Raw genomic sequence first — 45,471 nt, 5'->3', positions numbered from 1 at the left:
GATTTTGCCGATTCGGAATGCGAAGCATCGGCAAAATCCTGTTACAGTGCGCGGGCATGGAGTGCCCGTGTACTGTAACGGGTATTTCCGTAATACCTGACTGCTGATGTGCTAAAGCACGGTCTGATACCTTTAGTGCGCCTTCCGGTTAATAAACTCCGCCTTCGTCTTGGAGTATGTAAACTTCTGTCCGCTGTAGAGACCATAATATCCCGACAGCGTAAAGCTGATGGCGACCGCCACCGCAAAGTACGGCATTGCCTCAAAGCCAAATAGCTCGAATCCCAGGAACATGGTCGCGATCGGGCAGTTTGTGACACCGACAAAGGTAGCGAGCATTCCTGCTGCCGCACAGAGGGACGGTTCGAAGCCTGTGAGCAGTCCGAAGGTGCATCCGAAGGAAGATCCCACCGCCAGTGTTGGAACAATCTCTCCGCCTTTGAATCCGCCGCCCAGGGCGACTGCCGTGAAGATCATTTTCAACAAAAATCCAAGATATGCTGATTCCCCGTCGACCGCTTTCTCTACAAGGTTGAATCCGGCTCCGCAGTAATCCCGTCCGAAGATAAGTGCCAGCGCGATGGAAAGTCCTGCCGCAACAAGGATCCGCACATAGACATTCCCGATCTTATTCTTATAGAGATGCTGGGTCTCATGGAGCAGGATGCAGAAGCAGACACTTAAAAGAGCGCAGGTAAGACCAAGACCAACGGTGTAGAGCGCCGGAACAAGAGAAAACTCCGGAATATGAAGGATCAGGAAGGATTCGCCGTGAAGACCGAGAGCTCCTGAAATCTGCGCCCCGATAAAGGAAGCAAATACGCAGGGAACGAGAGCCGCGTAGTAGGCGACACCAATGCTGATGACCTCAATTCCGAACATGGCTGCCGCAAGCGGCGTCCCGAAGATCGCACCAAAGCAGCCGCTCATGCCGCTCATGATCATGACTTTCTTATCTCTCTCATCCATATGGAACACATCGCCGAAATAATTTCCGATGCATCCGCCGATCTGTAAGGCCGCTCCCTCTTTTCCGGCGGAAGCACCTACAGCCTGGCTTAAGATCGTCGAGATAAAGATACAGGGCAACGTTGCCATCGGGATCCGCTCGTCCGAGGAGATGGACTCTAAGATCAGGTTCGTTCCCCTGTTTCCGAGCTCATGGAACATCTGGTGAAGCAGGACGATCAGGACGCCGGCCACAGGCATCAGGTACAGCATAAAGCTGTGGGTCTTAAACAGCCGCTGGGCATAGATGACCCCGTATCCAAACGCCGTTCCGATAAGGCCACAGACGGTTCCCATCACGATGGAGATCGCGGTCCAACGGATAAAATACAGGATATTCTTATTAAGCGCTGTCTTAGTTTCGCTTCTGTACATACATTTTCCCCTTTATTAAGTAACAAATTGCCAGATATCCAGGCATATCTGGCCCGGATCTGCCTGGACATCTGGCAATAAATGAATATTAGTAACTATTCAGTACCTTCATAGTTACGTGCAAAAATCCATTCCAGATCAGCTTCGCTGATGGGATTTTTGCCTTCCAGCCTATGTTTTCTTACGGTCAGCGCAGCAAGTGCGCAGACCTACTGAACAGTTACGAATATTACATATAGATTCCGTTCGTCTTAGTGATCACCGGGCAGTAGCCTGCTGCCTCTAAAGCCTTGATGATCTGATCCTTATGCTCGGTTCCGAAGGACTCGAGAGTGATCGTGAGCTCTACGCCTGCGGTACGGTTTACGTTGGCAAATACGTTGTGCTCCAGCTTGATCACGTTGCCCTGCTCCTTTGCAATCAGTGAGGAAACAGCTGCCAGCTGACCCGGCTTATCCGGAAGCATAACGCTTACGGTGAAGATACGGTCTCTCTGCATCAGTCCATTCTGGACAACGGTAGCCATGGTGAGAACGTCCATGTTTCCACCGCTCAATACGGATACGACTTTCTTACCCTTAAAGTCAAGATGCTTTAAGGCCGCTACAGTTAAAAGTCCGGAGTTCTCGACGATCATCTTGTGATTCTCGGCCATATCGAGGAAGGATAGTGTCAGTTCAGAGTCGTCCACGGTGATCACATGATCCACGTTTGCCTGAAGGTACGGGAACAGCTTGTCACCAGGTGTCTGTACCGCGGTACCGTCGGCGATGGTATTGATCTTTGATACCGTTGTCACCTCTCCTGCCTCTAAGGATGCCTTTAAGCAGGCAGCTCCTGCCGGTTCAACGGCGATGACCTTGATCTTCGGGTTTAAGAGCTTTGCCAGGGTGGAAACGCCTGTGCAGAGTCCGCCGCCGCCAACCGGAACGAGGATATAGTCTACGGTCGGGAGCTCCTTGATGATCTCCATGGCGATGCTGCCCTGACCGGTAGCCACCTCTAAGTCATTGAACGGGTGAACAAAGGTATATCCGTGCTCATCAGCGAGCTCATAAGCGTGGGCGCATGCCTCATCGAAGACATTTCCGTAAAGGACAACTTCAGCACCGTAGGATTTCGTGCGGTTTACCTTGATGAGCGGTGTGGATACCGGCATAACGACTGTCGCCTTAACGCCTGCAAGCTTTGCGGCGTAAGCGACGCCCTGTGCATGGTTTCCGGCAGATGCTGTGATCAGACCGCGGGAGCGCTCTTCCGGTGTGAGCTGGCTGATCTTATAGTAAGCGCCGCGTACCTTGTAAGCACCGGTACGCTGCATGTTCTCCGGTTTAAAATAGATCTTGTTTCCGTAACGCTCAGAGAAATATTCGCTGTAGATCAGCTTTGTCTCCTGTGTCACTTTCTTTACGATCTCGGAAGCTTCTTCAAATTTTTCGAGGCTGAGTTCCTGCATTTCCATTTGTATTCTCCTTATTGTTACAGCTTACGCTGTCATTTACTGTATAATGCCGTGGACAGCCGCGCCTGACGCAGGCATCTGACAGGGCATATTTTTCGGGTTATTCCGGCTGCTTCGCGAACAGGGCCTTCACAAAGTCCTCGGAGTTGAATTTCTGTAAGTCATCGATCTTCTCTCCGACTCCCACATATTTTACCGGGATGCCGAGCTCGGACTGGATCGCAACGGCGATGCCGCCCTTTGCGGTTCCGTCAAGCTTTGTGAGGATGATGCCGGTGATATCAGCTGCTTCCATAAACTGGCGGGCCTGTACCAGGGCGTTCTGTCCTGTGGTTCCGTCGAGGACTACGAGAGTCTCACGGTAAGCTTCCGGGTATTCTTTATCGATGATGCGGTTGATCTTCTTAAGCTCCTCCATGAGGTTTTTCTTATTGTGAAGTCTTCCCGCCGTATCACAGATCAGCACATCCGCATTTCTGGATTTTGCTGCGGAGATGGCGTCGTAGATCACGGCAGCAGGATCGGATCCCTCTTTCTGGGCGATCAGCTCCACGCCCGCGCGGTTCGCCCACTCGGCAAGCTGGTCGATGGCTGCAGCACGGAAGGTATCAGCTGCGGCGAGGACGACTTTCTTTCCCTCTGCCTTTAACTGGTCCGCAAGCTTTCCGATGGATGTGGTCTTTCCGACACCGTTGACACCGATGACAAGAACAACGGATTTTCGGTGTTCGAATTCATATGCGTTCTCACCGAGGTCCATCTTGCTGCGGATGCTGGCGATCAGGGCTTCCCGGCACTGCTCCGGGTCCTTGATATGCTGTTCTTTTACGTTCTTCTTGAGGTCCTCGATGACCGCCATGGTGGTCTGGATCCCCATATCGCCCATGATCAGGGTCTCCTCAAGCTCCTCATAGAAATCGTCATCAATCGCGGAGAAGCCGGAAAAGATGGAATCCATTCCGGACACAATGTTTTCTCTGGTCTTTGTGAGACCTTCGACGAGGCGCGAGAAAAAGCCTTTTTTCTTCTCTTCCATACGAATCCTCCCTATTTTAAATCATTTTCAATCAGGTTCACGGAGACAAGCGTGGATACGCCTTTCTCCTGCATCGTGATTCCGTAGAGACGGTCAGCGGCGACCATGGTGCCTCTCCGGTGTGTGATGACGATGAACTGGGTATGTTTTGTCAGTTTATGCAGATATTTTGCGTAGCGGTCCACATTGGAATCGTCCAGGGCCGCCTCAATCTCATCTAAGAGACAGAACGGGGACGGTTTTAAGTTCTGGATCGCGAAAAGCAGAGCGATGGCCGTCAGTGCCTTTTCTCCGCCGGACATCTGCATCATGTTCTGGAGCTTCTTTCCCGGCGGCTGGGAAATGATCTGGATTCCTGACTCCAGGATATCTTCATCCTCGATGAGCTCCAGACTTCCGTGTCCGCCTCCGAAGAGTTCCCGGAATACCTTGTCAAACTCTGCCCGGATCATGGCGAATTTCTCTGTGAACTGCTTCCGCATCCCGATATCCAGCTCCTCGATGATCTTATAGAGGGCATCCTGTGCCGTAATAAGGTCATCGTGCTGGGTCTTCATGAACTCGTACCGCTCTGAGATCTCCTTGTAATCCTCGATGGCATTGACGTTGACATTTCCAAGACCGCGGATCGCGTTTTTCCGCTCGGCGATCTGTCGTTTCATGTCCGCCACATTGTCGAGGGATCCGTCCCGCAAGAGCTCCGCCGTCGAGAATGTGAGACCATATTCGTTCCACATATACTCCACCTGGGCATCCTGGCGTTCCGCGAGCTTATCACTCTGGTTCTGGAGGCGGAGAAGCTCTTTGTCCAGGTCAGAGATCCTCGCGGAGAGCGCTTCCCGCTTCTCAAAGAATCCCTTCTGGGCTTCATTCTTTGCCGCTTTTTCATCCTGAGCGGCAGTCATCTCCTGGTAGTAGGTTTCCGCGTCTTTTCCGGCATTCTCAATCTTCTGCTTTAATTCTTCAATCTGTGCGAGGCGCTTCTCCACCTCGTTTTTACTGTCCGTGTGTCCGTCCCGCAGGGACATTTTTTCAGTGAGAAGACGGTTCTTCTCCTCCTCGAGACGATGGATATTCTGGTCGAGGAAGGAATCCTGCTGTTTTAAGTTCGCGGCTTCCAACTGGACCTCGGAGAGCGCCGCGGATGCGTTATCCCGGTCCGCCTTCGCCTGCTCTAAAGCTGCGGAATCCGATTCGATCTTTTCATTCCGGTCGGTATTTTCCTGTTCCAGACGCTTCATCTCTTCTGCGATGGCAGCGAGACTGTCCCGCAGCTCGTGGATCTGCTCTTCCAGCTGACGGTTCTCCAGGTTCATATCCGCGGAGGACTCGTAGAGTTCCTCTTTCTTTCCCTCCAGCTGCTTCAGCGCGATCTTTGCCGTATTTTCTTCCAGATATTTCTTCTGAAGGTCACTCTTTACATTTTCCAGTTCGCCGCTCTTTTCCTGAAAGATCCCTTCCTGGAATATGGTCTCCGCCTGGATCTTATCGACGGTGATCAGGGCTTTCTTACAGGCTTCTTCTAATTCCTCCATCTCCCTCTTTCTTCCGAGAAGGTTGCTGGAGTTTTTAAAGGCACCGCCGCTCATGGATCCGCCTGGATTTAAGAGATCTCCTTCCGGCGTTACGATCCGGATGGAGTGGCGGTATTTTCTCGCAATGGCGATGGCGTTGTCAATGTGATCCACCACGAGGACGCGGCCGAGAAGGTATCTCGCCAGGGTCTGGTATTCCGGCCGCACATGGACGAGATCCGCGGCGATTCCGATGGCACCAGGTTCTTTTAGGGCACCCGGTGTATTAAATCCATTTCCCGCCGAGATTGCAGATAATGGAAGAAATGTGGCACGTCCGAACCGGTTCTTTTTCAGGTGTTCGATCAGTACCTTCGCGGTCTGTTCGGAGTCCGTGACGATGTTCTGGATCGATCCGCCGAGAGCAGTCTCGATAGCGATCTCATATTCCTTCGGAACATCAATGAGGTCCGCCACAACGCCGTGGATGCCTTTTACCCGGTCACGGACCTCCATGACACGCTTGATGCTGTTTCCGTAGCCGTCATAGCGCTCCGCCAGGTTCCTTAAGGATTCCAGCTTTGTGTGAGCCGTGTGGTAATCCTGTTCCGTGTGGCTTAGGTTTCTGTTTAAGCGGCGGATCTCTTCGTTTGCCGCCTTTGCTTCCTCTTCCAGGGATTCTGCCTGGAAAAGAAGTTTTTCAATCTCGGCGTCGATGGCTGTCAGGCGCTCGTTCTGCTCCGCAATCTGGTTATTCCAGTTTTCCTCGTCGCTCTTGACCTTTAAGAGCTTTTGGGCGACTTCGGATCTGCGGACCTGTACCTGCTCCAGCATCGTATCATAGCGCTGTTTCTTTACGGATAACTCTGATTTTTCATTCAAGGCCGCGATCAGCGCACCCTTTAAATGCTCGATGGACTGTTCAAGGCTGTCGGCGTGGGTGCTGGAAATCTTTAAGGCACCTTCCGCATCGGAGAGATGTTCCAGGACTTCCTGGATCTTATTTCCGAGAGCCTCCCGCTCCTCTTTGAGAGCTTCCTGCTCTTTATTTTTCGCGGATAATTCCTCGTCGATGGCAGCAGTCCTGTTTTTAATGTGTTCCGCGTTCAACTCCTCGGCATGGATCTGCTCCCTTAAGACATTGATCTGGCCTTCCAAGTTCCCTGCGGACATCTTCGCTTCATTCGCGGCGTTCTGCTTTTCGGAGATCTTTTCGTCCAACACGCGGACCGCCTCGGAGATCCGGTCATATTCCTCTTTTAAGGCTTCGGCAGCGGCTTTGGATTCCTCCATATCGCCTGTTACCGTGTGCTCTTTTCTTGTGAGTTCCAGTTTCTGGTCCTCGATGGCTTTTAAATCAGCGAGGAAGAGATTTACATCGAAACGTTTCAACTCTTCCCGGAGTCTTAAATACTCTTTCGCCGTCTCAGCCTGCTTTGCGAGAGGTCCCACCTGTTTTTCCAGTTCGCTTAAAATATCAGAAACACGGACGAGATTCTGCTTCTCATCCTCAAGTTTCTTCTGAGCGATGGCCTTTCTTCTCTTGAATTTTACGATTCCTGCCGCCTCATCGAAGAGTTCCCGGCGGTCCTCAGGACGTCCGCTCAAGATCTTATCGATCTGACCCTGTCCGATGATGGAATAGCCTTCTTTACCAATACCGGTATCATAGAAAAGCTCGTTGATATCCTTTAAGCGGCAGGCACTGCCGTTTAAGAGATATTCACTCTCACCTGAGCGGTAGATCCGCCTGGAAACTGTGACCTCGTCGTAATCGATGGCAAGCTGGTGGTCAGAGTTATCCAGTGTGATAGCCACATAGGCAAATCCCTGGGGTTTTCTCATCTCCGTACCGGAGAAGATCACATCCTGCATGGAGGAACTTCTGAGCTGTTTTACCTTCTGTTCACCGAGCACCCAGCGGACTGCATCGGCAACATTGCTTTTTCCGCTTCCGTTCGGGCCAACGATGCCGGTAATTCCGTTGTGGAATTCAAATATGATCTTATTAGCAAAGGATTTGAATCCCTGTACTTCGATACTCTTTAAATACATGCGTTAATTTTCCTATTTCTTAAAATACGTGATCTGTGTCTTACTGGATCTTACAGATTCCGTGGTAGGCGGCAACCTGTTCCGCCGCTTTCTTCGTACGTCCGAGACCTCTTCCGATCTCCTCATCCCCGATTTTTACGCAGACCTCAAAAGACTTGTTGTGGTCCGGCCCCTCTTCCTTGAGAAGTTCATAGACAAGCGTTTCTTTGTACTTTGCCTGAACCATTTCCTGCAGGATAGTTTTGCTATCGTAAAAGAGCTGTTTATGTTCAATATCATTCAGAATAAAACGATGGATGAACTCTTTTGCATTAGCAAGACCACCATCCAGATAAATTGCGCCGATGACCGCCTCCATCGCGTCAGAGACAACAGACGGCCGCTTCCTTCCGCCGGTCAGATCCTCGCCTTTTCCGAGAAGCAGATAGTCGCCAAGCGGTATCACATCCGCACAGTAAGCCAACGTCGGCTCGCAGACAAGGCTGGCACGGAGTTTCGTCATCTCGCCCTCCGGCATAGACTCGTATGTGTGGAACAGGAAGTCGCTGGAAATCACCTCGAGCACGGCATCACCAAGGAATTCCAGACGTTCATTGCAGCGTGTCTTATCCCAATGCTTTTCGTTTGCGTAGGAACTGTGAGTCAGGGCGTGAGTCAGAAGTCCTGGATCCTTGAACTGGTAACCGATCATTTCCTGAAGTTTTTCAAGTTTTTCTTTCATGATTAGCCTTTCTTTAAAAGAAGGTGTCCCTGTGAAGAGACACCTTTTCCTGCGATTAATTTAATGCGTTTTTGATTGCCTCAACAGCATCGCCGACACTTGCGATCTTCTCAGCTTCCTCAGTCGGGATCTCAATGTCGAACTCTTCCTCGATACCCATAATGATCTGGAATACATCCAGGGAATCTGCGCCGAGATCATCAACGAATGTAGTGTTCATTGTGATCTCCTCCGGATCGATATTGAGAACCTCTGCGATGATCTGCTGTAATTTTTCAAACTCCATAATTTCCATCCTCTCCTATTTTGCTTAATAATTTAGATTTAGTTTTATAATGTGTAACGGTTCAGTCCGCAGCGCACATAACGCCCGGCCAAACGGTTATGCTTCTGTCTCTTCCGGGGCAAGACACCCTTTTATTTTATCAGAAATCTCATTCTCCTTAAAGGAGATACACTGGATGATCGAGTTCTTGACCTCTTTCGCCTTTGAACTTCCGTGGGTTTTCACGACGAGTCCCTTTAAGCCTAAGAGCGGTGCGCCGCCGTACTGGCTCGCGTCGAAGCTCTTTAACGTAGATTTTAATGCCGGTTTGATGAGAAGCGCACCGATCTTGCTTCTGAGATTGCTCATCAGGCCCTTCTTCACCATCGTCATCATCGTCGCGCCCACACCCTCGTAGAGCTTTAAGATCACGTTGCCCACAAATGCCTCGCAGACGATCACATCCGCGCCGCCGTGGGGGATCTCACGAGCTTCGATACTTCCGATGAAGTTTATATTTTTACACTCTTTTAAGAGCGGGAATGTCTCTTTCACAAGGGTATTTCCCTTTTCCTCTTCCACACCGATATTGACGATCGCCACACGCGGATTCTCGATTCCCATCACATATTTCATATAGAGGGAACCCATCTGGGCAAACTGTACCAGGTGAGACGGTCTCGCGTCAACGTTTGCGCCGCAATCGATCAGAAGAGAGACTCCCTTTTCCGTAGGAATAAGCGGTGCTAACGGCGGGCGTTCCACACCTTTGACACGTCCGACGATGACCTGTCCGCCAACGAGAACAGCTCCGGAGCTTCCGGCAGATACAAAGCCGTCCGCTTCCCCGTTTTTTACGAGGTTCAGACCGACCACAAGGGAAGAATTCTTTTTCTTACGGATCGCATTGACCGGCGGTTCTCCCGTCTCGATCACTTCCGGGGCATCAACGATCTCAATCTGCTCTATTTTATAGGTATATTTTGAGAGCTCTTTCTCGATGACATCTTTCTGTCCAGTTAAACAGACGGTAATGTCTTTTCGTTCTGTGACCGCATCGACAGCACCTTTTACGATCTCTCCAGGGGCGTTGTCCCCGCCCATGGCGTCTACAGCAATTTTTATCATGTTTTTCTCTCCAATTCCTGTCCGCGCTCAGAAAAGCGTTGATAAATATTTCCATAGCACGGAGCATCCCATCGAACGGCGTAAAAACGCACTGCCGCTCTCCGGGACTTTTATAGTAATTAATATACTAAATACCTTTCATAAAATCAATACCTTTTTCATGCAGTTTTCATGAACAGGGAATGACAGGTTTTTGGAAAAAAATACCTTATATAAAGAAGAAAGAGATAAAAAAGCCATGATGATCGGTCTAAGATTCAGATCCTATTATCATGACTTTTTCTAATTCATATGCCCTTACCACTTATCAGACCTGTCCTTACCAGGTTCCTTACGAGGCATGCAGATCCGTTTAACGGCTTCTTCGCATTTTATTCCTGCACAAGTTTATGGATCATCCCGCTCACCTGTGACGGGTTTGCTTTTCCTTTCATCTCCTTCATGACCTGTCCCAAGAGGAATCCGATGACTTTGTCTTTTCCTTCCTTTAACTCGCCCACAGCTTTCGGGTTTGCGTCCAGGATCTTCTTCACGGTCTCCTCCAGAAGTCCGGAATCGCTCTCGATCTTTAGTCCATGTTCCTCAACATAAGCTGCCGGATCCACATCGGACTCAAACATGACGGCAAACACATCCTTTGCAGTCTGGTTGTTGATGACGCTCTTCTCAAGGAGTGCGATAAGGGATGCCAGATGCTCTGCTGTGAAGGTGATCTTCGATGCCTCTGATTCCTTCTCCTTTAAAAGACGAAGGGTCTCTCCGGTCAGCCAGTTCGCCGCCTTCTTCGGTGCTGCCCCTGCCTTGATGGTGTTCTCGAAGAGTTCAGCTAACGCCTTATCTCCTGTGAGGATATCTGCATCATAAGCACTCAGCCCGTATTCAGTCTGGTATCTCCTGGATTTTGCTTTCTTTAACTCCGGCTGAGCCGCACGGATGGAAGCGATCCACGCGTCGGAGATATCGATCGGCGGAAGATCCGGGTCCGGGAAGTAACGGTAGTCCTTCGCGTCTTCCTTGGAACGCATCGCATGGGAAGATTCCTTGTTGTCATCCCAGCGGCGTGTCTCCTGGACAACAGCACGACCCTCCTCAAGAAGCTCTATCTGGCGCTCTCTTTCTCCCTCGATGGCGTGGGCAATGGCCTTGAAGGAGTTTAAGTTCTTCATCTCAGTTCTCGTCCCAAATACCGGGCTTCCCACCTCGCGGACAGAAAGGTTTACGTCGGCACGCATGGAACCTTCCTGGAGACGGCAGTCGGAAACGCCGAGGTACTGCATGGTGGACTGAAGATGCTCTAAGTACTGGATGACCTCATCGACGCTTCTCATATCCGGTTCGGATACGATCTCAATCAGCGGAACGCCGCTTCGGTTGTAATCTACCAGGGAACTGTCGGTCCACTCGTCATGAACCAGCTTTCCCGCATCCTCCTCCATATGAATCTCATGGATGCCGATGCGCTTTGTTCCAGCTGCCGTCTCAAGCTCCACATAACCGTCGTGGCAGATCGGCAGATATAACTGGGAGATCTGGTAGTTCTGTGGGTTATCCGGGTAGAAGTAGTTCTTACGGTCAAACTTGCAGAACTGGTTGATCTGGCAGTTTAAAGCAAGGCCCGCGCGAAGTGCGAACTCCACGACCTGCTTATTTAATATAGGAAGAGATCCCGGCATACCCGTACAGATCGGGCAGACATGGGTGTTCGGCGCTGCGCCGAAATCTGTTTTGCATCCGCAGAAAATTTTCGTCTTTGTGGCTAACTCCACATGGACCTCAAGACCGATGACGGTTTCATACTGTTTCATGATAAGGTCTCCTTTCTGGCAAACGGAAGTGTCCATCCACCGCGGACATTCTCGATGGCGGATGCTGCGGCAAACAGGGTCTTTTCTCTGAAGCAGTCACCGAGAAGCTGGACACCGATCGGTAGTCCCTTTTCGTTTATGCTGCACGGGACTGTGAGTCCCGGAAGACCTGCAAGGTTTACGGCAACCGTATAAATATCGCTTAAATACATCTTCATCGGATCGCTTAAAGAAGTTCCGATCTTTGGAGCTGCCGTCGGAGCTGCCGGTCCGAGAATGATGTCGTACTTTGCAAATGCCTCGTCAAAGGCTTTCTTGATCAGGGCACGTACCTTTAACGCTTTCAGGTAATATGCGTCATAATATCCGGAGCTTAAAACGAAGGAACCCAGCATAATTCTTCTCTTGACCTCCGGCCCGAATCCCTCGGATCTGGAACGCTTGTACATGTCGTGGAGACCTTCGTACTCTTTCGCGCGGTAGCCGTATTTGACACCGTCGAAACGCTCTAAGTTAGAGCTTGCCTCCGCAGCCGCGATCACGTAATATGCCGGGATCGTGTACTCCATAAGACCGAGGTCAAAGTATTCTACATCTGCTCCGCACTCCTTTAAGTAGGCTGCACACTGCTCGATGGCTGCTCTCACATCATCGTCAAGTCCGTCCGACAGATACTCCTTTGGGATACCGATCTTCATGCCGCGGATATCTTTTCCGATGGCGGAAGTGAAATCCGTGTCCGTTCTCTCCATGGAGGTGCTGTCTTTCTCGTCATGGCTTGTGATGGTCTCAAGAAGGGCCGCACAGTCGGCTGCATTCTTGCCGATCGGTCCGATCTGGTCCAGGGAAGACGCGTAAGCCACAAGGCCAAAACGGGAAACCGTTCCGTATGTCGGTTTGATTCCGGTAACACCGCAGTAGGAGCTCGGCTGGCGGATGGATCCGCCGGTATCAGAGCCGAGAGCCGCGAAGCATTCACCGGCTGCGACCGCCGCGCAGGAACCGCCGGAGGAACCGCCCGGAACATGTTCCGTATCCCACGGGTTCTTTGTGACCGCAAATGCGGAAGTCTCGGTGGTACTTCCCATGGCGAACTCATCCATGTTTGTCTTTCCGAGAATCACCATGCCGGCATCTGTGATCCTTGTGACCGCCGTCGCATCATAGAACGGGACAAAGTTTTCAAGGATTTTTGAAGCACATGTGGTTCTCATGTCTTTTGTACAGATATTATCTTTCACTGCGATCGGGACACCTGCCAACGGGCCTGTGTATTTTCCGGAACGGATTCCATTGTCCACTTCCTTTGCCCGTGCTAAGACCTTCTCCTCATCCACGGTGAGGTACGCGCGGATCTTCTGATCTTCCTTCGCGATCTGCGCCAGGGACGCCTTTGCGGCTTCCTCTGAGGTGATCTCGCCTGCTTTTATCTTCTTTGCCAGCTCTGTGGCGGAAAGTTCCAGTATTTTCATATCCGTCTCCTCCTAACCGATGGTTTTTGGAACAAGGAACTGTCCGTCCTTTTCCTTCGGCGCATTCTTTAACAATTCTTCCTTCGGGGTACTCTCAAGAACAACGTCCTCGCGGAACACGTTCTTGATCGGGAAGATGTGGGTCAACGGCTCCACATCGGAGGTATCTAATTGATTCAGCATATCAACATAATCGAGCATCTGCTGAAGATCCTGTCTTGATTTTTCTTTCTCGTCTTCTGTCAGGTGAAGCTTTGCCAAGATCTCAATCTCATCCATCGTCTTATCGGTGATCATCTCTGCCATAATCTCAAATCCTTTCTCTATACCATCACGGTTTTAATCTTGTCATATCTCTCGGGAACAGGCATGCCTCACGGACGTTGTCCTCTCCGATCATCTTCATGGTCAGGCGCTCAAGGCCGATTCCGAGACCACCGTGGGGCGGCATTCCGTATTTGAAACAGTCAAGATAATCTTCCATCCCCTCGATGTCCATGCCTTTCTCCGCGATCTTCTTTAAGAGCGTCTCGTAATCATGGATCCGCTGGCCGCCTGTGGTGATCTCAAGACCGCGGAATAAAAGGTCAAAGCTTAAGGTGAATTCCTTGTTCTCCGGATCGTCCATCGCATAGAACGGACGTTTCTTTGACGGATAGTGGGTAACGAAAACAAACTCTGCTCCGTACTCAGATTTGAAGTACTCGCCGATCAGCGCCTCTTCCTCCGGCTCTAAGTCATGTGGGCTTCTGATCTGTCTGTCATACTTTTCAGCGATCAGCCGTTTCGCTTCATCGAAGCGGACGAATGGGATTTTTTCCACGTTCGGAAGTTCGATCTTTAACAGGGCGACCTCCTTCGCGTAGTCTTTCTTCAGAAGTTCTACCACGTACTGCAGCATCGCTGTCTCCATCTTGCAGATATCCATGAAGCTGTCGATGAATCCCATCTCAAAATCAAGGCTTGTGTACTCGTTTAAATGTCTCTTTGTGTTGTGCTTCTCTGCACGGAACACCGGACCGGTCTCAAAGACTCTGTCGAACACGCCGACCATCATCTGTTTGTAGAACTGCGGGCTCTGCGCCAGAACTGCCGGTCTGTGGAAGTACTGGAGCTTAAAGAGGTTTGCACCGCCCTCTGCGGATTTCGCGCCGATCTTCGGGGTATGGATCTCGGTAAATCCCTGGCTTGTCATAAACTCGCGGAAGCCGCGGCAGATACCTTCCTGGATGCGGAATTTCGCTCGCTCGCGGACGTTTCTTAATGCGATGGCGCGGCGGTTTAAGTTTGCCTCCAGGGATGTGGGAAGTTTCCACTTGTCGATGGCAATTGGCATCGGCTCTTCCGGTTTTGAAAGGATCCTTGCATCGGCAAGATGGATCTCAATTCCGTGGGGTGCGCGCTCTTCCTTGAAAACAGTTCCAGTCACGCGAACTGCCTGACCTTCACGGATCTCGGAGAGGACTTCCTTTCCGGTTCCTGCCTGGATCACGGTCTGTAAGAGACCATCGCGGCTTCTTAAGATCACAAAGGAAATTTCTCCCATATCGCGGATGCTGTGTACCATGCCTTCAACGGTAACTTCGGTACCAACGGACTCTTCTCTTTCCAATTCTTCAAGAGTTTTTACTTTTCTGTCTTCTAATCCTGTTACAAACTCCATAATCTGATCCTCCTAAATTTGTGGGGTAAAATTTGAGGCCTTTTAGCTTGAACAACAAAAATCCCGCCCCGGAGACTTTTGCTTTTAAAAGTTCTCCGGGACGGGATCTATATCACCCGCGGTACCACCCGCATTGCATTTCCATGCCACTCATGAGTCGCCGCTTTCGCTGTCGGACCATCATCCTAACGACTCGGCCGCGTAACGTGCAGCTTGCGTGCTGTCCTACCATCGTATCCGATCTTCGAGCAGCCGGCTCCGGAGCGTTCCCGCCTTTCTCGTTTCTTCCATGCTCTCAGCTGTCACACGGTTCTCTGTAAAGTCTTTCGAAAGGGAGTTTCCTTCAACGCCTTTGTTTGATATCTTTTTGATGTTTTATGTTTTATCAGAGATTTTTGATTCTGTCAAGTGCTTTTAAAGAATTTTCGTAAGTTCCGAAAGCAGTGATCCGGAAATATCCCTCTCCAGACGGACCAAATCCTGCACCAGGAGTGCCCACGATACCGGCATTGTTTAACAGATAATCAAAGAAATCCCAGGACTTCATGTCGTTCGGAGTCTTTAACCAGATATACGGGGAGTTTACACCGCCGTATACGGTAAAGCCTGTGTCCTTTAAGCCTGTATAGATGGTCTTTGCATTCTTCATGTAACGAGCGATCTGCTCTGCTACCTGCACCTTTCCTTCCGGAGAATACACGGCCTCGCCTGCGCGCTGGATAATATACGGAGTTCCGTTATACTTTGAGCCCTGACGGCGCATCCACATGGCATTTAAGCTGACATCGCCGCACTTTAAGTCCTTCGGGATCACAGCAAAGCCGAGACGCATGCCGGTAAAGCCTGCTTTCTTGGAGAAGCTGCGCAGTTCGATCGCACATGTCTTAGCGCCCTCACACTCATAGATGGAGTGCGGGATGCCTGCCTCTGTGATATATGCCTCGTAAGCAGCGTCATAGATGATGACAGCGCCGTTCTTGTTCGCGAAATCCACCCATGCCTGGAGATCTGCCTTCTTGATCGCCTCACCGGTCGGGTTATTCGGGAAGCAGAGATAGATCAAGTCTACATGCTCCTTCGGAAACTCCGGAAGAAATCCGTTGTCAGCAGTACACGGCATATATACGATCTTGTCGAAACGGCCTGTCTCACCGTTGTAAAGACCGCTGCGGCCTGCCATAACATTGGAATCCACGTATACCGGGTATACTGGATCGCATACAGCGACAACGCTGTCTAAGGAGAATAATTCCTGGATATTTCCGCAGTCACACTTTGCGCCGTCGGATATGAAGATCTCGTCAGCAGAGATGTCGCAGCCGTTCTCCTGGAAATCCTCTTTTGCAATAATATTTCTTAAAAAGTCATAGCCCTGCTCCGGAGCGTAGCCGCGGAAAGTCTCAGCATGTCCCATCTCATCGACAGCTTTGTGCATCGCTTCAATGATCGCTGGAGCGATCGGCTGTGTCACATCACCGATTCCAAGACGGATGATCTCCTTTTCCGGGTGCTCTGCCTGGAATGCTGATACTCTCTTTGCGATATTTGCGAAGAGATAGCTGCCCGGCAGCTTGGCAAAATTTTCATTGACTTTAAACATGTCTCAAATCCTCTCTTTCTGTAAATGCATGTGGGGTCTGGTTGCCAAATGCCTAACCGGCTCTGCGTGCAGGCACGCTATCCGGTTAGTCGCTTTGCACCACTTTTATATGTAAATATACCACACATATGCAAAAACTGCAGTAAAAATCCGGCAAATACTTTAACTTTTTGTTACAGTTCAGCCATGCGCTGGTTTGAATGAGAAAGTGTGTTGCAAGCTTGCTTGCATAAGCACTTTTTCATCCAAATCAGCATATGGTGAAACCACCAAGCTTCTTGTTTTCATGAATATGAAAACAAGAAGATATAATGACTGAACTGTAACAATTTTTTTTGCAATAACCAGGTAAAGTGCCGGATGATTACCGACTTGCAGGTCCAGCTTGGCTCTCCGCACACGGCGGGGATAAACATTAATCTTCATGGATCAGCATGGTGACCATATGGGCGCTCTCCGTCATGGTTCTTCCTGTGTCCATGCTGGTCTTCTGGAGATAGCGGTGCGCTTCCGGCTCGGAAAGATGATTTCTCTTCATGAGAAGCTTCTTTGCACGTCTGAGTACGCCCTGCTCCTCCGCACTTTCAACAAAGCCTGCGAAAAGCGGATGTGCATGGTTCGGTCTTGATTTTAATTCTGGATGAGCCTGAATTCCCACATAAAACGGGTGATCCGGGAGCTCGATCATCTCAACGATATGACCGTCCGGGGACTGACCGGAGATCATCATGCCATGGGATGTAAAATCATCGCGGTAATGGTTGTTGATCTCAAAGCGGTGTCTGTGACGCTCATTGATCAATTCTGTTCCATAAAGGGCATATGCCTTGGACTTTTTGTCGAGAACACACGGATAGGAACCAAGACGTAAGGTTCCGCCAAGGTTCTCAATGCCGTTCTGATCCGGCATCAGATCAACCACCGGATGTGTTGTATCCGGATTCAGCTCGGAGCTGTTTGCATCCTCATATCCCAGAACATTTCTCGCAAATGCGACCATGGCCATCTGCATGCCGAGGCAGATTCCGAGGAATGGGATCTTGTTCTCTCTCGCATAGTTGGCTGCCAGGATCATTCCCTCGGTTCCTCTGGAACCAAAACCGCCCGGAATAATGATTCCGTCCACACCGGCAAAGGTGTCATCGAGGATCTCCGGAGTTAAGAACTCGGAATCCACCCACTTGATGGATACCTTTGTGCGGTTTGCGATGCCTCCGTGCTTTAATGCCTCCATAACGCTGAGGTATGCGTCATGAAGCTGGATATATTTTCCTACCAGGGCGATGGTCACTTCGCTCGTCGGATTCTTTAACGCGTCCACCATCTGTTTCCAATCGCCGAGCTGCGGCTCCGGGCACGGAATGTTCAGGCACTCACATACGACCTGGGCCAGGCGCTCTTTTTCCATTGCAAGTGGAGCTTCGTATAAATATTCAACATCCAGGTTCTGGAGCACATGATCCTCCGGGACGTTGCAGAATAATGCGATCTTGCTCTCAATGCCATCCTCAAGCGGAACCTCAGTACGGCATACGATCACATCCGGGAAGATTCCCATTCCCTGAAGGGCTTTAACACTCTGCTGGGTCGGTTTTGTCTTTAATTCGCCGGATGCCTTTAAATATGGAACAAGCGTTACATGGATCAGAACTGAGTTCTGGTATCCGATCTCGTGGCGGAACTGACGGATCGCCTCTAAGAACGGCTGGCTCTCGATATCGCCGACGGTACCGCCGACCTCAATGATCGCGATGCGGTCCTCATCCGGGGATTTCGCGCGGTAAAATCTTGCTTTGATCTCGTTTGTGATGTGTGGGATCACCTGTACGGTACCTCCGCCGAAGTCTCCGTGACGCTCTTTTTGAAGAACGGTCCAGTAGATCTTTCCGGTGGTTACGTTGGAGTTCTTATCAAGGCTCTCATCAATGAAGCGTTCATAATGTCCAAGGTCCAGGTCGGTCTCTGTTCCATCGTCTGTGACGAACACTTCTCCATGCTGGATCGGATTCATGGTACCCGGATCAATATTGATATAAGGATCGAACTTCTGCATCGTTACCTGATAACCTCTTGCCTTTAAGAGACGTCCAAGGGATGCGGCGGTAATACCTTTGCCGAGTCCGGAGACAACGCCTCCCGTGACGAATACGTATTTAACTGCCATACCTTACCTCCAAATTTATATTACTGTTAATGTGGGGAAACTGTAGTTTCATATAATGCTGAAAGCCAGCTGCTCCGTGGCTTCGGCACTCCCGCAGCTACCGCCAGCATTCGTAATCCGGGCTATCGCCCTGCTTACCATACCGGCTTGGCCGTCAAATGCCTATTCTTCACTGCGTGCAGGCACGCAGAATGTCTAACCGCTTGACAACGCTTTCAAGTAAAAAAAGGTGACAGAAGTACTAAGACTCTGACACCTTTGTCTAATTCATTCCATCACTATGAAACTTATTTTTACGCAGGATTAATTGCTCATAGGTATTGACTGCGCTAAAAAAATATGGAACTACTATATTCCATTTTTTCAAATTTGTAAAGTAGTTTTTTCGCAGTTTGTTAAAGTTTTTTCATCCAATTCCTTCCATACGGGATCCGCAGCCTGAAAAGACGATTCTTATGTCCTGACATAGAATTGTTTAAAACTGTTTTGACTCCTTGAAACGGCAGAACAACTGTAAGACCATCCGAAACAGAAAAATGTTTAATAATAGGAACGCTGTCTGTGATCAAAAAAAGATTCAAAAAAATGTGTTGACAAATCCTGAAAAACGAGTATATTATACCACCATAAGAGCAAGGGCGCTTGGGTGCATGAAACATACACCCCGGTGCCCTTCTCGCATTTTACGGATCTTCCCCATAACCCCCTATACTTAAATATCGATCCGTAAAGTGACTACTGTCTGTTCCCCACCCCGGAACAGGCAGCAAATCAAGTATAATTTCCCGCATATGGGGAGCAAAGAAGTTCCTCAGCGGAGTTGAAAGGAGAAACATCTATGAGCAAAAGCATTCCTGAACTGTATGGAAGTCTTGTATTCAACGACTCCGAAATGAAAGCACGTCTCCCGAAGGATATCTACAAAGCACTTGCAAAGACCATCAACAGCGGTTCCCATCTGGAACTGGATGTCGCAAACTCTGTAGCTGTTGCCATGAAAGAATGGGCTCTGGAGCATGGCGCTACCCATTTCACCCACTGGTTCCAGCCGATGACAGGCATCACCGCTGAGAAGCATGACAGTTTTCTCTCTCCGACCGGTGTCGGCGAAGCAATCATGGAATTTTCCGGAAAAGAACTCGTAAAAGGTGAGCCGGACGCGTCCAGCTTCCCGTCAGGCGGTTTACGCGCTACCTTCGAAGCCCGCGGCTATACCGCATGGGATCCTACCTCTTTCGCATTCATCAAGGGACATACGCTCTGTATCCCAACTGCCTTTTGTTCTTACAGCGGCGAGGCACTCGATAAAAAGACTCCGCTGCTCCGCTCCATGGAAGCTGTCAGCAAAGAAGCTACCCACTTACTCCACATTTTAGGAAAAACAGATGTCAAACGCGTCAACACTACGGTAGGCGCTGAGCAGGAATATTTCCTGGTAGACAAAGAGTGCTACCGCTTAAGAAAAGACCTGATCTTCTGCAGACGTACCTTATTCGGCGCTCCGGCTCCGAAGGGACAGGAAATGGATGACCACTACTTTGGTTCCATCAAGCCGAGAGTGGAAGCCTTCATGGAAGAATTAAATGAAGAACTCTGGAAGCTCGGAATTCCGGCAAAGACTGAACACAACGAGGTTGCTCCTGCGCAGCATGAGCTTGCTCCTGTCTTTGAAACCGTCAATGTTGCTGTTGACCACAACCAGCTCGTTATGGAGATGATGAAGAAGGTTGCTGACCGCCACGGTCTTACGTGCCTGCTCCATGAGAAACCGTTCGAGGGCATCAACGGAAGCGGAAAACATAACAACTGGGCACTCTCCACGGATACCGGTGAAAATCTTCTGAATCCAGGAAAGACACCGGCAGAAAACACACAGTTCTTACTGTTCTTAGCAGCCGTTGTGGAAGCTGTTGATGATTATGCGGATCTTTTAAGAATCTCCGTTGCAACGGCCGGAAACGATCACCGTCTCGGAGCAAACGAGGCACCGCCTGCAGTCGTTTCCTTGTTCTTAGGTGAAGAGCTGGAGGCTGTTGTCGATTCCATTAAATCCGAAACATATTTTGAAGGAAAGGGTGCCGTTCAGATGTCCATCGGCCCGAAGGTACTCCCGCACTTCACAAAAGATAACACAGATCGTAACCGTACATCACCGTTCGCCTTCACAGGAAATAAGTTTGAGTTCCGTATGCCGGGCTCCTCTCTCTCCCTGTCAGGTCCGAACGTGATCTTAAATACAGCAGTTGCAGAGTCTCTCGCAGGCTTCTGCAAGGTCTTAGAAGGGCTTACCGGCTCAGAGCTTGATTTGGCGATCCACAAGCTTTTAAAGGATACCTTCACAGACCATGCAAGGATCATTTTCAACGGCAACGGCTATACCGATGAGTGGTTAGCGGAAGCCAAGAAACGCGGACTCCCGAACCTGAAATCGACACCGGAAGCTCTTCCGCATTTAATTGCCGAAAAGAACATCGAGCTTTTCACAAAGCATCATGTACTGACAAAAGAAGAACTCTTCTCCCGCTACGAGATCCTTCTTGAGGATTACGCAAAAACGATCCATATCGAGGCTAAGACTATGGAGGAAATGGTACAGAAAGACTTCCTTCCGTCTCTGTTCTCCTATGTAAACGATCTCGCATGCACAGGCAGCACCAAGAAAGAGCTTGTTCCTGGCATTACAACAAAGGCGGAAGAAAAGCTGATCACAAAGCTCTCCGGACTCGCAGATACGATCTCTGATGAGCTTGATATCTTAAAGGATATGATCGGTACCGCGGAAGGCATGGATGACTACTTAAAGGCTGGAACTTACTACCATGACACGATCCTTGCCGAGATGGAAACGATCCGTCTGGCTGTCAACGATGCGGAAGTCCTGATCCCGGAGGATTATCTCCCGTATCCGACATACGATGCATTGCTCTTCTACATTTAATTGTTTTGCTCATAGGGAAGACCGCCGGTTACCAGAGAAATCTGGACCGGCGGTCTTTTCGTATCATATTTTACTATGCGCCATTTGCATTTAAAATTGCTGCAATCATTTTCAGCGTCACGTTCTTATCCACTCTGGCATTGCTTTATGAAAGTTTAACTTTCTTGAACTCTTCCATGAAATCAACAATATAGTTTGCTGTGGTCTCGAGCATTTCCTTGCCCCACTCTTCTGTAGCGGTACTCGGATGATCCGGTCCAATCCATCCGTTGTCTGTAACATGCGGAGTTTTGCGGGGAATCTCAACGGTAACTCCCTTATACTCAACAGAACGGAAACCAGTTGTCTTCAGATTATCAGACAGGTGCTTAAACTGGAGTTCACCACCTATCTCACTCTTGTCAACTAAAGACGGATCAATTCCAAGAATCGCAGCTGTTTCCTCACCGCCGCCGTGACCGCCTTTCCATGCTGGGTTCATATCCCATGCCATCAGCCACCAGTTAAGCATAGCAACCAGGCAGCCTTTATCCTCGAATTCCATGCCAAGGCGCTGAATCATCTTGATGTTACCGCCATGTCCGTTCAGAAAAACGAATTTTCTTGCGCCGTGACGATACAGACTCAGGAAAACCTGACGGCAAAACTGATAGAGTACCTCGCTGTCAATATCAATTGAACCAGGATACGGAGCTAAACCTGGGCTGGAACCATATGGAATGGTCGGAGCAATCAAAACATCACTCTTCTTCTCGATTTTCTCCAACAAATGATTTGGAATCAGTGTATCGGTTCCAAGCGGCATGTGACGACCGTGACACTCAATACTGCCGATAGATATAAGTACCATATCATTTTTTTCAAAATATTCCTGTGCTTTCGGCCAAGTCAAATTTTCAAGTCTCATAGTTTCTTTCCTTTCACATAATAATTATTATCTGCTGAAAAATCGGACGATCCGAAAACCAGACAGCCCGACATTCATCAATTACTGTGTTGCCGTTAATTACTGTGCAACCTTAACCTTATCCAAGCTGTAGTAACCATTTGCGTCCATAATGAATCCTTCAACATTTTTATTGATATCTTTCCATTGACATCCCAATTTCGTAATGTCTGAACAGATACGCCTATAATTTTTGAAAATTTATGTATAGAATAATATTAACTCAGAGTATTAACTCCTTTTAATAGTACTCTACCCTATATCCTATAAAACTCAACATCTATCTATATGATTTATCTCAGTCGAGAAGACTCTCACCTCTTCAGGTGGCGAGTAATAACAAATTAGTCTCAGTGGGAGTTAGTCTCCGACTGAGATAAACGCTCCGCGAGGATGTACAGTGATTCTGTAAAGAATATGTCAGCTTACGCTGAGCAGAATCACGCACCAAGTCTCACGGACGTTTGACTTAAAATTTAACTGTTAATAACCTCCTGTGCCTCTTTAGCATTGAATTTTTATCTGACAATTTAAAAGTTTCGTACCATTCTTGCTAAAATAAGTATAGTCTATGCCAATAGGATTGTCAATAATTTTAGCTTTCTCTTAACAATAAAAAAAGATATCCATTATTTCGTTAATTTTTTGTATTATTTTTTATTATGACAGCATTTTCAGAAGTTTTCATGACTGCCTAACACACTCTTTTTATGCTTTGGCAATCATATTATAAAACAATAATTATTAATGATATTATTGTGTTCCTTTTGTGTAATAGGAAATTTATTATTGCACAAAATAAAGCTTTCGTTTTTATTAACAATCTATTATAATTATAATGAGTTTTTAGCTAACGGACAAAAACATCCGTGTAACCTTTTTCTACTGGTAAGGAGGAAATGAAACATGCGAAAAATTGGTGGTATGTTCCACTACGAACCCAACACACCTATCGAAAACGGATACTTTTCGCGTATCTGCTCACCTGGTGATGATCTGGCATTTACCATGTCCGGACGATGCGGTATCTATTATTGTTTACAGGATATTGCACGGTACGATACGCGTAAAGTCGCGTATGTGCCTATGTATACCTGTGGAACGGTCCTTGCTCCTTTTAAGAAAGCCGGATATCAGCTGAAATTTTATGAGCTGGACCAGAATTTGCACAGCATTTTTGACACAGCGGTTATCGATGAAATCAGTGTTTTATCTCTTTGCGGTTACTATGGCTTCTGCAACTATGATCACAGCTTTGTTAAAGCCTGCAAAGAAAAAGGAGTTGTTATTTTTGAAGATGTAACTCATTCCATGCTTTCAGCTGACGGTATCGATCCTCTCTGTGATTATTTTGCCGGAAGCTTCCGAAAATGGATGGGGGTTGCCTGCGGGGGATTTGCTGTTAAACGAAACGGAACCTTTGAAACACCTCTTCTGCCGGTAGAATTAACACATCTCAAGCAACGCAAAGAATCCATCGAGACAGAAAACAGAGATATTTTCTGGGAGGGAGAACTTCGACTTCGTCAGATGTTTGATAGCTTTGCCAGTGATGATAATTCAGAATATCTCCTACGCCATGCTGACTTCGATTCCATTTGCAGGACAAGGCGTGAAAACTATGCTGCACTTTTAAAAGCCCTTGCAGCACCGCTTCGCGGTGTGCAGATAGTCTTTTCCGAACTTCCGGAGTCTGCTGTTCCAAGCCATTTCTGCCTGTATGCCGAAAAACGCAGCGAATTACAGCAATACCTGACAGATCACCAGATTCTCTCGACTGTCTACTGGCCAATGGGACCGCTGGTTCATCCGCTACCGGAATCATCAGTACAATACATTTATGACCACATTATATCCCTTCCCTGCGATCAGCGCTTCTCACCTTCTGATATGCAGTATGTCGCGCAGATCTTAATGGATTATTCTGAAAATTTCACGAGATAAATATGCAGGAACAACGAAAAGCTTCAAATGCAAAAAACCAGATACCGCGGTATCTGGCTTCTTGCTGTAGACGAAAAAATCCCCCGGGGGAAAACCACCGGAGGATCTCATAATTCTTAATTAGTCTTCAACTTTAACGATTTCACGCTTGTTGTAGCTGCCGCATGCCTTGCATACTCTATGAGGCATCATTAAAGCACCGCACTTGCTGCACTTTACTAAGTTCATAGCGGACATTTTCCAGTTCGCTCTGCGGCTGTCTCTTCTCGCTTTGGAAGATTTATTCTTAGGACAGATAGACATGGTTACACCTCCTTAAACTGTTTGAAAATATCCTGGATGGCTGCCATCCGCGGGTCAGGAACCCATGTATCACAGCCGCAATCTCCCTTGTTGAGATTTGCTCCACATCTACTGCAGATTCCCTTGCAATTATCCTTGCAAAGGACCTTCATAGGCAGGTACAATGATAACTCATTGCAAACCAGCATATCGGCATCCAGATTATAACCAGATAAATAAGATTGTTCATCCAAGTCCTTCACTCTGTCCTCATCGGAAGCATTCATATCGATCTCCTGGTCAAACTCAATATCTGTGGTGTAATTCACCGGTTCCAGACATCTTGAACAGGGAATCGCAAGAGTCACGGAAGTATTTCCCGTAAGACTCAGCTTTCTGTTTCCAAGGTTTTTTACAGTGATCTTTACCGGGTTCGCAGAAACCACCGGATACTCAACTCGGGAGCCCTTGTAAGCTTTCGCTTCAAACGGTACTTCCCAGGTTTTCTCTTTGCCTTCCAGAGTAAAAACTTCAGATAAATTAATCAGCATATTATGTTTCTCCTAATACGCACTAAGATATTATATATGAACAGGAACAATTTGTCAACAATTTTTCTAATAAAATATTAAATTTTAAAAGCTCTGTTTTTCATGCATTTCTGCGCTCAAACCATATTCTTGTGACAAATTCTTAACCGCGCCAGAGCGCGCATCAAGAGCACCAGGAACGAAATACTTTCGTACCTGTAAGAAACCCCAGCGTATGTCGAGAGGGCTTCAAAGCCGTCCTGAAGACGTTAAAACCTCCAGACAGCACAGAAGCCAACCCGCTCATCTCCTGCTCTCACAGGGTTCTGAACGGGTCAGCGTCATTGCGAATCAGTTCACCATACAGATATCCGCACGGACAAACTGTCAAAAATTATTTTACGAGAGCCAGAGTCTCTCTTGCGATCGCAAGCTCCTCGTTTGTCGGGATTACCATAACTTTAACTTTGGAATCCGGTGTGGAGATTACGATATCTTTTCCTCTTACGCTGTTAGCCTCGTCGTCGATCTTGATGCCAAGGTAGGATAAATGCTCGCAAACAGCTTTTCTCATGGACTTGCCATTCTCACCAAGACCTGCTGTGAATGCGATCACATCTACGCCATCCATAGCTGCTGTGTAAGCACCGATGTACTTAACAACGCGGTAGTTGTAAGCTGCAAGAGCTTTCGCTGCGCGGTCGTTGCCAGCCTCAGCTGCTTCCTCAATGTCACGGAAGTCGCTGGATACGCCGGACAGGCCAAGAACACCGGACTTTTTGTTCAGAACGTTCATAACGCCTGCGATGTCGAGGTTCTCTTTCTTAGCGATGAACTCCATGATAGCCGGATCCATATCACCGGAACGAGTTCCCATGATAAGTCCCTCAAGTGGAGTGAGACCCATGCTTGTATCTACGGATTTGCCGTTCTTTACAGCGGAAAGGCTTGCGCCGTTACCAAGATGGCAAACGATGATCTTTAAATCTTCGTACGGTTTTCCGGCAACCTCAGCAGCTCTCTTGGACACAAAGCTGTGGGATGTTCCATGGAAGCCGTATCTTCTTACTTTGTACTTCTCATAGTACTCGTACGGAAGACCGTAAAGATAAGCCTCCTCCGGCATTGTCTGATGGAAAGCGGTATCGAATACAGCTACCATCGGTACGTTCGGCATAAGCTCCTGGCAAGCGCGGATGCCGATCAGGTTTGCCGGGTTGTGAAGCGGTGCAAGGTCGTTGCACTCTTCGATCGCTTTCATAGCCTCATCTGTGATCACTGTGGAAGAAGTAAACTTCTCACCGCCGTGTACGACACGGTGACCAACAGCGCCAACCTCTGCAAGACTTGCGATAACGCCGCTCTTCTTGTTTGTAAGAGCGTCTAATACCATCTGGATCGCCTGTGTGTGTGTCGGCATCGGGGAAACAGTGACTTCCTTCTCTCCGCCTGCCGGCTGGTATGTGATCTGGCTTCCTTCGATACCGATTCTCTCGCAAAGACCCTTTGCAAGAACTGCCTCTGTGTCAGAGTTGATTAACTGGTACTTTAAGGAAGAGCTTCCGCAGTTGATAACTAAAATATTCATGACAGATAAAACTCCTTGTGATTATAAAATAGAATCTGTGTCTTCCGGTCTCCAGAACGAAGACTGGATATTACAGTTGTTGCCAAAAAGGGAACGCCGTTTCCTCTTGATCGATTTTGCGTCGTTCCCCATTGTTGTTAAGTAATTATAGATTAAGCCATCTGAGCCTGTACAGCTGTGAGGGCTACTACACCAACGATATCCTCAGCGGAGCATCCACGGGAAAGATCGTTGACCGGTCTTGCGATACCCTGAAGCATCGGACCATAAGCTTCTGCTTTTGCAAGTCTCTGAACCAGCTTGTAACCAATGTTACCACAGTCAAGGTTCGGGAAGATCAGTACATTAGCATGTCCGGCAACTTCGCTTCCTTTTGCTTTTGCCTTTGCTACGGACGGAACGATTGCAGCATCAAGCTGTAACTCACCGTCAAGGTCAAGCTGCGGGTACTTCTCGTTTGCGATCTTTGTAGCTTCTACAACTTTATCTACAAGTGCGTGTTTCGCACTGCCCTTTGTGGAGTGGGAAAGCATAGCCACGATCGGCTTTTCTCCAACAAGTGCGCGGAAGCTCTTAGCGGAGCTGTCAGCGATTGCAGCGAGCTCTGCAGATGTCGGATCCTGGTTTAATCCGCAGTCAGCGAAGAGGAATGTGCCGTTTGCGCCAAATTCGCAGTTCGGAACATCCATGATGAAGAAACCGGATACAAGCTCTGTTCCCGGAGCTGTCTTTAAGATCTGAAGAGCCGGTCTTAATGTATCAGCTGTTGCGTGGCAGGCACCTGCAACAAGTCCGTCAGCGTCTTTTTCTTTTACCATCATAACGCCGTATGTGATGTAGTCTGTCTTTAAGATCTCCTGTGCTTTCTCGAGAGTCATGCCCTTTTTCTCTCTTAATTTGAACAGTGTCTCTGCATAATGGTCGAATTTCGGATCTGTATCCGGATCTACGACTTTAAGACCTGTAAGGTCCACTTCCAGCCAGTGAGCACCATCCATGATCTTCTCCTCTTTTCCGATCATGATCAGGTCAGCTGTCTTCTCCTTTAATACCTGTGCTGCTGCGATAAGAGTTCTCTTATCGTTGCTCTCCGGCAGGATGATGGTCATTACATCCTGTTTTGCCTTTTCCTTCATAAGATCAATAAATGCCATGATGATTGACTCCTTCCTCAATATAGGTTTTCATACGTGTTTTTATTATATCGCAGCTAAATACTGGATACAAGACTATATTCCCCAATTTTTTGCACTTTTTTCAATACCTCTCGTTAAATTAAAAACAATAATGAAAATATAAGAGCTTCGGCAAGCAAAGACTGCCAAAGCTCTTACAATTTCATAGGATCTGTTATCGCTAATCCCTTCCGTCTGGAATATAGAAGAACACTTTTTTCCCCATCTATTTTCTGTTATCAGATCTTTTCATACCGCTCAACATCCACAACGAAGATCGTTGCTCCTCCCACATCGACAGACATCGGCATGGTTGCACAATGAACCATTGAGGAACCGGATACATATGGCATATTGATGGTGATCTTCTGGTGATGGCCGCATTCCTTCTTAATAATATCGATAGCCTCGTCGACACGTTCCGGCTCAGTAACGATCATCAGAGTCGTATTACCTTTTTTCAGGAATCCACCGGTAGTAGAAAGACGTGTCACACTGAATTTGTGTTTTGTAAGAGAAGTTGTAACATCGTCCTCATTGTCATAACGGATAATTGCGTAGATCAGTTTCATATAGCATCCATCCTTTCTGCGTCTTATTTCCAAAGATTGCGGTGACCGCCGCAAAGATGTAAAATATAGTCTTAAAAACATATGCGTAAAAATCTGACATCTGTTCAGTTGTGAAATCGTCAGAACTTTCACTCATTGTTTAAACGCAGTATATCACATTTTTCCTTTGATAACAATAAATATTGCATTAAGTTTTTGTTTCGTCTATATTATTAGATAATGATTTGCATTTTCGGCACGGTATGACACTGCCTTACTCGCAGCAATAAATCCATTTCATTCTACCAAAAGAAATGCAAATTCAATTTTGACCACTGATCGACTTTATTTAAGGAGTTTACACCATGAAAACAGCCGCCATCATCGCAGAATATAATCCATTCCACAATGGTCATAAATATCAGCTTGAAGAGACAAAACGCCAGACAGGTGCCGATTTCATTGTCGTTGTCATGAGCGGTGATTTTGTCCAACGGGGGATTCCGGCAATGTACAGCAAAACCTTCCGTACCCGCTCTGCCCTTCTCTCCGGGGCTGATCTCGTGATCGAGATGCCTATCTTTGGAACCTTAAGCGCCGCCCAAGATTTTGCCCGTTGCGGTGTCTCGCTGTTTCACCATATGGGAATGATCGATATCCTTTCCTTTGGCAGTGAATCCGGCAATATCGAAGAATTGTGGCAACTGGCTGATCATTCCGCATTGGAAACGAACGAACAGTCCGCCCTGATCCGCGAAGGTCTTCGAAGTGGTCTCACATACCCGCAGGCTCTGACTCTCGCAAAGAAAGAGACTGTGCCAGCTTCTCCAAATGACATTCTCGCAGTTGAATATCTGAAAGCATTAAAAGAATTCTCTTCCGAAATCAGTCCTTGGACTCTGAAACGCTCAGACCCAGGCTACCATTCTGAGGATCGGAACGGCTCCTTCGCTTCCGCAACAGCTATTCGAAAAGCAGTTTTTTCGCAGGATTTGGAATTTCTCGCTGCTGTTTTACCGGATTCGCATTTTGAATGCATGAAAGAAGAATCTGAGGTTCCGCTGTTTCCAAATGATTTTTCTCTCCTCCTGAATCAGAAAATTTTAACTTCCGATCTGGAGAAACTTCAGAATATTTTCGGAATGCCGGGAGATCTTGCGGCAAAGCTCTATAAGAACCGATTAGAATTCTTTCGGACGGATACTCTGACTGCTCTCAGGAAAGACCGACAGTATACTTATGCCAGAGTCAGTCGTGCACTCATGAATCTCATGCTTGATATTAGCGTCGAAGACCAGTGTATGTTTGTAGATTTATTCCGTGCTCCATGGATCCGGATCCTGGGATTCAAAAGATCCTCCTCACTGCTTCTATCAGAATTAAAAAGGCACTGTGATATCCCGGTTATCGCAAAAACTGCTGACGCAAAAAATATCCTCTCCTCTTCCGCGTATGAACTTTTTAAGAAAAATCTAACTGCGTCTGAACTCACCAGGATGGTGCGGGAACTAAAATCCGGGAAACCGCAGAAAAACGAATTTACACAGGCACCTGTCATGATTCCATAAATATTTATTTTCGTTGGGAGCCGCTTTCCGTTGGCTCCCAACGTTTTTACATAAATACTGACACCCCATCGGCTGAATAATCCCCTACTACCGTTATGCTGCTTCCGACTCTCTCCCCGCTGCGATTTTTTGTTATTACAATTTTCTTGTCGATCCTGTCTTTCAACTCTGAAACATGAGAAATGATGCCAACCAGTTTTTTCCCTTCTGCCAGATTTCCCAATGCCTTTACTGCTTGATTTAATGCGTCTTCATCCAGAGAACCAAACCCCTCGTCCACGAACATAGCATCCATCTGGATTCCACCGGCCATCGACTGGATCTCATCTGAAAGGCCAAGTGCAAGTGACAGAGATGCCTGAAAAGTCTCGCCTCCGGAAAGTGTCTTTACACTCCGCTCACTTCCGTTGTAATGGTCGATGACATTTAGCTCCAACCCACTTTTATCCTTTTTATTGTCAGCACTTTCCCGCCGCTTCATCTCATACTGTCCGCTGCTCATCGTCATCAGTCGAAGATTCGCCCGCCGTAAGATCCGGTCAAAATATGCCATCTGGACATAGGTTTCAAGTTCAACTTTACTTTTACCGTTTAATGTTCCGCCTGCCGTATCCGCAAGGGAATGGATCCAGACATATTCCTTTTCCGTCTGTTCCATTCTGCCCTGCTGGCCACATACAGCTTCATAGATTCTGAGATTATTGTGCCAGGACGAATGTATTTTTTCACGAAGCTTTGATGTCTCTGCCTTCTCTGTTTCCAAATATTCCATTGTCTCTGAAAGTTCTTTTTCTGGAATATCTTCGAATCCCTGAATCTGCTTTTTAAGAGCTTCCGCTGCTGAATTCAGACTGGCATTCTGGTTCTGAAATCGCTCCAGAGCCTTTTTCGCGTCAATTGCTTCCTGATCAAGTTCACTTTTTCTGGTTTTCATGGATTGCAGATTATTTTCAATCTCCACAGCATTTTGACCTTCCAGCTTTCTCTGAAACTCTTCCACATGCTTCCGCAGCATTGTTAATACTGTCACCAGATTCTGTTCTGAAAGAGCAAGTTCTTTGTTTCTTTCTCCTGCAGCATTCAGATCTGTTTCCAGACGGTTTATCATACCACCCAATCCATCCAGCACTTTCTGCTGTTCTGTGTTCGCTTTTATGCGGATCTCCAAAGCCCGGAGTTCATCATCTAATTTTTCAATTACCGGATCTGCTGCAGTCACAAGCTCGTCAGGACCAGTTACAATTAAGGCCTCTTTGACCAGATTTTTTTCCGTTCCGCAGATCAGCTCAGCTGTATTTCTCATTTCCTGATCTAAATTCCTTTTAAAAAAGCTGGCTCTTTCACTAAGTCTCTGGACCTTTTCTTCTGCCTGCGCCTTTTCCTGTTCTTTTCGCTTCAGTTCCTTCTGGTCCGGAATCTCTTCTGAAAGTTTCGCCGGAGCCGGATGATGAATCGAACCGCATACCGGGCAGGGCATTCCAGCCTGTAAATTTTGGGCTAGAATTCCAGCCTGAGCATCCAAAAATAAGCGTTCAAGATGTGCATAGACACTGCGAATCTCATCGCACTGATCAACAGCACTCCGGTATTCCTCCTGAGCATTTTTTAACTCTCTATTGATAGACTCCACCCGGTTCATTTGTTCTTCCAGTTCATTTTTTCGGTGCAAAAGTTTCTCTTTTGCACGTGTGAGCCGTTCTCTTTCTACCGGAACTCCCAGATTATGCTCTTTCTCCCCGCGCCTGTCTTCCAGTTCTTTCTGGAGGCTGCTGACTTGATTTTCATTTTCCTTTTTTTCTTTCCGAATCTTCAAAAGAAGCTTTTCTTTTCCGTCGATCTCTTCACGAGTCTTATCCAGCTCGATAAAGCTTTGACGGCTAAGTTCAAGTTTCTGAATCCGTTCTGTCAGTTTCTCGCGTGTTCCTTCCTGCTTTTCTATCCTGTTCCACTCAGCGAGCACCCGTCCATATTCCGGCTGCAGTAACTCCAACTCCTGCTGTTTTGCTTTAAGTTCAGCTGCTGTCTTTTTTAGTAGGTCCGCTTTTCCCTTTTTTTCACTAACACTGCAAATCTGCTCTTCAATTTTCCTTAGAGTTTCATCCAGTATCTCCAAACGCTCCTGCTCTTTTTTCGTCTCAGCACGCAGTAAATTGATTCCATCAGTTATTTTCCCCTCAAAACCGGCTTGCTTTAAAGCAAGGAACTCCTGACCGGCAGCCGGATCCTCCTCAAAACTGGCATCATTCAAATACTGGCTGATACTCCGGCGCAGTTCATCGTAATCTTTTCTTCTTCTCCGTTCTTCGTCCCTGAGACGTATCTGAATCGTCTGATAGATTTCCGTATGAAAAATCTGCCGGAAGATTTCCCCACGTTCGGCAGTTCCTGCAATCAGGAGTTTCTGAAAATCCCCCTGTGCGATCATCGCGATCTGGGTAAATTGCTTATAGTCAAGACCCATAAGTTCCGTTACCGCCTTTGTCACTGCCCCCATTTTCGTAACAGGCTGACGTTCGTCGGGATAAAAGAGCTCCGCATCTGCCTTTTTTGTTGTAAATCCGGTTCCACGTTTCTTTTGGGTCTGATATTCCGGATTTCTACGAATTTTATATTCTTTTCGCTGGTAGGAGAAAGTCAATTCTACGAATGTTTCTGTCTCTGCCTTTGCGTATTTGCTGCGGAACATTCCGGATTCCCGCACAGTCCCACTCGCTTCCCCATACAGGGCAAATGTGATTGCGTCAAAGACCGTTGTCTTACCGGCACCTGTATCCCCCGTAATCAAGTAGAGCCCGTGTTCTCCAAGTTTTTCAAAATCAATCGTGCTCTCTCCCGCATAGGGGCCAAAAGCACTGATCACCAGTTTTTTTGGCTTCATTCTTTTATCTCCCGGATCAATTTTTCTGCAAACTCTTCCTGCTGTTTCATCATAGGCCGGTTATTCTGAAGTTCATAAAACTCCCGGAACAGTTCTAACTCTGTCTTTTCTTCTACATCCTGAACCGCATCAATCTGGCTGCTGGCTCTTGTCCTTTGATTATCATACAAAAGCTGCATAATATTCGGATAGATGACTCTTAGCTTCTGAAGTCCATCCGGCACATCATCCTCATCCGTCAACGTTACCTGAATATAATCTTCACAGTTCATATCCCGATAAAACGAACGGGCAGTCAGTTCCATATACGTTCCCCGGAGCTTTCGCATATCCCGAAATGGTTTTAAAGGCAGAAGTCTGATCTTTAACATTCCCTTTTCTTCCATCTCCACGACCGTGATCGATTTTTCCTGATCCGTCTCAGAGAAGGAATATTTCAGGGGCGTTCCGCAGTACCGCACCATGCCCTTTCCCACATTCTGAGGACTATGGATATGCCCCAAGGCTGTATAATCAAAAGCCTCAAAGACTGAGGCATCAATATTGTCAAGACCTCCGACCTGGATATCCTCCGATTCGCATCGGGACGCTCCTGTAACAAACTGGTGCGCCACGAGGATATTTCTCTCATTCGGATCGATCTCCATGTGGCTGATCACTGCACGTACTGCAGACTGGACATCTGTAATCAAATCTGACTCATCTTCAAATACGCGGCGCACAGCTGCCGGACGGATAAACGGAAGAAGATGGATCCAGACCGTCCCATACTGATCTGCGATCGGAATTTTCATGACAGTTCCGTCATAGACGGGGGAGAGATAAATTCCCCGGCTGTTTAGCAGTCTTCCTCCAAAAGCCAGTCGTTCCGCAGAATCATGGTTTCCGCTGATAACAAAGACGGGGAATTTTCTCTCCGCCAGCTTTGTGATAAACTCATCGAACACCTGAACTGCTTCCGCGGAGGGAATCTGTTTATCATAGATATCTCCTGCCAGGATCACTCCGTCCGGCATCTCCTTCTCCGCGAGATCCAGGATCCTTTCAAGAATATATTTCTGGTCCTCGATCATAGAAAATTCATTCACTCTCTTTCCGATATGAAGATCTGATAAATGGAATAATCTCATCTGTGCCTCCTGTGGTCTCTGCTGTTAATCCTATTGTAATGTCTCTCACCGGCAATAGCAAGCCATTGTCTTATAAAGAATAAGACCCCGGAACATATATCTGTCCATGGGATCTTATTCTCTGGTCAAAAAACGGTTCTTACCGCAACACTCATATCCGGGAAACATCTTTTTGAGGATCACTTTATATACGGATTCCCCGGTGTCTCCGCATAGTATTCCACGGAGATCATATTTCCGGCGCGTATCTCATCTGAAACCATTCCGTTTATCAATTTCAGCTCATAAACGTATTCCCGTACCGACATACCGGAGTGGTGATAATAAGTTTTTGCAATCGACCAGAGTGTATCACCTTTTTCTACCTCGATCGTCGTATAATAGCGGTTATAGACTGTATCATCACTCTCTTCATTCGCCATAACCAGAGTCTTTCCGAAAAAGCAGGACATAATCATTACAATCATAACAAGGGCTATCAAATACTTCTTCATACAGCTTCCTCCTTTGTATCCAGCGAGTCCAAACTTACGTTTGCGAACATCTGTTCTGCATCGAATTCTATCACGCGAACATATGTTTGTCAATTCTTTTTCGGTATTTTTCGAACAAAGGTTTGCTTTTTCCCGTATTTTATGGTACTATGTATACAGATGAAAAAAGGAGGGATTTCATGAGTCAGGGAAAAATTACTGATAAGCAGAGAGAAATACTTGAATATATAAAAGAAATGATCTTAAAGAAAGGTTATCCGCCGGCTGTGCGCGAGATTTGTGAAGCGGTACACTTAAAGTCCACTTCCTCCGTGCACTCTCATCTGGAATCCTTGGAAAAAAACGGCTATATCCGTCGTGATCCGACAAAGCCGAGAACGATCGAGATCCTTGATGACGATTTCGCCCTGACGAGACGCGAACTCGTAAACGTGCCGGTGATCGGTACGGTCGCTGCCGGAGTGCCAATCCTTGCAGAACAGAACATCGAAGATTATCTCCCGATTCCTGCAGAAATTCTTCCAAATAAGGAAGTATTTATGTTGAAGGTAAAAGGAAACAGTATGATCGAGGCCGGAATCTACAACGGCGATAAAGTGATCGTTGCAAAGCAACCAAACGCTGAAAACGGTGATAAGGTCGTTGCTCTGGTGGACGATTCCGCTACTGTAAAAACTTTCTATAAGGAAAATGGCCATTTCCGTCTCCAACCGGAAAATTCCTCGATGGATCCGATCATTCTTGATCAGGTCGAGATCCTTGGAAAGGTCATCGGTCTTTTCCGTATGATGAATTAAACCGATCTTTATTTTTACGGATAGTTCTTAAAGAATCGCTGTGATCCTCAAGGAACGTCTCTCCCGCCGGAGACCTCACTCCCACCGTGATAAACTTGCTATGACTTGCCGTTCGAAAAAGGCAGACATCTTATATGGCTCAGAGAAAAAGCCCCACTGGATATCTATGACTATACGACATCATTCGAGATCCGGTGGGGCTTCATGTTTTATTGTATTTCAAATTCTGCCGGTACCGAATATACTCTTCCGTCTGGCAAATAGATCTCTTTTATCATTTTATATTTGCCTTTCTGGAGTTCTCCGTATAACCATGCAAAATCTATATCCATAAACCGAGATTCTCCGGGTTCCAATTCGTAGGCAATCTCTATAAAACTATAATCTTCGGGTAAAACCGGAAGTTTCTCCCAACTATCATCCCAAAAGGCCTCCATTGTATACGCTTCCCCATAGATTATCGTTTCATTGCTGACATTGGAAAGCTTCAGCTGAAGGCTGTCAGAAGTTGCCAGCCTAATTCCCGCATGTACATAATCAAGATACTCCGCAGTTTCTTCCTTTGTAGCCTTTTCTGCTTCAAAGAGTGCAAAACCCGAATCATACTTTACATATAGTTTTTGAGGAAATTCCGGATCCCCGTAAACCTCCTGCCCTACGTTTAAGTGGGTGCCGTTTAAATCTTTTGTAGGGTATTCCAAATTATTCACAAAGGCTATCTGACCTAAAAACTCCCAGCTTCCCTTTTGTTGGAGATCAAAGCCGGTAGCATTATACAAATACAGGGAACCATCATAAAATAAAGAGATGCGTGGTACCTCTTCAGAAGCATAACCAGTAGGGGTGATCGTGTTTGTTTCCTGCGCTGCATTGGGTACAGTATGGCAGCCGGCCAGAAGCAGGCCGAAGATTCCAAATATGACTAATAATCTTTTTCTCATTACGACACCACCTCTCCATATGTTTGTATTACAAGACAACATTTCTATTATTATTATAGATAAACTCATGACCGTATGCCATAAAGTTTTCCTTACATTTATCTTTACAATTCTTACTGTTCTTATACCCGCCTTGCTTTATACCTGTTTTTCTGAGATAATAAAGCCTGATATGCAAAAACCTATAATGAAAGGAATTTTCAATATGAAAAAAATAATTACAGCGCTTCTGACTCTTACCATGGCTGCTTCTCTGGCAGGATGCGGCAGCAAGCCTGCAGATGAACCGACGAAATCCCCGGAAACGGTGATTGAATCGGCGGTTGATTTTTATACAGAAGTTTGGGATGCTTTGGGCGAGGACAGACAGTTTGCGGCTGTAGGTGGTGATGCAGAGCACGAAGCGGAAGCGCCGGCAAAATTCGCCATGACTGATGAGAATAAGGAGACATTTGAGTATCTTCTTCATGTAAACGATGAGCTTTATGATATGCTGGATGATGATACAGCTACCCTGCAGCATATGATGAACACCAATACTTTCAGTTCTGCCTTTGCAAAGCTTAAGGATACCTCGAAAGCCGAAGAATTTGCCGAGGATTACAAAGCTGAGATTCAGGGTCAGCACTGGATGTGCGGATTCCCGGATAAAGTGGTTGTCATCTCGGTTGCGGATTATGTCATGATGGCATATGGCGCTGAGGAATGTGTCGATGATCTGGTTGAGGCCTGCTCGGAAGTGGCACCGGATTCCACCGTTCTGGTGGATGCACCGGCTGTACTTGATTAGGAGGAACCTATGCTTTTTTCGAGCATACCATTTTTATTCTGGTTTCTGCCCGGTGTCCTGATCCTCTATGCAGCAGCACCGGGATCATTGAAAAATACGGTTCTCCTGCTTTCCAGCCTTTTTTTCTATGGCTGGGGAGAACCGAGGTATGTGATTTGGATGATGCTTGCCATCCTGATGGCTTATATATTTGGATTGCTGATCGAGCGTTATCAGAGTGTTCCGAAGCTTGCCAGGCTTTTTCTCGCACTTTCGGTTTCATCCAGCCTTCTCATGCTTGGCTATTTTAAATACGCAGATTTTTTTATCCGTAATGTAAATGCCGTCACCGGATGTTCGATTTCCCTGCTTAACATCACACTTCCCATCGGAATCAGCTTTTATACCTTCCAGATACTCAGCTATACGGTGGATGTATACAGGCAGGATGTGAAAGCCCAGAGAAATCTGATAGACCTGGCTACATATGTGGCACTCTTTCCTCAGCTGATCGCCGGTCCCATCGTCCGTTATTCGGATATTGCAGAACAGTTGAAGGGGCGTATTCATACTATGGGTAAGACGGCCCAGGGAATCCGTCGATTTATCTTAGGACTCGGTAAGAAGATTCTGATCGCCAATCTGCTTGGAGAATTGTGCAGCATCTTCCGGGCTTCGGATGATAAATCGGTACTTTTCTTCTGGATCTATGCAGTCGCCTATACCCTTCATGTATATTTTGATTTTTCAGGATACAGCGATATGGCCATCGGACTTGGAAAGCTATTTGGATTTGATTTTCTGGAAAATTTTAATTATCCTTTTATCTCGAAAAGTATAACTGAATTCTGGCGTCGCTGGCATATGTCTCTCGGCACCTGGTTTCGGGATTATGTCTATATTCCTCTGGGAGGCAGTCGTGTAAGTTTACCGCGGCATCTGTTTAATATATTTCTGGTCTGGATGCTGACGGGCTTCTGGCATGGTGCCGCCTGGAATTTCGTAATCTGGGGACTTTATTTTGCTCTGCTGCTGATTCTGGAGAAGATATGGCTTCTGGAAATCCTTAAAAAGAGCCATGTCTTAAACCGCATCTATGTATTGACTGCTGCTGTAATCAGTTTTGTGATCTTTGATGCCACTGATATGTCCCAGGCATTCTCGTACCTGAAAGCCATGTTTGGAACAGGCGGATATCCATTGACTTCTGCAGCATCCAGCTACTATTTCCGCAGCTATTTTGTGGTCTTGATGATAGCCCTGCTTGGTGCGACACCGATTCCAAAGTCCTTTTGCAGACGGATCCAGCAATGGAAAACAGGAACAGCAGTTATGTTATTCGCAGAACCACTGGCACTTTCAGCCCTGCTGCTTATCTGTACGGCTTTTCTGGTGGATGGCTCCTTTAACCCATTTCTTTATTTCAGGTTTTAGAAATTCTGGGGTTGGGAAGGAATGATAGATGATAGAATATAAGAATATAAAAAGCATAAAGAATACAAAAAATATCAATCATATAAATAACATGAACACCATAGTTACAGTGGTTGTGCTGGGAATCGTATTTGTTAGTCTTACCATGGCGTCCTGGCTGCTGCCGCCCCAGGAGTTTTCTGACAACGAACGTCGAAAGCTTACACAGCGCCCGAAGTTTTCCCTGGATACCATGTCCGATGGAAGCTTTATGACGGAATTTGAAAAGTATACTCTTGATCAATTTCCGCTGCGGGATCAGTTCCGGACGTTGAAAGCCTATACCACCTACGATGTGTTTGGTCAGCTTGATAATCATGATATTTATATACAGGATGGTTATGCAGCAAAGCTTGAATATCCGCTTCAAATGGATTCTCTGGAACATGCAGCGGACCGGTTTGCATATATCTATGAGAAATATCTGGCTGACAAGGAGATGAATATTTATCTCTCCATTGTCCCGGATAAAAGCTACTTTCTTGCGGAGAAACATGGATACCTCTCCACGGACTATGAAAAACTGTTCCATATGATGCGGAATCACATGAACTACGCAGACTATATCGATATCACAGGAACGCTGGATATTACGGATTACTATAAGACAGATACCCATTGGCGTCAGGAGAAGCTTCCAGAGACGGCAGCTGTTCTTGCGGAGGGCATGGGGACATCTATCTCCGGAGCTTACACAGAATATGCGCTGGATGTCCCTTTTTATGGTGTATATTATGGTCAATCTGCTCTTCCACTGCCGCCGGAAACGCTATATTATCTATCCAATGATGTTTTAGATGGCTGTATCGTGACCAATCATGAGGATCAGACGATGGGTTCCATCTATAATATGGAGAAAAAATCCGGCAAAGATCCTTATGAGATCTTTCTTTCCGGTCCCCGCTCTCTGATAACCATCGAGAATCCGAACTGTAAATCGGACAAAGAGCTTGTCATTTTCCGGGATTCCTTTGGCAGCAGTATCGCTCCTCTTCTTTCTGAAGGGTATGCCAAGATCACTCTGGTGGATATCCGGTATCTGAGGGCAGATTTACTTGAACGTTTTATAGAATTTAAGAATCAGGATGTACTATTTCTGTACAGTACATCGGTACTGAATCATAGTGAGACATTGACCTGATTGTAAACTTTGCAGAAGCATTGATCTGCCAAAATCAAAACAGATTTTACTCGCCCACCTTCTATTGTCCATGCCAATCAGCTTTCTAAATAAACCGTCCGGCCGGATAAATTTCGCTGTTCAATCCGCTGCGTTCGTGATAAAATGAAAGCAAGTGTTTCGGGATAGTACAGAATCATGGAGGGATGCAAATGGAACCGATATATTTGTCAATCCAGCCCGTGGAAACCGGGAAGCGGATAAAGCAGCTACTTTCGGAGCAAAACTATACGATCCGCGAGATCCAGGGTGCGTTCGGCTTTGAAAACCCACAGGCAATCTATAAGTGGATCGCCGGAAAATCGCTGCCGAGCCTGGACAACTTTATCATTCTCAGCAGATTATTACATACCAGTATTGAAAATATCCTCGTCATTGACGGGGATATTCCTCGTTTATGGGTCAGTTTAAACCAGTGGTTCAATGACATCTTCTCTCTCCTGCCTTATAATCGTGTCATAAGGAAGTGATGCGAAGGAGGTGAAACACATTATGAAAATAACTTCGGCTTATGCCAATAAACTGCTCAAAAGTCTGGCGGACGAAAAATCTTACTGGGAGGCCCAGGAAGCGTCATCCCGCACTTACGTTGCCGCTGTCGGCGAGGAACCGGTCATCCCGAAATATGACTATTCCGCCGTTTCTGAGACGTTAAAAGAAATCGACCGAAAAGCCGTCATCATCAAGCACGCCCTGAACCTGGCCAATGCCACCGCAAAGATCATGGTAGGCGATACGGAAATGAGTGTCGACAGCATTCTGGTAAGAATGGCACAACTTAGCTCCCGCAAAGCGACTCTGGACACCATGCGGAAATATCTGCCAAAAATGAGGGAATCTTCCCATGCATTCAGCTCCAGAAATGCCGTTCCTGAATACCGCTACACCAATTATGATCCAGAACTGGTAAAACGTGATTATGAATGCATCTCCGGTAAGATCATGGAAATGCAGATTGCCCTTGACCGGTACAATCAGACTTTCCTGTTTGAAGCGGACATTTAAAGGATTTTTCCGTACAGGGTCATTTTAAAAATGCAGATGGTCTTGTTAATGTTCAGTGGCATAGATTGTTTTGTTATCTTTTATCCATTGTATCTTTCAGTTCATGGTAAATTAATTCAAAAAATAAAAAGGTAAACAATTCCCCTGTAGAAAACCCGTGAGTGATCACGCCGGTGCCAGAGTACGGTTTCAGGCACCACGGCTGCGGAATGCAAATTTCGCAGCATTTTCCTTACAGACAGCTATCCCAAAGGAGGAGCCTATGAAAAATTTTCTGAGACTGGACGGCCGGTCCATCCTGTCCGTCCCTGCATATCAATCCCACAGGTTCCGAAAATACTTCGTCATAAGCTCCATGCCCTGCTTCAGGCACTGGTCCCGATACTCACGCAGTTCGCCCTCTGCCGCCAGCCACTTTCCCGAGATTTCTACATATTCCGGCACATCGCTCATCATATACAACCGGTGTGTATGCTCCCGCTTTTCTCTCGCAATCTCCTCTTCCGTCTTCAGCTTCTCACCGAACATGCCGTATTTTGTCGTGAATTCTTCCTGTGCCAAGTCATGCTCTTCCTCATACAGATTCTTCTTTCTGCATGTATCCTCATTTGCTTCCCGGAACAGAAATTCCATTCTTCCCAGGATACGATCCCATTTCCGGATATTTTCTTCTTCCGGTCCTTCAAAGAAGCTGGGATAACCATGGCTGTTGACACGAAGGTCATGAATCATGTTCGGAACAACCGTAAGAAACCATTGGTCAATCGACCAGATGTCACGGTAACAGTATCCGTACCGCAGTCTTTGATAAATACAGATGACGTCCTCTTTCCATATGGAAATCCTTTCCCATAATGATTCTTTCTTCCGATGTGACAGGAAAACGGAACATTCTTCCTTGTAACTCTTTCTGTTTTCCTTCGGACTCATTCGCTTTGCAATTCTCTTTACAGTATCCATGGACAGTTTCTCCTTTCCCGTAATATCCCTGATACGACAGTTATATCACGGCACAGGAAAAACTGCATTGAACCTGCGGTTTAATTCTTGCGAATATACGAAAGACAATCCCTACCTAAGCAGAGACTGCCTTTCTTTTGCTATTCAAAAATCATGTTTTTGCACGGGTTATTCCACCAACTTTAATATCCTGCAATTCCATCACCTCATCGGCATCCATATATGCATAATTTTCTCCCATCGCTTGTCTCCTTTCAATTCTTTACGCTCCCATCACCCACTTAAACACTTTGAAGTTCGTATCATCCCGCGGCGGGCAATAGACCGCAAATTCAATGGTTTTAAATGCGTACAGATAATCCGCAATCACTTCTTTGGCAGCACGCGCCACCACTTCCGGCTTATTTTGGAACGCCCCACATCCGAAAGCGCCCAGAATTACCGCTTCGTCACCGTTCAGTACGGCAACATCCAGAATCCTGGTCAGCCTCTGCTTATGGATTTCCAGCAGTTCCCGGTCACTGACTTTTACCGCCCGGTCGCCGTTACCCTGGTTGAACCGGTTGCTCGGCCGTTCCCGCAGGTTCGGTGCCGCACAGGTGATCACATCCACTTCATACCAGTCTTTTTCATCCATCAGCTTCGGCTTGTTCGTATCTGTCTTAAATACAGTCACATCCGGCGTATAGATGATATCCGCATTGTTGATCGGATTCTTTTCATTCCGATGAGGGTAATAGAATCCTTTCATCATTTCCGGTACGCTCAGGCAGAAATACAGGCCGGAACACCGACACAGACATTCCTCCTGTGCGCTGGATCCTCTTGTCACGCCGCCGCCCGGATTTGTGGCAGAGGCAAAGTTATGTACCGCCACCTTCTGACCTGCATAACCTGCAGCCGCCTCGAAAGTCCGCTCTGTGGATACAACAATCTTCGCTTCATCCGAGAAACGCGTCTTATCCACAGGAGACAGCTCCTCTCCTTCCAGGATGAGTTTCTGGTTTTTCACCGACCGTGCAAGAACTTCCTTAATCTTTCCGTTTGTCTCGCACAGCTTTTTAGTATCTTCAAAAACCTCTACATTCTCAAAACTGCTCATATGTTTATCATTCCTTTTTCTCTCTGTTAATTTCAGATCTAACGCTATGAAAACGGCCGCGGAATCGCTCCCGCAGCCCAGTACCTGGCATTGTCTGCCTTACATGCCATCATCACGAAAATACTCGTTTACCATACGTAACAGCAAAATCATATCCACTTCTGATACGCATGATGCATCCAGCTCAAACTCATAGACGCTGTTCTTTGTTCTGATTGTCAATGAACCATCTTCCACCTGGATACTTCCGTAGGTTGTATGCAGGTATTTGCCGGGACATTTACTTGCCGGACTTGTGAAAAAGTAAATCATATACTTCTCATACCGGCTGTCGGATTTATAGACCATGATCAGTCCTAGCTGATCCATATACGGTATCCGCCAATCCATGTATTTCCGACCGTTCTTATCTTCTGCTTTACGCAGGATTCCCAATGCCGACTGATCCAAATGTATCTCATCAACTCCTTAATCTTATCACACGGGTATTTCGCCGACCGCCGCACTAAAATCCCGATCCCGGTGTCCGACTTCGTCGAATTTCCGCAGCCCGGCTTCCGCTTCAAATACGTGACCGCAGCAACAACACTTAAGCTTTCGTGTAACAACAATTCCCGGCTCGCCCAGAAGTAACTCCAAGGATGATTTTCCCTCACTGGCTGCCACATACGCATCCATCTTCGCCTGTTCCTCATCCGTCAGCTGGATATGCCACCAATTATGTTCCTCATGGCACTTGGGACACGGCGGGTTGATTTTATAAAGCCTTCCCATAGTCTGGTCTCCTTTCGATTTTCACTCACTTTGAATTCTTTGCAAATCTTGACAGCATTTTCGCTATCTCGTTCTTTGTAATCTCCGAAACCAGAGAGAGAATTTTAATATCTTCCTCTGTTAATTCATCGTGATAAAACACAAGCATTTCTCACAGCGGTATTTGCCGGTGAGAATCTCAGGGACAAGTATTGCAATCCGTGCTTTTTATTGCAAATTCAGTAGATTCATCACCAGTTTCACCATTACTTCTTTTTCTTCTGGATTGGATTCAGCAATCATCAACGTAACGGCCACCAAGGTTCCATCGCTGAGTCGTTTTTCTCAATCTTGGAATAAAGCGTTGTTTTTATCCAGGAATTCAAGAAAAAGTGATGCCGCAATTCTCTTGCAGCCATCCGCATAAGGATGGTCCTTGATCATAAAATACAATAGATTTGCGGCTTTTTCTTCTAATGATGGATATGCATCCTTGCCGAATATACTTTGATATACTGCAGCAAGGATTCCCTCAACCTTACCTTTTTCTTTTTCAACTCCAAAGACGTCCGAATGAAACGAATCCTCCATAGCATCGACCATATGACGGCAATCTTCATAAGTGATCCTGTAAATCGGCTGATTTCCTTTTGGCTTCTCCAATGTCTGGTGATCATACTGATCCAATAATACTAAGGCATCCGTATACAGATTTACAGCTCTTAATATGTCTGATTCCTCAACATTCAAAGTGCATGCCAGCATCCTGGTCTGGATATCAATTGTTTTCTGTAGAGCAGCTAATCGCTTTTCGTTGATTGCATACCCTTGAATAATGTACTGTTTCAAAACATTGTTCGCCCATCTTCGAAACGCGATGCCACGTTTTGAATTTACTCGGTATCCTACAGAAAGAATCATATCCAAATTATATATTTTAGGTTTTCTGCCACCTGTACTTTTGTCGGAAAATCCGCCAGAAGTTTCTCTCCCCTTCTCGGTTTCAACCGGAGCGTTTGTTCCCACAAGGTCTTGTCGAGGAAGGGCGGTCCGGCAGTGGTCTTGCCCACGATCAGTTAAGCTTTTGCCCTGTTATCCGTGCTCCGGCTTAAATCCGGACCCTTTTCTGTCGATAATAAGGATATGAAAAACATTTTTCTGTCGATAATAAGGATATGAAAAACATTTAGACAGGAGGTTCCGCAATGAAAATTCAAGATGCGAAGAAGGCATACGCCGCGCAGATGGATACGCTGTGGACACGGAAACGCGACCTGTCGCAGGCGCTCAAAAATTGCCAGCAGGGCGGCGCGCCCAATGTGGATCGTGTGGAGATCTCCCGTGAGCTGTCCGCCGTGGACGCGCAATACAACGAGGCCCAGGGCGTGATGGAGAGCATCATCGAGCGGGAGACTGCCATCCACAATGCCGAGGTTGCAAAGCAGCAGGGCAATGCTCTGTCGAAGGCCGCAGAGGAGATGGGCAAGATGCTGGAGATCTACCACCGCATCGCCTCCGGCGGCCAAGTCCCTCCGGAGGATGAACAGCGGCTGATGGAATACAACCACGAGCTTTACATGGCGGCCAAGACCGCGGCCATGCTGCAAGAGGGAGACGGCGAGAAGTACGACTCCCTCTTTGAGGACGAGGAGGAAAAAAACGGCGAAGAAAAGACCGCCAGCGAGATCGCGGGCGAGGCGGAGATCTCCGTCCCCGGCGGAGGCGGGGACGCCGGTCTCGACATCGCCTCGGAGTGATGGCTATACCGCTCCTCCGTTTCTTTTTTAGGACAGCAAAAAAGGCACAAAACCGCCCTTTACGGTTTTGTGCCCCGTTGAGTTACCTGAGAGATTCCCTCCGCTTTGGGAGGTTGCACCTTCGGTGGTCGGGCGCTGCCGCCCGGCCTTTTCGGAGCGTCGTCCGAAACCGGTCCTTTTGCCTGGGAGCTTCTGCGTTCCCCTTCGGCATCGCCTGAGCGATCTCTCCCAAAACAAAACTACTTTTTTATTTCCAAAATAGAAAATTATCGCAAATCCTTTATCCATGCGGATTTGCCGCTATTTTGTACATTTCCTAAATTTTTTCCAAAATCCAAAATAGGACGTCAAATCTTACCTCAAATTTTCCAAAATGAATTTTTCCAATATCGCCCCATTTTGGCTGTAAAATTTTTGACAGCCAGCAGGGTATGTGTCGCAA

The 45,471-nt window shown here is 47.0% G+C and carries 39 protein-coding genes and 1 riboswitch; of the genes, 10 read left to right on the top strand and 29 right to left on the bottom strand.

All coding sequences use genetic code 11. The features are described 5' to 3' along the window. Positions 1 to 132 precede the first annotated feature (132 nt). The 14 genes from GPK83_RS12735 to GPK83_RS12670 form a co-directional block, all read right to left on the bottom strand. Complete coding sequence (locus GPK83_RS12735) at positions 133 to 1,383, bottom strand: chloride channel protein (protein ID WP_117514906.1); 1,251 nt, start codon at positions 1,381 to 1,383, stop codon at positions 133 to 135. 229 nt (positions 1,384 to 1,612) lie between these two features. Then, complete coding sequence (gene ilvA, locus GPK83_RS12730) at positions 1,613 to 2,839, bottom strand: threonine ammonia-lyase (protein WP_117470315.1); 1,227 nt, start codon at positions 2,837 to 2,839, stop codon at positions 1,613 to 1,615. 106 nt (positions 2,840 to 2,945) lie between these two features. Beyond that, the gene (gene ftsY, locus GPK83_RS12725) at positions 2,946 to 3,881 is read right to left on the bottom strand and encodes a signal recognition particle-docking protein FtsY (protein ID WP_021905056.1); all 936 of its coding nucleotides are present in this window, start codon (positions 3,879 to 3,881) and stop codon (positions 2,946 to 2,948) included. Positions 3,882 to 3,892: 11 nt separating this feature from the next. Next, on the bottom strand, positions 3,893 to 7,450 hold the full coding sequence (gene smc / locus GPK83_RS12720) for a chromosome segregation protein SMC (RefSeq protein ID WP_215704938.1): 3,558 nt from the start codon (positions 7,448 to 7,450) through the stop codon (positions 3,893 to 3,895). Positions 7,451 to 7,490: 40 nt separating this feature from the next. Continuing rightward, positions 7,491 to 8,171 carry a ribonuclease III gene (rnc, locus tag GPK83_RS12715; RefSeq protein ID WP_015554517.1) on the bottom strand — a complete coding sequence of 227 codons (681 nt, stop codon included), beginning with the start codon at positions 8,169 to 8,171 and terminating at the stop codon, positions 7,491 to 7,493. Positions 8,172 to 8,226: 55 nt separating this feature from the next. Then, a complete protein-coding gene (acpP, locus tag GPK83_RS12710; RefSeq protein ID WP_015554516.1) occupies positions 8,227 to 8,457 on the bottom strand; it encodes an acyl carrier protein in 231 nt (76 codons plus the stop codon). Between the two features lie 96 nt (positions 8,458 to 8,553). Next, positions 8,554 to 9,564, bottom strand: coding sequence for a phosphate acyltransferase PlsX (plsX, locus tag GPK83_RS12705; RefSeq protein ID WP_117484546.1), 1,011 nt, complete (start codon positions 9,562 to 9,564; stop codon positions 8,554 to 8,556). Positions 9,565 to 9,935: 371 nt separating this feature from the next. Next, positions 9,936 to 11,369, bottom strand: coding sequence for an Asp-tRNA(Asn)/Glu-tRNA(Gln) amidotransferase subunit GatB (gene gatB, locus GPK83_RS12700; RefSeq protein WP_215704937.1), 1,434 nt, complete (start codon positions 11,367 to 11,369; stop codon positions 9,936 to 9,938). Then, complete coding sequence (gene gatA / locus GPK83_RS12695; RefSeq protein ID WP_117552597.1) at positions 11,366 to 12,841, bottom strand: Asp-tRNA(Asn)/Glu-tRNA(Gln) amidotransferase subunit GatA; 1,476 nt, start codon at positions 12,839 to 12,841, stop codon at positions 11,366 to 11,368. The genes gatB and gatA overlap by 4 nt, the downstream gene beginning before the upstream one ends. Before the next feature lie 12 nt (positions 12,842 to 12,853). After that, complete coding sequence (gatC, locus tag GPK83_RS12690; RefSeq protein WP_015554512.1) at positions 12,854 to 13,147, bottom strand: Asp-tRNA(Asn)/Glu-tRNA(Gln) amidotransferase subunit GatC; 294 nt, start codon at positions 13,145 to 13,147, stop codon at positions 12,854 to 12,856. A 25-nt stretch (positions 13,148 to 13,172) separates the two neighbouring features. Continuing rightward, positions 13,173 to 14,504 carry an aspartate--tRNA(Asn) ligase gene (aspS, locus tag GPK83_RS12685; protein ID WP_215704936.1) on the bottom strand — a complete coding sequence of 444 codons (1,332 nt, stop codon included), beginning with the start codon at positions 14,502 to 14,504 and terminating at the stop codon, positions 13,173 to 13,175. 385 nt (positions 14,505 to 14,889) lie between these two features. After that, on the bottom strand, positions 14,890 to 16,104 hold the full coding sequence (locus GPK83_RS12680) for an LL-diaminopimelate aminotransferase (protein WP_215704935.1): 1,215 nt from the start codon (positions 16,102 to 16,104) through the stop codon (positions 14,890 to 14,892). 180 nt (positions 16,105 to 16,284) lie between these two features. Continuing rightward, positions 16,285 to 16,530, bottom strand: coding sequence for a hypothetical protein (locus GPK83_RS12675; protein ID WP_215704934.1), 246 nt, complete (start codon positions 16,528 to 16,530; stop codon positions 16,285 to 16,287). Then, positions 16,520 to 18,268, bottom strand: a complete 1,749-nt coding sequence (locus GPK83_RS12670) for a CTP synthase (protein WP_117470284.1) — start codon at positions 18,266 to 18,268, stop codon at positions 16,520 to 16,522. The genes GPK83_RS12675 and GPK83_RS12670 overlap by 11 nt, the downstream gene beginning before the upstream one ends. Before the next feature lie 838 nt (positions 18,269 to 19,106). Here GPK83_RS12670 and GPK83_RS12665 point away from each other — a divergent pair. Further along, positions 19,107 to 21,206 (top strand): glutamine synthetase III, encoded by a 2,100-nt coding sequence (locus GPK83_RS12665; protein ID WP_215704933.1) that lies wholly within the window; start codon positions 19,107 to 19,109, stop codon positions 21,204 to 21,206. 145 nt (positions 21,207 to 21,351) lie between these two features. Here the strand turns inward: GPK83_RS12665 and GPK83_RS12660 are convergent, their stop codons facing one another. Next, positions 21,352 to 22,113 carry a creatininase family protein gene (locus GPK83_RS12660; RefSeq protein ID WP_117470286.1) on the bottom strand — a complete coding sequence of 254 codons (762 nt, stop codon included), beginning with the start codon at positions 22,111 to 22,113 and terminating at the stop codon, positions 21,352 to 21,354. 945 nt (positions 22,114 to 23,058) lie between these two features. On the opposite strand from GPK83_RS12660, the gene GPK83_RS12650 reads away from it, so the two are divergent. Then, positions 23,059 to 24,096 carry a DegT/DnrJ/EryC1/StrS aminotransferase gene (locus GPK83_RS12650; RefSeq protein WP_117504342.1) on the top strand — a complete coding sequence of 346 codons (1,038 nt, stop codon included), beginning with the start codon at positions 23,059 to 23,061 and terminating at the stop codon, positions 24,094 to 24,096. A 120-nt stretch (positions 24,097 to 24,216) separates the two neighbouring features. Here the strand turns inward: GPK83_RS12650 and rpmF are convergent, their stop codons facing one another. The 5 genes from rpmF to GPK83_RS12625 form a co-directional block, all read right to left on the bottom strand. Continuing rightward, the gene (rpmF, locus tag GPK83_RS12645) at positions 24,217 to 24,399 is read right to left on the bottom strand and encodes a 50S ribosomal protein L32 (RefSeq protein WP_015554505.1); all 183 of its coding nucleotides are present in this window, start codon (positions 24,397 to 24,399) and stop codon (positions 24,217 to 24,219) included. Positions 24,400 to 24,401: 2 nt separating this feature from the next. After that, positions 24,402 to 24,929 (bottom strand): DUF177 domain-containing protein, encoded by a 528-nt coding sequence (locus tag GPK83_RS12640; RefSeq protein WP_117470287.1) that lies wholly within the window; start codon positions 24,927 to 24,929, stop codon positions 24,402 to 24,404. 373 nt (positions 24,930 to 25,302) lie between these two features. Beyond that, entirely contained in the window at positions 25,303 to 26,496 is a 1,194-nt protein-coding gene (locus GPK83_RS12635; protein WP_015554503.1) for an acetate kinase, read from the bottom strand. 152 nt (positions 26,497 to 26,648) lie between these two features. Further along, on the bottom strand, positions 26,649 to 27,650 hold the full coding sequence (gene pta, locus GPK83_RS12630; RefSeq protein WP_015554502.1) for a phosphate acetyltransferase: 1,002 nt from the start codon (positions 27,648 to 27,650) through the stop codon (positions 26,649 to 26,651). 260 nt (positions 27,651 to 27,910) lie between these two features. Further along, the gene (locus tag GPK83_RS12625; protein ID WP_015554501.1) at positions 27,911 to 28,243 is read right to left on the bottom strand and encodes a cyclic-di-AMP receptor; all 333 of its coding nucleotides are present in this window, start codon (positions 28,241 to 28,243) and stop codon (positions 27,911 to 27,913) included. Between the two features lie 344 nt (positions 28,244 to 28,587). Here GPK83_RS12625 and GPK83_RS12620 point away from each other — a divergent pair, with 344 nt between their 5' ends. After that, positions 28,588 to 29,790: a nucleotidyltransferase family protein gene (locus tag GPK83_RS12620; protein ID WP_118598110.1), complete on the top strand. Its 1,203-nt coding sequence runs from the start codon at positions 28,588 to 28,590 to the stop codon at positions 29,788 to 29,790. 46 nt (positions 29,791 to 29,836) lie between these two features. Here GPK83_RS12620 and GPK83_RS12615 read toward each other — a convergent pair whose 3' ends face one another. The 3 genes from GPK83_RS12615 to GPK83_RS12605 form a co-directional block, all read right to left on the bottom strand. Continuing rightward, positions 29,837 to 32,668: an SMC family ATPase gene (locus GPK83_RS12615; protein ID WP_215704932.1), complete on the bottom strand. Its 2,832-nt coding sequence runs from the start codon at positions 32,666 to 32,668 to the stop codon at positions 29,837 to 29,839. Further along, entirely contained in the window at positions 32,665 to 33,798 is a 1,134-nt protein-coding gene (locus GPK83_RS12610) for an exonuclease SbcCD subunit D (protein WP_215704931.1), read from the bottom strand. Before GPK83_RS12610 ends, GPK83_RS12615 begins: the two co-directional genes overlap by 4 nt. A gap of 179 nt (positions 33,799 to 33,977) precedes the next feature. Next, a complete protein-coding gene (locus GPK83_RS12605; RefSeq protein ID WP_117470292.1) occupies positions 33,978 to 34,292 on the bottom strand; it encodes a LysM peptidoglycan-binding domain-containing protein in 315 nt (104 codons plus the stop codon). Positions 34,293 to 34,471: 179 nt separating this feature from the next. Between GPK83_RS12605 and lexA the strand changes: the two genes are divergently transcribed. Beyond that, the gene (gene lexA / locus GPK83_RS12600; RefSeq protein WP_015554496.1) at positions 34,472 to 35,089 is read left to right on the top strand and encodes a transcriptional repressor LexA; all 618 of its coding nucleotides are present in this window, start codon (positions 34,472 to 34,474) and stop codon (positions 35,087 to 35,089) included. Between the two features lie 209 nt (positions 35,090 to 35,298). Here lexA and GPK83_RS12595 read toward each other — a convergent pair whose 3' ends face one another. Next, complete coding sequence (locus GPK83_RS12595) at positions 35,299 to 36,030, bottom strand: immunoglobulin-like domain-containing protein (protein WP_215704930.1); 732 nt, start codon at positions 36,028 to 36,030, stop codon at positions 35,299 to 35,301. Positions 36,031 to 36,235: 205 nt separating this feature from the next. Between GPK83_RS12595 and GPK83_RS12590 the strand changes: the two genes are divergently transcribed. The 5 genes from GPK83_RS12590 (at position 36,236) to GPK83_RS12570 (ending at position 40,457) form a co-directional block, all read left to right on the top strand. Continuing rightward, positions 36,236 to 36,820 (top strand): hypothetical protein, encoded by a 585-nt coding sequence (locus GPK83_RS12590; RefSeq protein WP_215704929.1) that lies wholly within the window; start codon positions 36,236 to 36,238, stop codon positions 36,818 to 36,820. 9 nt (positions 36,821 to 36,829) lie between these two features. Next, positions 36,830 to 38,233, top strand: a complete 1,404-nt coding sequence (locus GPK83_RS12585) for an MBOAT family O-acyltransferase (RefSeq protein ID WP_215704928.1) — start codon at positions 36,830 to 36,832, stop codon at positions 38,231 to 38,233. A 91-nt stretch (positions 38,234 to 38,324) separates the two neighbouring features. Next, positions 38,325 to 39,413, top strand: coding sequence for a DHHW family protein (locus tag GPK83_RS12580; protein WP_117513345.1), 1,089 nt, complete (start codon positions 38,325 to 38,327; stop codon positions 39,411 to 39,413). A 191-nt stretch (positions 39,414 to 39,604) separates the two neighbouring features. Then, on the top strand, positions 39,605 to 39,922 hold the full coding sequence (locus tag GPK83_RS12575; protein ID WP_117513323.1) for a helix-turn-helix transcriptional regulator: 318 nt from the start codon (positions 39,605 to 39,607) through the stop codon (positions 39,920 to 39,922). 22 nt (positions 39,923 to 39,944) lie between these two features. Beyond that, entirely contained in the window at positions 39,945 to 40,457 is a 513-nt protein-coding gene (locus GPK83_RS12570) for a hypothetical protein (RefSeq protein ID WP_215704927.1), read from the top strand. A 315-nt stretch (positions 40,458 to 40,772) separates the two neighbouring features. On the opposite strand, the gene GPK83_RS12565 is transcribed toward GPK83_RS12570, so the two are convergent. The 5 genes from GPK83_RS12565 to rhuM form a co-directional block, all read right to left on the bottom strand. Further along, entirely contained in the window at positions 40,773 to 41,417 is a 645-nt protein-coding gene (locus tag GPK83_RS12565; RefSeq protein ID WP_117484557.1) for a hypothetical protein, read from the bottom strand. Between the two features lie 262 nt (positions 41,418 to 41,679). Further along, the gene (locus GPK83_RS12560) at positions 41,680 to 42,519 is read right to left on the bottom strand and encodes a TIGR02452 family protein (protein ID WP_117552581.1); all 840 of its coding nucleotides are present in this window, start codon (positions 42,517 to 42,519) and stop codon (positions 41,680 to 41,682) included. A 99-nt stretch (positions 42,520 to 42,618) separates the two neighbouring features. Next, positions 42,619 to 42,888 (bottom strand): hypothetical protein, encoded by a 270-nt coding sequence (locus GPK83_RS12555; RefSeq protein WP_147325216.1) that lies wholly within the window; start codon positions 42,886 to 42,888, stop codon positions 42,619 to 42,621. A gap of 108 nt (positions 42,889 to 42,996) precedes the next feature. Further along, positions 42,997 to 43,293, bottom strand: coding sequence for a hypothetical protein (locus tag GPK83_RS12550; RefSeq protein ID WP_015554483.1), 297 nt, complete (start codon positions 43,291 to 43,293; stop codon positions 42,997 to 42,999). Positions 43,294 to 43,617: 324 nt separating this feature from the next. Further along, entirely contained in the window at positions 43,618 to 44,298 is a 681-nt protein-coding gene (rhuM, locus tag GPK83_RS17380) for a RhuM family protein (protein WP_345941815.1), read from the bottom strand. A 179-nt stretch (positions 44,299 to 44,477) separates the two neighbouring features. On the opposite strand from rhuM, the gene GPK83_RS12540 reads away from it, so the two are divergent. Then, complete coding sequence (locus GPK83_RS12540; protein WP_015554481.1) at positions 44,478 to 45,029, top strand: hypothetical protein; 552 nt, start codon at positions 44,478 to 44,480, stop codon at positions 45,027 to 45,029. 64 nt (positions 45,030 to 45,093) lie between these two features. Continuing rightward, positions 45,094 to 45,194: riboswitch (glycine riboswitch) on the bottom strand. Positions 45,195 to 45,471: the final 277 nt, after the last annotated feature.

The sequence above is a fragment of the Clostridium sp. MCC328 genome, assembly GCF_018785465.1.
In the GTDB taxonomy this organism is placed as follows: domain Bacteria; phylum Bacillota; class Clostridia; order Lachnospirales; family Lachnospiraceae; genus Pilosibacter; species Pilosibacter fragilis.
The sequence above is the reverse complement of the archived record's forward strand: the minus strand, read 5'-3'. Positions and strand labels throughout refer to the sequence as shown.

Excerpts from the sequence above, each read along its gene's own strand:
- rpmF (WP_015554505.1), bottom strand. The coding sequence starts at position 24,399 with ATGTCTATCTGTCCTAAGAATAAATCTTCCAAAGCGAGAAGAGACAGC.
- GPK83_RS12610 (WP_215704931.1), bottom strand. The coding sequence starts at position 33,798 with ATGAGATTATTCCATTTATCAGATCTTCATATCGGAAAGAGAGTGAAT.
- GPK83_RS12665 (WP_215704933.1), top strand. The coding sequence starts at position 19,107 with ATGAGCAAAAGCATTCCTGAACTGTATGGAAGTCTTGTATTCAACGAC.
- GPK83_RS12675 (WP_215704934.1), bottom strand. The coding sequence starts at position 16,530 with ATGAAGATTAATGTTTATCCCCGCCGTGTGCGGAGAGCCAAGCTGGAC.
- GPK83_RS12735 (WP_117514906.1), bottom strand. The coding sequence starts at position 1,383 with ATGTACAGAAGCGAAACTAAGACAGCGCTTAATAAGAATATCCTGTAT.
- GPK83_RS12575 (WP_117513323.1), top strand. The coding sequence starts at position 39,605 with ATGGAACCGATATATTTGTCAATCCAGCCCGTGGAAACCGGGAAGCGG.
- GPK83_RS12555 (WP_147325216.1), bottom strand. The coding sequence starts at position 42,888 with ATGGATCAGCTAGGACTGATCATGGTCTATAAATCCGACAGCCGGTAT.
- GPK83_RS12640 (WP_117470287.1), bottom strand. The coding sequence starts at position 24,929 with ATGCTGATTAATTTATCTGAAGTTTTTACTCTGGAAGGCAAAGAGAAA.
- GPK83_RS12620 (WP_118598110.1), top strand. The coding sequence starts at position 28,588 with ATGAAAACAGCCGCCATCATCGCAGAATATAATCCATTCCACAATGGT.
- GPK83_RS12605 (WP_117470292.1), bottom strand. The coding sequence starts at position 34,292 with ATGAAGAAGTATTTGATAGCCCTTGTTATGATTGTAATGATTATGTCC.
- GPK83_RS12680 (WP_215704935.1), bottom strand. The coding sequence starts at position 16,104 with ATGTTTAAAGTCAATGAAAATTTTGCCAAGCTGCCGGGCAGCTATCTC.
- GPK83_RS12635 (WP_015554503.1), bottom strand. The coding sequence starts at position 26,496 with ATGAATATTTTAGTTATCAACTGCGGAAGCTCTTCCTTAAAGTACCAG.
- GPK83_RS12670 (WP_117470284.1), bottom strand. The coding sequence starts at position 18,268 with ATGGCAGTTAAATACGTATTCGTCACGGGAGGCGTTGTCTCCGGACTC.
- GPK83_RS12615 (WP_215704932.1), bottom strand. The coding sequence starts at position 32,668 with ATGAAGCCAAAAAAACTGGTGATCAGTGCTTTTGGCCCCTATGCGGGA.
- smc (WP_215704938.1), bottom strand. The coding sequence starts at position 7,450 with ATGTATTTAAAGAGTATCGAAGTACAGGGATTCAAATCCTTTGCTAAT.
- GPK83_RS12580 (WP_117513345.1), top strand. The coding sequence starts at position 38,325 with ATGAACACCATAGTTACAGTGGTTGTGCTGGGAATCGTATTTGTTAGT.
- GPK83_RS12650 (WP_117504342.1), top strand. The coding sequence starts at position 23,059 with ATGCGAAAAATTGGTGGTATGTTCCACTACGAACCCAACACACCTATC.
- GPK83_RS12565 (WP_117484557.1), bottom strand. The coding sequence starts at position 41,417 with ATGGATACTGTAAAGAGAATTGCAAAGCGAATGAGTCCGAAGGAAAAC.
- GPK83_RS12625 (WP_015554501.1), bottom strand. The coding sequence starts at position 28,243 with ATGAAACTGATCTACGCAATTATCCGTTATGACAATGAGGACGATGTT.
- GPK83_RS12570 (WP_215704927.1), top strand. The coding sequence starts at position 39,945 with ATGAAAATAACTTCGGCTTATGCCAATAAACTGCTCAAAAGTCTGGCG.
- GPK83_RS12560 (WP_117552581.1), bottom strand. The coding sequence starts at position 42,519 with ATGAGCAGTTTTGAGAATGTAGAGGTTTTTGAAGATACTAAAAAGCTG.
- GPK83_RS12595 (WP_215704930.1), bottom strand. The coding sequence starts at position 36,030 with ATGAGAAAAAGATTATTAGTCATATTTGGAATCTTCGGCCTGCTTCTG.
- gatA (WP_117552597.1), bottom strand. The coding sequence starts at position 12,841 with ATGAAAATACTGGAACTTTCCGCCACAGAGCTGGCAAAGAAGATAAAA.
- lexA (WP_015554496.1), top strand. The coding sequence starts at position 34,472 with ATGAGTCAGGGAAAAATTACTGATAAGCAGAGAGAAATACTTGAATAT.
- GPK83_RS12590 (WP_215704929.1), top strand. The coding sequence starts at position 36,236 with ATGAAAAAAATAATTACAGCGCTTCTGACTCTTACCATGGCTGCTTCT.
- gatC (WP_015554512.1), bottom strand. The coding sequence starts at position 13,147 with ATGGCAGAGATGATCACCGATAAGACGATGGATGAGATTGAGATCTTG.
- GPK83_RS12550 (WP_015554483.1), bottom strand. The coding sequence starts at position 43,293 with ATGGGAAGGCTTTATAAAATCAACCCGCCGTGTCCCAAGTGCCATGAG.
- acpP (WP_015554516.1), bottom strand. The coding sequence starts at position 8,457 with ATGGAGTTTGAAAAATTACAGCAGATCATCGCAGAGGTTCTCAATATC.
- ftsY (WP_021905056.1), bottom strand. The coding sequence starts at position 3,881 with ATGGAAGAGAAGAAAAAAGGCTTTTTCTCGCGCCTCGTCGAAGGTCTC.
- rnc (WP_015554517.1), bottom strand. The coding sequence starts at position 8,171 with ATGAAAGAAAAACTTGAAAAACTTCAGGAAATGATCGGTTACCAGTTC.
- GPK83_RS12585 (WP_215704928.1), top strand. The coding sequence starts at position 36,830 with ATGCTTTTTTCGAGCATACCATTTTTATTCTGGTTTCTGCCCGGTGTC.
- aspS (WP_215704936.1), bottom strand. The coding sequence starts at position 14,504 with ATGGAGTTTGTAACAGGATTAGAAGACAGAAAAGTAAAAACTCTTGAA.
- ilvA (WP_117470315.1), bottom strand. The coding sequence starts at position 2,839 with ATGCAGGAACTCAGCCTCGAAAAATTTGAAGAAGCTTCCGAGATCGTA.
- gatB (WP_215704937.1), bottom strand. The coding sequence starts at position 11,369 with ATGAAACAGTATGAAACCGTCATCGGTCTTGAGGTCCATGTGGAGTTA.
- GPK83_RS12540 (WP_015554481.1), top strand. The coding sequence starts at position 44,478 with ATGAAAATTCAAGATGCGAAGAAGGCATACGCCGCGCAGATGGATACG.
- plsX (WP_117484546.1), bottom strand. The coding sequence starts at position 9,564 with ATGATAAAAATTGCTGTAGACGCCATGGGCGGGGACAACGCCCCTGGA.
- pta (WP_015554502.1), bottom strand. The coding sequence starts at position 27,650 with ATGGCATTTATTGATCTTATGAAGGAAAAGGCAAAACAGGATGTAATG.
- GPK83_RS12660 (WP_117470286.1), bottom strand. The coding sequence starts at position 22,113 with ATGAGACTTGAAAATTTGACTTGGCCGAAAGCACAGGAATATTTTGAA.